At 57.6% G+C, this 55621-nt stretch carries 55 protein-coding genes, 1 tRNA gene and 1 other RNA gene (2 of these 57 running past the window's edge); 26 read left to right on the forward strand and 31 right to left on the reverse strand.

Annotated elements, in window-relative coordinates:
- Window positions 1-1324, forward strand: the 3' portion of a protein-coding gene (murD, locus tag C4S59_RS14130; RefSeq protein WP_103911166.1) for a UDP-N-acetylmuramoyl-L-alanine--D-glutamate ligase. It extends 83 nt beyond the left edge of the window; only the last 1324 of its 1407 coding nucleotides appear in the window; its start codon lies beyond the left edge, outside the window; its stop codon occupies window positions 1322-1324.
- On the opposite strand, the gene C4S59_RS14135 is transcribed toward murD, so the two are convergent.
- Window positions 1321-2502, reverse strand: a complete 1182-nt coding sequence (locus C4S59_RS14135; protein WP_103911167.1) for a BaiN/RdsA family NAD(P)/FAD-dependent oxidoreductase — start codon at window positions 2500-2502, stop codon at window positions 1321-1323. The genes murD and C4S59_RS14135 overlap by 4 nt on opposite strands.
- Window positions 2503-2680: 178 nt before the next feature.
- Between C4S59_RS14135 and C4S59_RS14140 the strand changes: the two genes are divergently transcribed.
- The 4 genes from C4S59_RS14140 (at window position 2681) to C4S59_RS14155 (ending at window position 4761) form a co-directional block, all read left to right on the forward strand.
- Window positions 2681-3391, forward strand: a complete 711-nt coding sequence (locus C4S59_RS14140) for an alpha/beta fold hydrolase (protein WP_103911249.1) — start codon at window positions 2681-2683, stop codon at window positions 3389-3391.
- Window positions 3392-3454: 63 nt separating this feature from the next.
- An RNA gene (gene rnpB, locus C4S59_RS14145) (RNase P RNA component class A) lies at window positions 3455-3857 on the forward strand.
- A gap of 99 nt (window positions 3858-3956) precedes the next feature.
- Complete coding sequence (gene rpmG / locus C4S59_RS14150; RefSeq protein WP_011454349.1) at window positions 3957-4124, forward strand: 50S ribosomal protein L33; 168 nt, start codon at window positions 3957-3959, stop codon at window positions 4122-4124.
- A 124-nt stretch (window positions 4125-4248) separates the two neighbouring features.
- Window positions 4249-4761, forward strand: coding sequence for a GNAT family N-acetyltransferase (locus C4S59_RS14155; RefSeq protein ID WP_103911168.1), 513 nt, complete (start codon window positions 4249-4251; stop codon window positions 4759-4761).
- Between the two features lie 75 nt (window positions 4762-4836).
- Here C4S59_RS14155 and C4S59_RS14160 read toward each other — a convergent pair whose 3' ends face one another.
- Window positions 4837-5619: a Bax inhibitor-1/YccA family protein gene (locus C4S59_RS14160; RefSeq protein WP_103911169.1), complete on the reverse strand. Its 783-nt coding sequence runs from the start codon at window positions 5617-5619 to the stop codon at window positions 4837-4839.
- Window positions 5620-5732: 113 nt separating this feature from the next.
- Window positions 5733-5942 carry a DUF1127 domain-containing protein gene (locus C4S59_RS14165; protein WP_103911170.1) on the reverse strand — a complete coding sequence of 70 codons (210 nt, stop codon included), beginning with the start codon at window positions 5940-5942 and terminating at the stop codon, window positions 5733-5735.
- 119 nt (window positions 5943-6061) lie between these two features.
- Here C4S59_RS14165 and C4S59_RS14170 point away from each other — a divergent pair, with 119 nt between their 5' ends.
- Window positions 6062-6910: a LysR family transcriptional regulator gene (locus tag C4S59_RS14170; RefSeq protein WP_103911171.1), complete on the forward strand. Its 849-nt coding sequence runs from the start codon at window positions 6062-6064 to the stop codon at window positions 6908-6910.
- A 4-nt stretch (window positions 6911-6914) separates the two neighbouring features.
- Here the strand turns inward: C4S59_RS14170 and C4S59_RS14175 are convergent, their stop codons facing one another.
- Window positions 6915-7874 carry an NADPH:quinone oxidoreductase family protein gene (locus tag C4S59_RS14175; protein ID WP_103911172.1) on the reverse strand — a complete coding sequence of 320 codons (960 nt, stop codon included), beginning with the start codon at window positions 7872-7874 and terminating at the stop codon, window positions 6915-6917.
- A gap of 287 nt (window positions 7875-8161) precedes the next feature.
- Here C4S59_RS14175 and C4S59_RS14180 point away from each other — a divergent pair, with 287 nt between their 5' ends.
- The 3 genes from C4S59_RS14180 (at window position 8162) to C4S59_RS14190 (ending at window position 10773) form a co-directional block, all read left to right on the forward strand.
- Window positions 8162-8533: a helix-turn-helix domain-containing protein gene (locus C4S59_RS14180; protein WP_103911250.1), complete on the forward strand. Its 372-nt coding sequence runs from the start codon at window positions 8162-8164 to the stop codon at window positions 8531-8533.
- A gap of 79 nt (window positions 8534-8612) precedes the next feature.
- Complete coding sequence (gene hisN, locus C4S59_RS14185; RefSeq protein ID WP_103911251.1) at window positions 8613-9416, forward strand: histidinol-phosphatase; 804 nt, start codon at window positions 8613-8615, stop codon at window positions 9414-9416.
- A 19-nt stretch (window positions 9417-9435) separates the two neighbouring features.
- A complete protein-coding gene (locus tag C4S59_RS14190) occupies window positions 9436-10773 on the forward strand; it encodes an 8-oxoguanine deaminase (protein ID WP_103911173.1) in 1338 nt (445 codons plus the stop codon).
- Window positions 10774-10817: 44 nt separating this feature from the next.
- On the opposite strand, the gene C4S59_RS14195 is transcribed toward C4S59_RS14190, so the two are convergent.
- On the reverse strand, window positions 10818-13085 hold the full coding sequence (locus C4S59_RS14195; protein WP_234994777.1) for a hypothetical protein: 2268 nt from the start codon (window positions 13083-13085) through the stop codon (window positions 10818-10820).
- Between the two features lie 218 nt (window positions 13086-13303).
- Between C4S59_RS14195 and C4S59_RS14200 the strand changes: the two genes are divergently transcribed.
- Window positions 13304-13993 (forward strand): thiamine diphosphokinase, encoded by a 690-nt coding sequence (locus C4S59_RS14200; RefSeq protein ID WP_103911175.1) that lies wholly within the window; start codon window positions 13304-13306, stop codon window positions 13991-13993.
- Here the strand turns inward: C4S59_RS14200 and C4S59_RS14205 are convergent.
- Both C4S59_RS14205 and ettA read right to left on the reverse strand, forming a co-directional pair.
- Window positions 13941-14834, reverse strand: a complete 894-nt coding sequence (locus C4S59_RS14205; RefSeq protein WP_103911176.1) for a DMT family transporter — start codon at window positions 14832-14834, stop codon at window positions 13941-13943. The genes C4S59_RS14200 and C4S59_RS14205 overlap by 53 nt on opposite strands.
- A 100-nt stretch (window positions 14835-14934) precedes the next feature.
- On the reverse strand, window positions 14935-16590 hold the full coding sequence (ettA, locus tag C4S59_RS14210; RefSeq protein ID WP_103911177.1) for an energy-dependent translational throttle protein EttA: 1656 nt from the start codon (window positions 16588-16590) through the stop codon (window positions 14935-14937).
- 225 nt (window positions 16591-16815) lie between these two features.
- Here ettA and C4S59_RS14215 point away from each other — a divergent pair, with 225 nt between their 5' ends.
- From C4S59_RS14215 to C4S59_RS14225, 3 genes are all read left to right on the forward strand, one after another.
- Window positions 16816-17451, forward strand: coding sequence for a nicotinate-nucleotide adenylyltransferase (locus C4S59_RS14215; protein ID WP_103911178.1), 636 nt, complete (start codon window positions 16816-16818; stop codon window positions 17449-17451).
- Between the two features lie 49 nt (window positions 17452-17500).
- The gene (gene dacB, locus C4S59_RS14220; RefSeq protein WP_103911179.1) at window positions 17501-19006 is read left to right on the forward strand and encodes a D-alanyl-D-alanine carboxypeptidase/D-alanyl-D-alanine endopeptidase; all 1506 of its coding nucleotides are present in this window, start codon (window positions 17501-17503) and stop codon (window positions 19004-19006) included.
- A gap of 84 nt (window positions 19007-19090) precedes the next feature.
- Window positions 19091-19645: a hemerythrin domain-containing protein gene (locus C4S59_RS14225; RefSeq protein ID WP_103911180.1), complete on the forward strand. Its 555-nt coding sequence runs from the start codon at window positions 19091-19093 to the stop codon at window positions 19643-19645.
- Here the strand turns inward: C4S59_RS14225 and C4S59_RS14230 are convergent.
- Window positions 19642-21006, reverse strand: coding sequence for a sensor histidine kinase (locus C4S59_RS14230; RefSeq protein ID WP_103911181.1), 1365 nt, complete (start codon window positions 21004-21006; stop codon window positions 19642-19644). The genes C4S59_RS14225 and C4S59_RS14230 overlap by 4 nt on opposite strands.
- A complete protein-coding gene (locus C4S59_RS14235; protein WP_103911182.1) occupies window positions 21003-21677 on the reverse strand; it encodes a winged helix-turn-helix domain-containing protein in 675 nt (224 codons plus the stop codon). Before C4S59_RS14235 ends, C4S59_RS14230 begins: the two co-directional genes overlap by 4 nt.
- A 185-nt stretch (window positions 21678-21862) precedes the next feature.
- On the opposite strand from C4S59_RS14235, the gene C4S59_RS14240 reads away from it, so the two are divergent.
- The 3 genes from C4S59_RS14240 to C4S59_RS14250 all read left to right on the forward strand — a co-directional run bounded on the left by C4S59_RS14240 (window position 21863) and on the right by C4S59_RS14250 (window position 23947).
- Window positions 21863-23005: a S1C family serine protease gene (locus tag C4S59_RS14240; protein ID WP_103911183.1), complete on the forward strand. Its 1143-nt coding sequence runs from the start codon at window positions 21863-21865 to the stop codon at window positions 23003-23005.
- A 179-nt stretch (window positions 23006-23184) separates the two neighbouring features.
- Window positions 23185-23472 carry an I78 family peptidase inhibitor gene (locus C4S59_RS14245; protein WP_103911184.1) on the forward strand — a complete coding sequence of 96 codons (288 nt, stop codon included), beginning with the start codon at window positions 23185-23187 and terminating at the stop codon, window positions 23470-23472.
- Window positions 23473-23539: 67 nt separating this feature from the next.
- Window positions 23540-23947 (forward strand): universal stress protein, encoded by a 408-nt coding sequence (locus tag C4S59_RS14250; protein WP_103911185.1) that lies wholly within the window; start codon window positions 23540-23542, stop codon window positions 23945-23947.
- A gap of 43 nt (window positions 23948-23990) precedes the next feature.
- On the opposite strand, the gene C4S59_RS14255 is transcribed toward C4S59_RS14250, so the two are convergent.
- The 3 genes from C4S59_RS14255 to uvrB form a co-directional block, all read right to left on the reverse strand.
- Window positions 23991-24176 (reverse strand): PLD nuclease N-terminal domain-containing protein, encoded by a 186-nt coding sequence (locus C4S59_RS14255; RefSeq protein WP_103911186.1) that lies wholly within the window; start codon window positions 24174-24176, stop codon window positions 23991-23993.
- Window positions 24177-24262: 86 nt separating this feature from the next.
- Window positions 24263-24655 (reverse strand): hypothetical protein, encoded by a 393-nt coding sequence (locus C4S59_RS14260; protein WP_103911187.1) that lies wholly within the window; start codon window positions 24653-24655, stop codon window positions 24263-24265.
- 69 nt (window positions 24656-24724) lie between these two features.
- Window positions 24725-26920, reverse strand: coding sequence for an excinuclease ABC subunit UvrB (uvrB, locus tag C4S59_RS14265; protein ID WP_103911188.1), 2196 nt, complete (start codon window positions 26918-26920; stop codon window positions 24725-24727).
- A 159-nt stretch (window positions 26921-27079) separates the two neighbouring features.
- Here uvrB and C4S59_RS14270 point away from each other — a divergent pair, with 159 nt between their 5' ends.
- Complete coding sequence (locus C4S59_RS14270) at window positions 27080-27391, forward strand: ETC complex I subunit (protein ID WP_103911189.1); 312 nt, start codon at window positions 27080-27082, stop codon at window positions 27389-27391.
- A gap of 94 nt (window positions 27392-27485) precedes the next feature.
- Here the strand turns inward: C4S59_RS14270 and C4S59_RS14275 are convergent, their stop codons facing one another.
- Both C4S59_RS14275 and C4S59_RS14280 read right to left on the reverse strand, forming a co-directional pair.
- Complete coding sequence (locus C4S59_RS14275) at window positions 27486-28223, reverse strand: glycoside hydrolase family 19 protein (protein ID WP_160006892.1); 738 nt, start codon at window positions 28221-28223, stop codon at window positions 27486-27488.
- A 7-nt stretch (window positions 28224-28230) separates the two neighbouring features.
- The gene (locus C4S59_RS14280; protein WP_200813224.1) at window positions 28231-28416 is read right to left on the reverse strand and encodes a hypothetical protein; all 186 of its coding nucleotides are present in this window, start codon (window positions 28414-28416) and stop codon (window positions 28231-28233) included.
- A gap of 275 nt (window positions 28417-28691) precedes the next feature.
- Here C4S59_RS14280 and C4S59_RS14285 point away from each other — a divergent pair, with 275 nt between their 5' ends.
- Entirely contained in the window at window positions 28692-29321 is a 630-nt protein-coding gene (locus C4S59_RS14285; protein WP_103911192.1) for an alpha/beta fold hydrolase, read from the forward strand.
- On the opposite strand, the gene C4S59_RS14290 is transcribed toward C4S59_RS14285, so the two are convergent.
- Window positions 29318-30589, reverse strand: a complete 1272-nt coding sequence (locus C4S59_RS14290; protein WP_160006895.1) for a DUF2254 domain-containing protein — start codon at window positions 30587-30589, stop codon at window positions 29318-29320. The two genes, C4S59_RS14285 and C4S59_RS14290, sit on opposite strands and share 4 nt — an antisense overlap.
- Before the next feature lie 239 nt (window positions 30590-30828).
- Between C4S59_RS14290 and acuI the strand changes: the two genes are divergently transcribed.
- Window positions 30829-31812: an acryloyl-CoA reductase gene (gene acuI, locus C4S59_RS14295; RefSeq protein WP_103911194.1), complete on the forward strand. Its 984-nt coding sequence runs from the start codon at window positions 30829-30831 to the stop codon at window positions 31810-31812.
- 70 nt (window positions 31813-31882) lie between these two features.
- Here acuI and C4S59_RS14300 read toward each other — a convergent pair whose 3' ends face one another.
- From C4S59_RS14300 to C4S59_RS14325, 6 genes are all read right to left on the reverse strand, one after another.
- Complete coding sequence (locus C4S59_RS14300; RefSeq protein WP_103911195.1) at window positions 31883-32917, reverse strand: fatty acid desaturase; 1035 nt, start codon at window positions 32915-32917, stop codon at window positions 31883-31885.
- Window positions 32918-33120: 203 nt separating this feature from the next.
- Entirely contained in the window at window positions 33121-34122 is a 1002-nt protein-coding gene (locus tag C4S59_RS14305) for an endonuclease/exonuclease/phosphatase family protein (protein ID WP_103911196.1), read from the reverse strand.
- Window positions 34119-35165, reverse strand: a complete 1047-nt coding sequence (locus tag C4S59_RS14310; protein WP_103911197.1) for an ABC transporter ATP-binding protein — start codon at window positions 35163-35165, stop codon at window positions 34119-34121. The genes C4S59_RS14305 and C4S59_RS14310 overlap by 4 nt, the downstream gene beginning before the upstream one ends.
- A 12-nt stretch (window positions 35166-35177) precedes the next feature.
- Window positions 35178-36074, reverse strand: coding sequence for an ABC transporter permease subunit (locus tag C4S59_RS14315; protein ID WP_103911198.1), 897 nt, complete (start codon window positions 36072-36074; stop codon window positions 35178-35180).
- A gap of 8 nt (window positions 36075-36082) precedes the next feature.
- A complete protein-coding gene (locus C4S59_RS14320) occupies window positions 36083-36964 on the reverse strand; it encodes an ABC transporter permease subunit (protein WP_103911199.1) in 882 nt (293 codons plus the stop codon).
- Between the two features lie 86 nt (window positions 36965-37050).
- Window positions 37051-38355, reverse strand: a complete 1305-nt coding sequence (locus C4S59_RS14325; RefSeq protein WP_103911200.1) for an extracellular solute-binding protein — start codon at window positions 38353-38355, stop codon at window positions 37051-37053.
- A 235-nt stretch (window positions 38356-38590) separates the two neighbouring features.
- Here C4S59_RS14325 and C4S59_RS14330 point away from each other — a divergent pair, with 235 nt between their 5' ends.
- The 7 genes from C4S59_RS14330 (at window position 38591) to C4S59_RS14360 (ending at window position 45430) form a co-directional block, all read left to right on the forward strand.
- On the forward strand, window positions 38591-39607 hold the full coding sequence (locus tag C4S59_RS14330) for a LacI family DNA-binding transcriptional regulator (RefSeq protein ID WP_103911201.1): 1017 nt from the start codon (window positions 38591-38593) through the stop codon (window positions 39605-39607).
- Window positions 39608-39661: 54 nt separating this feature from the next.
- Window positions 39662-40129 carry a GNAT family N-acetyltransferase gene (locus C4S59_RS14335; RefSeq protein ID WP_103911202.1) on the forward strand — a complete coding sequence of 156 codons (468 nt, stop codon included), beginning with the start codon at window positions 39662-39664 and terminating at the stop codon, window positions 40127-40129.
- A 54-nt stretch (window positions 40130-40183) separates the two neighbouring features.
- Window positions 40184-40260: transfer RNA gene (locus tag C4S59_RS14340), tRNA-Arg, on the forward strand.
- A gap of 370 nt (window positions 40261-40630) precedes the next feature.
- Window positions 40631-41959, forward strand: a complete 1329-nt coding sequence (locus tag C4S59_RS14345) for a DEAD/DEAH box helicase (RefSeq protein WP_103911203.1) — start codon at window positions 40631-40633, stop codon at window positions 41957-41959.
- Between the two features lie 424 nt (window positions 41960-42383).
- Window positions 42384-43757: a peptidoglycan-binding domain-containing protein gene (locus C4S59_RS14350; protein ID WP_103911204.1), complete on the forward strand. Its 1374-nt coding sequence runs from the start codon at window positions 42384-42386 to the stop codon at window positions 43755-43757.
- On the forward strand, window positions 43754-44197 hold the full coding sequence (locus C4S59_RS14355; RefSeq protein WP_103911205.1) for a hypothetical protein: 444 nt from the start codon (window positions 43754-43756) through the stop codon (window positions 44195-44197). Before C4S59_RS14350 ends, C4S59_RS14355 begins: the two co-directional genes overlap by 4 nt.
- A 156-nt stretch (window positions 44198-44353) precedes the next feature.
- The gene (locus C4S59_RS14360) at window positions 44354-45430 is read left to right on the forward strand and encodes an alpha-hydroxy acid oxidase (protein ID WP_234994779.1); all 1077 of its coding nucleotides are present in this window, start codon (window positions 44354-44356) and stop codon (window positions 45428-45430) included.
- On the opposite strand, the gene C4S59_RS14365 is transcribed toward C4S59_RS14360, so the two are convergent.
- The 10 genes from C4S59_RS14365 to C4S59_RS14405 all read right to left on the reverse strand — a co-directional run.
- On the reverse strand, window positions 45423-46274 hold the full coding sequence (locus C4S59_RS14365; RefSeq protein WP_103911207.1) for an energy transducer TonB: 852 nt from the start codon (window positions 46272-46274) through the stop codon (window positions 45423-45425). The genes C4S59_RS14360 and C4S59_RS14365 overlap by 8 nt on opposite strands.
- Window positions 46271-46726: a TonB system transport protein ExbD gene (exbD, locus tag C4S59_RS14370; protein ID WP_103911208.1), complete on the reverse strand. Its 456-nt coding sequence runs from the start codon at window positions 46724-46726 to the stop codon at window positions 46271-46273. The genes C4S59_RS14365 and exbD overlap by 4 nt, the downstream gene beginning before the upstream one ends.
- A 3-nt stretch (window positions 46727-46729) precedes the next feature.
- A complete protein-coding gene (gene exbB, locus C4S59_RS14375) occupies window positions 46730-47701 on the reverse strand; it encodes a tonB-system energizer ExbB (RefSeq protein ID WP_327346535.1) in 972 nt (323 codons plus the stop codon).
- Between the two features lie 2 nt (window positions 47702-47703).
- Window positions 47704-48387, reverse strand: a complete 684-nt coding sequence (locus tag C4S59_RS14380; RefSeq protein WP_103911209.1) for a Fe2+-dependent dioxygenase — start codon at window positions 48385-48387, stop codon at window positions 47704-47706.
- Window positions 48388-48466: 79 nt separating this feature from the next.
- Window positions 48467-50935, reverse strand: a complete 2469-nt coding sequence (locus tag C4S59_RS14385; protein ID WP_234994780.1) for a TonB-dependent receptor — start codon at window positions 50933-50935, stop codon at window positions 48467-48469.
- Between the two features lie 322 nt (window positions 50936-51257).
- Window positions 51258-51413, reverse strand: a complete 156-nt coding sequence (locus C4S59_RS19705; RefSeq protein ID WP_200813225.1) for a hypothetical protein — start codon at window positions 51411-51413, stop codon at window positions 51258-51260.
- On the reverse strand, window positions 51410-52711 hold the full coding sequence (locus tag C4S59_RS14390) for a c-type cytochrome (protein ID WP_103911211.1): 1302 nt from the start codon (window positions 52709-52711) through the stop codon (window positions 51410-51412). Before C4S59_RS14390 ends, C4S59_RS19705 begins: the two co-directional genes overlap by 4 nt.
- A gap of 3 nt (window positions 52712-52714) precedes the next feature.
- Window positions 52715-53920 carry a formate dehydrogenase subunit gamma gene (locus C4S59_RS14395; protein ID WP_103911212.1) on the reverse strand — a complete coding sequence of 402 codons (1206 nt, stop codon included), beginning with the start codon at window positions 53918-53920 and terminating at the stop codon, window positions 52715-52717.
- Between the two features lie 145 nt (window positions 53921-54065).
- Window positions 54066-54659, reverse strand: a complete 594-nt coding sequence (fdh3B, locus tag C4S59_RS14400) for a formate dehydrogenase FDH3 subunit beta (RefSeq protein ID WP_103911213.1) — start codon at window positions 54657-54659, stop codon at window positions 54066-54068.
- Between the two features lie 14 nt (window positions 54660-54673).
- Window positions 54674-55621, reverse strand: the final stretch of a protein-coding gene (locus C4S59_RS14405) for a formate dehydrogenase subunit alpha (RefSeq protein WP_103911214.1). It continues 1950 nt past the right edge of the window; 948 of the gene's 2898 nt are visible here — the last part of the coding sequence; its start codon lies beyond the right edge, outside the window — the gene reads right to left on this strand; the stop codon is at window positions 54674-54676.

Consider the following 55621-nt stretch of genomic DNA (forward strand, 5'->3'; position numbering starts at 1 on the left):
GCGCGAAGGCGGGGCCATTCCGGTTGTTTGGGATGACAATGCTGCCGCCCGCGACAAGGCCGAAGGCGAAGGGTTCGAAGTGCGTGATCTGTCCCGCGACGGGGCGTTTGAAGACGTGGCCAGCCTGATCGTCAGCCCCGGCATTCCGCATCTTTATCCGAACCCCAATGCTGTGATCGCTTTGGCTTGGGACGCGGGCGTGCCCGTCGACAATGACATCGGGCTTTTCTTTGCCTCGCTCGGGCAGAATGAATGGAACAGCTACGACACCGTGCCGCGTGTTGTGGCCATCACCGGCTCCAACGGCAAATCCACCACCAGCGCGTTGCTTCATCACGTGCTGTCCGAATCCGGCCGCTCTTCGCAGCTGGCTGGGAACATTGGGCGAGGCGTTCTGGATATTGACCCGCCCGAAGATGGCGGTGTCGTGGTGTTGGAACTGTCCAGCTATCAAACCGATCTGGCGCGGTCGCTGACGCCGGATGTGGCGATCCTGACGAACATGTCGCCTGATCACCTCGACCGCCACGGCGGGTTTGGCGGCTATTTCGCGGCCAAGCGCCGGTTGTTTGCCGAAGGCGGGCCGGATCGTGCGGTTATCGGCGTGGATGAAAAAGAAGGTCGCTATCTGGCGAACCAACTGTCGGTCTCTGCCGAAGACGATCGGGTGATCCGGATTTCGTCCGGTCAAAAACTGACCGGCCCCGGCTGGCAGGTGTTCGTGCGCAAAGGGTTCTTGGCCGAATGGCGCAAGGGGCGTCAGGTGGGCTCGATCGATCTGCGCGATATTGCCGGACTTCCGGGTGCGCATAACCACCAAAACGCCTGTGCTGCTTATGCTGCTGCGCGCGCGCTGGGGCTTGGGCCCCGTCAGATCGAAGCGGCGTTCAAAACCTTTGCGGGCCTTCCGCACCGGTCGCAGGTCATCGCCGAGGCGGATGGCGTGCGCTATGTGAACGACTCGAAAGCCACGAACGTCGACAGCGCGTGTAAGGCGCTGCAGGCTTTTAACAACATCCGCTGGATTTGTGGTGGCCTGATGAAAGAGGGTGGTCTGGACGATCTGAAGGCAGGTCTACCCCATGTGACCAAAGCCTATGTGATTGGCCGCGAAGCTGCCCAGTTCGCACTGATGATCGATGGGGTCGAGGCCGAGATTTGCACCGATATGAAAACCGCTGTCGCCAAGGCCAAGGCTGATGCGCAAAGCGGTGATGTGGTTCTTCTGGCACCTGCTGCGGCAAGTTTCGATCAGTACGACAACTTCGAAAAACGCGGCGAAGATTTCGCGGCCTGCGTTCTGGCCGAGTTGGGGCAGGGTTAGGCTTTCGCCCGAATTTCCTGACCGGCGGCCCAGCCGGATGACCACGCCCACTGGAAATTATAGCCGCCCAGCCAGCCCGTGACGTCGACGGCCTCTCCGATGAAATAGAGGTTGGGCAGGTCTTTGGCGGCCATCGTCTTCGACGACAGCCCATCCGTGCTGACGCCGCCCAGCGTGACTTCAGCGGTGCGGTACCCTTCGGTGCCACCGGGAAACAGCTCCCATGCGGTGAAGGCCTGCTCCAGCGCATCAATGCGCGCGTCTGACAGGTCGCCCAGATTGCCGGACAGATCCATTTCCCCTTTCAGGAAATCGACCAACCGCTGCGGCATGAAGTTCGTCAGTTCAGTGGTCAGGTTCCGTTTGCCAATCTGCGTGCGCACGGTTTTCAGGTGCTGCGCCAGCGCGGCGGAGGGTAAAAGGTTGATGTGGATCGGTTGGCCCTCGGTCCAATAGCTGGAACACTGCAGCGCAGCAGGGCCTGACAGACCCCGATGGGTAAACAGCAGCGCCTCGTCAAAGCTGGGGCCTTGGGCATACATCCGGCAGGGCTGAGCCACGCCTGCGAGCGCCTTGAAGCGACCTTCGGGGAAGGTGAAGGGTACAAGGGCAGGGCGCGTTTCTGTGACCGTCTGACCAAACTGGCGCGCGATATCATAGGCCAGTCCTGTCGCGCCCATCTTGGGGATGGATTTGCCACCGGTCGCGACCACCAGATTGCGCGCCTGTACCGTCTTACGCTTGCCGCCACTTTCCAGAACAGCCGTAAACATGCCATCCGCGTGGCTCAGGTCCGCCAATGAGGTTTGCAGCCACAAAGACGCACCTGCCTTGGCCATCTCATCCATCAACATCGCAATGATGTCTTTGGCGCTGTTGTCGCAAAAAAGCTGGCCCAGCGTCTTTTCATGCCATGCGATTCCGTGTTGACCCACCAGTTCGATAAAGTCCCACTGGGTGTAGCGGCTTAACGCGGATTTGTGGAAATGCGGGTTCTGACCCAGATAGTTTTCCGGCTGAATATCAAGGTTCGTAAAGTTACAGCGACCGCCACCAGAAATACGGATTTTCTCGCCCGCGGCCTTGGCGTGATCAATGACCAGCGTCCGCTCACCCGTCTGGATGGCGCACATCATGCCGGCGGCTCCGGCCCCAAGGATCAGCGTGTCGATTTGCATGGTCGTCAGGTGGCACGCCCGTCCGCCTATCGCAAGGGCATTGGTCGGCAAAATTTTGGTCAGCTGCGTGGCGCAGTCTTTCAAAGCGCCAGCGATGTGCTACAAATCGGCCAGTACGCGTTCGCAAAGAAACGCAGGCACGAGTGCACCAAGGGGCCGCTAGCGCGGTATGGGGTTTATGAGCGAAACAATCGTTATGTTGCCGGGCCTTATGTGTGACGCCCGCCTGTTCCAGCATCAGATTGCCACGCTGTCCCGTTTCCGTCCTGTCATGGTTCTGCCGACTGCAATGGGCGAGCGGATCGAGGAAATTGCATCGGGCCTGTTGACGGCGCTTCCCAGCAAAATTGCTTTGGTCGGTCACGGATTTGGCGGCGTCGTCGCGATGGAGATCTTGCGCCGCGCGCCGGATCGCGTGGCGCGGCTTGCGTTGATCTCAAGCTCGCCACTGGCGGAAACGCCGCAAAGCGCGGCTGAGAGGGAACCACGCCTGATCGCGGCGCGGGCAGGGCGTCTGGCTGATGTGATCCGCGAAGAAGTCCCGATGACCTGCCTAGCGCCCACACCGGCCCGTGCTGCGGTGGCCCATGAGTTGCAGGTGATGGCCGCTGATCTCGGGGTCGAGGCCTACATCCGCCAGTTCCGTGCACTGCAGCGCCGTCGCGACCAACAGGGCACGCTGCGCCGCTGTAAGGCACCAACATTGGTGATGTGCGGTGAAGCCGATCAGATATGCACCGAAAAACGACAGGCCTTTCTGGCTGATCTGATGCCGGATGCCCAATTGGCGGTGATCAAGGATGCGGGCCATGTGCCCAGTCTGGAAGCCCCCGAGGCGGTGACGGATGCGCTTTTGGATTGGCTGCGCCGTCCGTTCGTTCTGCGCTAATTGCCAAAGCACTCTGCTATTCCCATTGACCGCTGGCACAGCGATGCGTATGCGCGTCGTCGCGTGGAGGGCTGGATGGCCGCGGGCCTGATGGTCCGAGGAAAGTCCGGACTCCCTGAAGCAACGGTGCCGGGTAACGCCCGGGCAGGGCAACCTGACGGATAGCGCCACAGAAAACAGACCGCCGCGTTCACGCGGTAAGGGTGAAACGGTGGGGTAAGAGCCCACCGGGGGGCTGGTAACAGTTCCCGCACGGCAAGCCCCACCGGGAGCAATGCCAAATAGGGACCCCGCGCGGGGCATGATCTGGGGGTGACCCCGGATATCGCCGTAGGGCCGCTTCAGCCCGAGGGGTCCGGGTTGGCAGCTTGAACCGTTCGGCAACGGACGGTCTAGAGGAATGGTCGTCGAACCACAGACCATGGTTTGTGGGGAACAAAATCCGGCTTATAGGCTCTCCGCGCATATTAAACCGCTGAGGTGGTTGACTCGGGCGCTACCATCGGTAAAAGGCGGGCTTCAAAGCATTCTACGGGCCGCCCGTGCCTGTCGCAGGAGAACTAAAATGGCGAAGCCGACAACGATTAAAATCCGCCTGAATTCGTCCGCAGGCACAGGCCACTTCTATGTGACCAAGAAAAACGCGCGTACGATGACAGAAAAGATGGTTGTTCGTAAGTACGACCCCGTCGCGCGCAAGCACGTCGAATACAAGGAAGGCAAGATTAAGTAATCTTGCGAATCCTTTCGGAATTTTAGCGCCGGTCTGGTAACCAGACCGGCGCTTTTTGCTTTTGATCACATTAACTCTTGGCGTTTAGGGCAACAGGGCTAATTCCCGTCAGGGAGGTACCCAAATGGCCAAGAAGACCAACCTGATAATTCGCCAAGCGGATCCATCAGATTTTGAAGCAGTTGATAGATTGTTCGGCCGGTCCTATCCGGTTTTGTTGCAAGGGCACTATTCTCCGGCCACATATATTTCTGCACTTCCGGTCATTTCCCGCGCTCAGCCCGAGCTTTTGGCGTCTGGCCTTTTCTTTGTGGTCGAGGATGAAAACAAAGATGTGGTTGCCGCTGGTGGATGGAGTATGGAGCCGCCCAAAGGCGGACAAGGGATGCGCGGTGTGGGGCATGTGCGCCATGTGGCGACGGATCATCGACGTCTGCGACAGGGAATCGGTCGGGCGCTTATCACGCATATCAAGTTACACGCCAAAGGATCGGGGATGATGAAGCTTCAATGTTTCAGCACATTGAATGCCGAAGCGTTCTACACCGCCAATGGCTTTACGTCTTTGGGGGAAGGCGAGGTGCAATTGAGCGGTGGCATCGGTTTCTCGGTGATTGTGATGGAATGCCTGCTTTGATCGCAGCTGCGGTGTAGGCAAAAGAAAAGGCCGGTCGCGATGACCGGCCTTTCTTTTTTGTCGTTCTGGCTGCGATTATTCGCGGTTGCCCAGGAACTGCAGCAGGAACATGAACATGTTGATGAAGTCGAGGTACAGGCTCAGCGCGCCCATGATCGCCGACTTGCCCAGCCACTCGCTGTCGCCATAGCGGGCATGTTCGATGTAATCTGTCTTGATCTTCTGTGTATCGTAGGCTGTGAGGCCAGCGAAGATCAGAACACCGATCACCGAGATCACCAGCGACAGAACGCCGGAACCAAGGAAGAGGTTCACGATCGACGCGACGATCAGACCAATCAGACCCATCAGAAGGAATGTACCGAAGCCGGACAGATCCTTCTTGGTGGTGTAGCCATAGAGCGACAGGCCCGCAAAGGCGATGGCTGTCACAAGGAACGTCTGCGCAATCGAAACGCCAGTGAAGACGATGAAGATCGAGCTGATGGAGATACCCATCACAGCGGCGAAGGCATAGAATACGACCTGTGCTGTCGCCGCGGACATGCGGTTAATGCCAGCCGAGAAGCCGAAGACGAACAGCAGCGGTGCGAACATGATGACCCATTTCAGCGGGGACGCGTACAGCGCATAGCCCAGACCGGTCAGGTACTGGTCAGCACTGATCTGCGCAGATGCCTGCGACGGATCGGTTGTGACGGCCAGACCGGACAGGGCCCATGCCGCAGCAAATGTGATCAGCATGCCTACGGACATTGTGCCGTAAACTTTGTTCATGTGGGCGCGAAGGCCCTCGTCGATATGGGCTGTGCGAGCGCCTGTTGCGACGCCAGCACGGACATTATCAAATTCTGCCATGTCTTTCTCCGAATTGGACAAGCCCGGCGACCGCCGGATTTCTACTCCAATATCGGAATGCGGGCCCCTTTTTTCAAGGATTTAAAGGGGCCAAGCACCGAGATTTTTAAATATTATCCGCGCCAGTGGTTCGGGACGTCCCAAAACTGCCGTTCGGCTTCCTGCCGGGCGTCTTCAGGTGTCAGTCCGATGTCCCGTAGTTGGTGGTCATCGAGCGCCGCCAAGGCGCGGCGCTGGCGGGCCAGACGGATCATTGCAACGATTTTGCTAAAGAACTGGCCGCTGCGGGGCAGGGGGAGAATGCGTGTGCGAATATCTTGCATGATTGCCTTCCTTCTTGTGATGTATTGGCGTTCAAATATTTCCTGTGTTGATATATCGCCCTGCGTGTCGTATTCGTAAAACGAATGTTTTTGATTTTAATGATCACGGATTGTGATGAATGAGAAATCTTGATCTAGGCGTGCTGCGGTCCTTTATGACCGTCGCTGATGCAGGCGGTGTGACCCGCGCGGCTGGCATTCTGAATTTGACGCAATCAGCCGTCTCAATGCAGTTGAAGCGTTTGGAAGAAACGCTGGGCGTTCCCTTGCTGGAACGGTCGGGGCGGGGGCTGCGCCTCACATCTTCGGGTGAACAGTTGCTGCACTACAGCCGCAAGCTGGTGGCCCTGAACGATGAGGCATGGGGCAAGCTGACGGCAGAGGACTATGAGGGCGAGCTGCGGCTTGGTGTTCCGCATGACGTGATCTACCCAACCATTCCTCAGGTGCTTAAGAAGTTCTCGGCAGATTTTCCGCGAATGAAAGTGCAGTTGATTTCCCTGCCCTCGCTGACGCTGAAAAAACAGTTCGCTCAAGGGGAGTGTGACCTGATCCTGACGACCGAACTGCAGCCAGACGCAGGGGGCGAAATCCTTGCCCTAAAAAAACTGGTATGGATCGGGGCGATTAATGGCAGCACATGGCGCGAGAGGCCCTTGCGCGTTGCTTTCTGTTCAAACTGCATCTTCCGTCCGGGCACCGTCGAAGAGCTCGGGAAAAGCGGCATCCCTTGGGAATATGCCGTGGATTCCGAAAACGACAACGCGGTCGAGGCCGCTGTTAGTGCCGATCTGGCCATTCACGTGACGATGGAAGGTAATTTGCCTGCGCAGACCGAAGCGATTGATCACGGCGATAGCCTGCCTGATCCCGGACGCACCGGGATCGTAATGTATGTTCAAAAATCGGCTTCGACCCCCATTGCTGGGATGGCAGATATTTTGCGGGCGGCTTTTGCGGCCGCCTGAGCCGTCACATCGTGATGACGACCTTGCCGGTGGATTTGCGCTTGGCCAATAGGTCCAGACCTTCGGCAGCTTGTTCCAGCGGTAGGACGTGGCTGACGTGCGGCTTGATTTTGCCCTCGCAGAACCAGTCCATCAACGTCGCCAGACTGTCTGTCAGTGCCTTGGGGTTAAACGCCAGATAGCCGCCCCAATACAGGCCCATCACGGTAATGTTCTTGACCAACAGGTGGTTGGCTTTGATTTGCGGGACGTCGCCGGATGCAAACCCGATCGGCAGTACGCGGGCTTCGGGGTTACAGGCGCGGAACGCGGCGATGAACTGATCGCCCCCGACGGGATCATACACGACATCCGCACCGCCAAGCGCCTTCATTTCGGCCCGAATGTCTTGGCTTGAGGCATCGATCAGGTGATCGGCCCCCATGGCCTTGGCCGCAGCCAGCTTTTCTTCGCCACGAGCGCAAGCGACAACTGTTGCGCCCATGACTTTACCGATCTCAACCGCGGTTAGCCCCACGCCACCCGCAGCGCCCAAAACCAAAAGCGTTTCACCGGGCTTCAGATGCGCACGGTGATCCAGTGCCAGGTGGCTGGTGCCATAGGCGACCTGAAAGGCGGCGGCATTCACGAAATCCATCTGGTCGGGCAATTTGACCGCGCGCGACGCATCATAAACGCCGTATTCAGCAAGGCCGCCTTGGCCGCCGAATACCGCAATCCGGTCGCCGATCACGAAATTTTCAACGCCTGCACCCAGTTTTTCGACCGTTCCGGCAACTTCCATCCCTAACACAAAGGGAAGTTGTGGCGTTTCTTGGTAGGTCCCTTTGATCATTAGGAGGTCAGCGAAATTGAGGCCACAGGCTTCAATCTTCACCAGAATTTGATTCTCACCGGGCTCTGGACGGTCGGTTTCGACCAGTTCCGGGCTAGCTTCGTGAGATGTGACTGTAAAAGCGCGCATTCTGCTGTTCCTCCGTCGTTGATGTTTGATGCGGATTTGTGAGTGCAAGGTCAACTGCGACGTCTGGTCCGTTTTTCCAGGCGCTAAATTCCTATCGCCTTTAAATTGAGTGAAATTAATCAATTCCACTTTTAGTAATAGATTTGCTTGCCCCGTATAGCGGGAATGTAGTAGAAAGGTCTGACGCTAAGGGGGTGCTGGCGTTTGAGTCGGTGGATCGGGTGCCACGCCGCAAGGCCTGGTCCTTTTTCACTTTTGAAATGGTTTCAAACCCAAGGGGTAATTGGATGACACATCCTGTAGACGTGCATGTCGGAAAACGTATCCGACACCGGCGGTGGCTGGTTGGCATGACCCAGCAGCAGCTCGCCGAAAAAGTTGGGATCAAGTTCCAGCAAATCCAGAAATACGAAACAGGCGCAAACCGCGTCAGCGCATCGCGCCTATGGGACATCTCTGATGCACTTGAGGTTCCGGTCAGCTTCTTCTTCGAAGGGATCGACTCGGAAGCGTCTGAAAACACCAGCGCAGCGAGCGTTCCGTCCGATCTGATGGGCGATAAAGAAGCGCTGGATCTTGTGCGTTCGTATTATGCGATTCCGGAAAACCAGCGCCGTCGTTTGTTCGAACTGGCGCGTGTTCTGTCCGACGTTGCATAATTCAGCTTTTCCGGCGGGGTGCGATTGTCCCGCCGGACATTCTCCGATAGCCAAGGCCTGAGCGATACGGAGATGCATGATGACGCAGGCCCAAACTCCTGAAACACAACAATTGATCGAAACGGCACATGCGTTGGCTGATGCTGCACGTGCTGCGATCTTGCCTGTGTTCCGTGGCGCTGACCTTTCTATCGAAAATAAGCTGGACGGCGGATTTGATCCGGTCACCGTGGCAGACAAAGCGGCCGAGCGCGCAATGCGGGCGATACTGGCCGAACGACGCCCTGATGACGGCATTCTGGGCGAAGAATATGGCCATGCAGAGGGGACCAGCGGCTGGACGTGGGTGCTTGATCCGATCGATGGCACGCGCGCGTTTATGGCCGGTGCGCCGACGTGGGGCGTGCTGATTGCTGTGTCCGATGAGGCTGGCCCAAAGTTCGGCATCGTGGATCAGCCTTATATCGGGGAACGGTTCTGCGGCGGCTTTGGTCTGTCTACCTACTCCGGTCCGATGGGCGACCGGCCCTTAGGCACGCGCGCCACCCGCGACTTGTCTGACGCCGTGATCATGACAACATTTCCCGAAGTCGGAACGCCCGATGAAATGGGCGCCTTTCAAAGGGTTGCCGAAAAATGCAAGCTGACGCGCTATGGGATGGACTGCTATGCATACGCTCTGATTGCTGCGGGGCAGATCGATCTGGTGATTGAGGCTGGCCTGAATGCATACGATATTCAGGCACCCATGGCGGTGATCGAGGCCGCAGGCGGGATCGTGACGGATTGGAATGGAAATCCGGCGCATAATGGTGGGCAGGTTATTGCTGCTGCCAACGCGGATATCCATGCACAGGCGCTTGCCGCAATCCAAAAGCGATAAAAAGACCTAGGGTAGTGATATGACCGAATTTCTGATCCGGAATGCTCACACAATTCTGACGATGAATGACACCGGATCAGAGTTGACCGGCCACGACCTGTTGCTGCGCGACGGTGTCATTGCGGAAATCGGTGTCGGCCTGTCGACATCAGGCGAGGTGGTGGACGCGAAAAACTGCGTCGTCACACCGGGCTTGGTTAATACGCATCACCATCTGTACCAAACCCTGACCCGTGCCGTACCGGGAGGGCAGGATGCGCTGCTTTTCGGTTGGTTGAAAACGCTCTACCCGATCTGGTCCCGCTTCGGCCCCGATGAGATGCGCGTGTCTGCGTTGATCGGTCTGGCGGAACTGGCGCTAAGTGGCTGCACCCTGACGTCTGATCATCTCTACCTCTATCCCAATGGCGCGCGCCTTGATGACACCATTGACGCCGCACGCGAGATCGGGCTGCGGTTTCATGCGACGCGCGGCGCGATGTCGATTGGCGAAAGCAGCGGTGGTCTGCCGCCGGACAGTCTTGTCGAGAACGAAGACGCCATTCTGAACGATTGCGTCCGTGTGATCGACGCGTTCCATGACCCTAGTGAAGGCGCGATGGTCCGCGTCGGTGTTGCGCCGTGTTCGCCTTTTTCCGTCAGCCGCGAATTGATGCGGGATGCCGCGATTTTGGCGCGGGACAAGGGGGTGATGTTGCACACCCATCTTGCTGAAAACGAAGAAGATATTGCCTATAGCCTTGAAACCTTCGGCTGCCGTCCCGGCCAATATGCCGAGGATTTGGGCTGGACAGGATCGGACGTTTGGCATGCGCATTGTGTCAAACTCGATGGTCGTGAAATCCGCCTGTTCGCAAACAGCCGCACGGGCGTCGCGCACTGCCCTTGTTCGAATTGCCGTCTTGGCTCGGGGATCGCTCCGGTGCGGGCGATGCGGGATGCCGGGGTGCCTGTGGGGCTGGGGGTAGACGGGTCGGCATCAAATGATGCGGGCAACCTGATGGCCGAGGCGCGCCAGACCATGCTGTTGCAACGTGTGGCCAACGGTGCCGACGCCATAAGCGCGCGCGAGGCGCTTTACATTGCGACACGCGGCGGGGCCGAGGTTTTGGGGCGCACCGATTGCGGGCAGGTCGCTGTTGGGAAGCGGGCCGATATTGCGATTTGGGACGTGTCAGGCATCGAAAGCGCAGGCAGCTGGGACCCCGCGGCGCTGCTGTTGGCAGGCCCAATGCAGGTGCGTGATTTGTTTGTGGAAGGTCGCCAGATTGTTCGGGACGGGCATATCTCAACCATTCCGCTGGCGCAGGTAATCAATCAGCAAAACACATTGGCGCGTGCACTGGTGGACGCATAAAAAAAGCGGGCAATGCCCGCTTTTTTGCAAATCAAACTGTGTGATCAGCCGGCAGCCCGTGCTTTGGGCTGAAAGCCGATGTTGTCGGACACTGCGAACTTACCACCTTCCAGCTTTGCAATTTTTCCCTCACGCAGAAGGGTGCCAAAGCTTCTGAGGCGGTCTTCGCGACTGTAGTCTGTCGCATCCGCTTCGCGCATTTTAGCCATAAGCTGCGGGCGCGAGAAGGCATCCTGTCCCTCAACGAAGGACATGTAGGCTGCGGCTGCCTCAAGCATTTCTGCAAGATCAGTCGCGCCAACGCGTTCCGCATATTCTGCAAAGCCTTCATCATTCGAAGCAGGCTGAGCCACATCCTCGACTTTACGGGAAACACGGCGCGGGCGGATCGGTGCCGCATCTTCCGGTCGGTCGATGCGCTGTTCAGCCACCAGTTTCAGCGGGGCCGGTTTGTTCTGATCCGGACGTGACGGGCGCGGTGTTTGCGCGGTCGCTTGCGGCCGGCGCGGGCGCACAACGGTGGCCAGATCTTCGCGGTATGGGTCCGCTTCTTCTTTTTTCTTGGATTTGCCACCCAGAATGCGGTCGGCGCGGGTTGCGGCGACGGCCGCGCGCAGGTGCGCGATGGCGTTCCGGCGGCGGTTGCCTTCCGGTTCGTCCAGTTGCTGGTTGGTTTCATCCAGAATGCGCGACACCGATGATCCGTCTTCGCCGACCTTGCCTTCTGTCAGCAGGGCACGGCCAGGGCTGGACATCTTGACGGCGCGGCGTACGTCGGAGACGGCCTCGGACAGGTCAACCTCGATCTCGGGCTCTGCCGCCATCGATGGTTCGAGATCCTCAAGGTCGTCTTCAAAGTTCTCGTCCGAGAAGACATCTTCCAACTCGCGGCTGAATTCATCGTCTTCATCTTCGTCGTCTTCCTCGGCGAACATGCTGACTTCTTCGTCGTCATCTTCGTCTTGGTCATCAAAGAAGGCATCGACGCTTTTGTCTTCGGCGACTTCATCTTCGTCGTCGAATTCGTCTTCGTCTTGCGCAAGTTCTTGGGGTTCGTCTTCGTCCTCAAGGTCGTCACCGTCTTCGAAGGCGCTGGCAAGTGCTGCGTCGAAATCATCTTCCTCATCGTCGTCGGCCACGAATTCGTCTTCCAAATTCGCAAGTTCGCGTGTCAGCGCCTCTTCATCTTCGTCGCTGAGAGAGCTTTCGATGTCAGGTGTCACGCTTTGCGCCACTTCCTGTGCGTCGTCGTTTTCCGCATCATCAGCAGCTTCGACCACACCGGCCGCAACAGCCGCATCAAAGGCGGCGCGTTTTACGCGAACGACCCGTGCACGTGAGCGGATAAGCTGCTTTTTCGGCGCCTCATCTTCAAACTCACCGTCGAGTTCGGCTTCTTCGACGTTCAATTCGTCGGATGCGTCGATCTGGTCATCATCATCGAGGCTGTCCTGATCCGCAAGAACGCTGGCCAGAGTATCGGCAAGCATGCCGTCATCATTTTCGTCGGCATTTAGCGAAACTTCGGCCTCGGGGGCGTCGGCGGTTGCCTCGGGCTCATCCTGATCTGCCATGATGCGTGCCATAGCATCGGCGTCGAACTCTTCGTCTTGGACGTCTTCTTTGATCTCGGCCGCTGGCGCGAGCTCATCTTCGAAGTCCTCGTCGATCAGATCGTCAAACGTCAGATGCTCTTCTGTTTCAAAGGCTTCTGCATGCTGATCTTCGGTGAAGTCGTCTGCAATGTCCTCTTCGCGGTGCTCATTGCTTTCAACAACCGCACGAATACGGCTGAGTTTTGCCGCGACGCTGGACGGATCGGTCAGGGCAGGGCGTGCGGTTTCGGCTTTGGGGGCAACGACATCTTCCAAAGCGGAGGCATCGATCTGCTCTTCCTCGGTGTCGATGACGCTTTCGGCAATGGCTGCGATACCGTTTGCTTCTGGCGTTTCATCGGCCTGAATATCGGCATCGTCAGTTCCCTGAACGGCAGTGATATCATGATCGGCATCGACGGGCAGGTCGTCGGGCGCAGTCTCGGTGTTTTGCACTTCTTGGGTGGCTGGTGTCGCCTTGGGTGCATCATCTTGCGCGGGTGCGGCAGCAGCGGCGGCCGTTGTCACGGCTGCGGCTTGGCCTAGGGATGGGCGCAAAACGACACCGCCGTTTTCCAGACGGGCGTCAACCCGACGTGCGACTTCGCGTTCTGCAATACGGGCCAGCATTTCTGCGTCCGGTGTGGGCGGCTCTGCCCCGAAATAGCGGTCTTCCTGCGCGAGATCGCGGAAGTATTCAGAAATAGCCTTCATCATCTCGAAGGAATCGTCGAATCCCTCCAAGGTGCACGAAAAAGTGCCATAGCTTACTGTTAAAATTTTGCTCGAACTGACCATTTCCTGCTCACTTTCAGTCTTTTCGCAACAAACTGTTTAGCGGTTGAGGTGGACCAAAGACGACCGAATCTGTGCCAACGAGCGTATCATTTCATGTCGTTATTGTGGTCGCTTTCTGAAAAAGCCATTAAGTCGTCATGATTGAACGCCTGATAAATAGCCCAAAACCTGTGCTTCTGGTCGGTGGTGGCGATGTGCTGCCCGCTGATATTACCAAAGTTCTGGAAACAGTTGGCGCCGTAGTGGCGGCTGACAGCGGCGCAGATGTGCTGATGGGGATGGGCATCATACCCGACGCGGTAATCGGTGACATGGATTCCATTTCGCCCGAGGTGCGCGCCGCGCTGCCTGCGGGATGCGTGCATCATATTGCCGAACAGGACACCACCGATTTCGACAAATGCCTGCGCAATATCAACGCTCCACTAATTCTGGCGTTGGGCTTTCTGGGGGCGCGTATTGATCATCAGTTGGCGGTGCTGACGGTTCTGAGCCGCAGGCCTGATCAGCGCATTATGCTGATGGGGCAGTCCGACATTGTTGCGATATGTCCGCCCAATCTGGAGCTTAGTCTACCGCCTGCCACGCGGGTGTCCTTGTTCCCGATGGGCGCGGTGACTGGGCGTTCTGAAGGCCTGCGTTGGCCGATTGATGGCATCGATTTTGCGCCGAACGGAACGGTTGGCACATCAAACGAGGCAACAGGGCCGGTTAAAATACAGATGGACGGGCCGGATATGGTGATCATTCTGCCCGCCGAATATGCCGAGGTTCTTAAATCGGCGCTGCTGGACGTGCCTGATACATGGCCCGTTCGCGCAAGATGATATAGACGCCTGCGGCTATCGTCAGCGCGATGCCAAGGCTGGCCATGGGGCCGGGCAGGTCGCTGAAGATCAGATAGCCGAACAGCGTCGCCATCGGAATTTCCAGATATTGCATGGGGGCAAGCGAGGCGGCAGGCGCGAACCGCAAGGCCCATGTCATAAGCAGGTGGCCACCGGTGCCCAAGACGCCGATGGCAACAAGAAGCCAGAGAGTCGTTCCGTCAAACCGGAAAGGCGAAGGCGCGCCCAGATAAACCCAGACGGGCAGCAGCAAAATTACAGCAATTACCCCGCTGATCGCCTGTAGCGGCACTGCGTCGACCTCTTTCGCGATCTGGCGGGTGACCAGCATGAACAGCGCAAACACCACCGCGACGCACAATGGCAAAAGCGCAGGCCAGCCCGTGTCGGCAAAGGCGGGCTGTAGAACCAGAAGCGTGCCGATAAACCCGATGGCGCAGGCAATCAGCCGACGCGGCCCGACCTCTTCGCCCAGAAACACTTTGCCCAACAGCAGCATGATGAACGGCATAACAAAGGCGATGGCCACGGCATCTGCCAAGGGCAGATACTTTAGCCCCGTGAACATGCAACCAATACCGATGATATGCAGAACTGTGCGCAAAACGATCCGCGACAGGGTTTTGCGGGGCAGCGGCTTTAAACCGCCTGTCGCCATCACAGGCGGCATCAGCAGCGCCTGAAACACGAAGCGGATCATGATCAATTCTAGGATCGGGACCGTTACGCCAACAATTTTCGCAACTGCATCCGCCAAGGGCGCAAGCACGCAAAAGCCCATCATCAGGGCAATACCAAGAAGGGGACGATCCGCTGTCATTCAGGCAGGCTGCGCTGGCGGCCCGTAAATGTCGAGCCACCAATAGAAAATGGCGCAACCGGTTTGTGCCGATTGCGCCATTGCGTTTTTCTAAGTTACCTTAGCGTGTGAACTTTTTGAACTTCACGCGCTTGGGCTCCAGTGCGTCGGCACCCAGACGGCGTTTCTTGTCTTCTTCATAGTCTTCGAAGTTGCCTTCGAACCATTCCACGTGTGCTTCGCCTTCGAACGCCAGAATGTGCGTACAAATACGGTCAAGGAAGAAACGGTCGTGCGAGATGACAACGGCGCAGCCCGCGAAGTCGACCAGTGCGTCTTCCAGTGCACGCAGCGTTTCAACGTCCAAGTCGTTGGTCGGTTCGTCGAGCAGCAGCACGTTGCCGCCGTCTTTCAGGAGGCGCGCCATGTGAACACGGTTGCGTTCACCACCGGACAACAGGCCGACTTTCTTCTGCTGGTCGCCACCTTTGAAGTTGAACGCCCCACAGTAGGCGCGGGAGTTGACTTCGGCATCACCCAGCTTGATCAGTTCGGCACCGCCCGAGATCGCTTCCCAAACGTTGTTGTCGGGGTCCAGATCGTCGCGGGACTGGTCCACATAGGACAGCTTGACTGTGTCGCCAAAGGAAACCGAGCCTGCATCAGGTTGTTCCTGACCAGTCAGCATCTTGAACAGCGTCGATTTACCTGCGCCGTTCGGGCCGATGACGCCAACAATGCCACCGGGGGGCAGCGAGAAGGACAGATCTTCGATCAGAAGCTTGTCGCCCATGGCTTTCTTCAGGTTTTCGACCTCGATCACCTTGCTGCCCATACGCGGGCCGTTCGGGATAACGATCTGGGCCTTGCCGACGCGTTCGCGCTCGGACTGGTCAGCCATCTGTTCGTAGGCCGCGATACGCGCCTTGGATTTCGCCTGACGGGCTTTGGCACCCTGACGCATCCATTCCAATTCGCGTTCCAGCGTTTTCTGCTTGGCTTTGTCTTCGCGGGCTTCCTGCTCGAGACGCTTGGCCTTTTGTTCCAGCCATGCCGAGTAGTTGCCCTCGTAGGGGATGCCGCGACCACGGTCGAGTTCCAGAATCCAGCCTGTGATATCGTCAAGGAAATAACGGTCGTGCGTGACGCAGAGGATCGTACCCTTGTATTCGATCAGGTGGTTTTGCAGCCACGCGATGGTTTCCGCATCAAGGTGGTTGGTCGGTTCGTCGAGCAGCAGCATGTCGGGCGCTTCCAGCAGAAGCTTACACAGCGCGACGCGGCGCTTTTCACCGCCCGACAGGGTGGACACATCGGCATCATCCGGCGGGCAGCGCAGCGCCTCCATCGCGACGTCGATCTGGCTGTCCAGATCCCACAGGTTGTTCGAGTCGATCTCGTCCTGCAGCTGGGCCATTTCGTCGGCGGTTTCGTCGGAATAGTTCATCGCCAGTTCGTTGAAACGATCCAGCTTGGCCTTTTTCTCGGCAACGCCCAGCATCACGTTGCCACGTACATCAAGGCTCGGGTCCAGCTCGGGCTCCTGTGGGAGGTAGCCAACGCGCGCACCTTCGGCCGCCCATGCCTCGCCCGAGAATTCCTTGTCGAGGCCGGCCATGATTTTCAGCAGGGTCGATTTACCCGCGCCGTTGACGCCGACAACACCGATCTTCACGCCGGGTAGGAATGACAAGCGGATGTTCTCGAAGCATTTTTTGCCGCCGGGGTAGGTCTTGGACACGCCGTCCATGTGATAGACGTATTGATAAGACGCCATTGTGTGATCCTTCGCAGAACTGGAATTTTGCTGGGATGTATCGAATTGCCGGAATAAGGGCAATGAAACTTCCCTGAAACTTGTGGATTTGATGGGGTTTGTCGCACCTCAGATGGGCAGACAAAAGGCACAGTCGCAACGCATGGATCTGATGTTCCCGTTGCAATCCGTGTCCTTCCAGTGTTTTGAGGGACTTACCCAAGTCTGCACAGGGTTGTCGGGACAGTGAAAACCGGATTGCATTTGACGAAGGGCCTGCGTGTCGGGCTGTTGGGCGGGTCTTTTGATCCGGCTCATGATGGTCATGCGCATATCACCCGCGAGGCGCTGCGCCGGTTCGGGCTGGATCGGGTGGTTTGGTTGGTCAGTCCTGGGAACCCTTTGAAAGCACGGGGGCCTGCGCCGCTTGAGCAGCGGATGGACCGTGCGCGGGCTGTAATGGATGACCCTCGTGTCACCATCTCGGACGCAGAAAGCCGTCTGGGCACACGCTATACCGCCGACACGATCGCCGCGCTTAAATCTCTGCATCAGGGGGTGAATTTTGTCTGGCTGATGGGGGCCGATAACCTTCGGCAGTTCCATCGCTGGGATCACTGGCAGGGTATCATGGGAACAGTTCCCGTGGGCGTTCTGGCGCGTCCGGGTGACAGGATTTCGGCCCGTACCTCGCCTGCTGCGCGGATATTCCTGCACGCGCGCCTGCGGCAGGAAGAAGCGCATCTTTTGCCGTTGTGCGATGCGCCTGCGTGGTGCTTTGTGAACGTGCCCATGGTGAGCCAAAGTTCAACCGCGATACGTGCGCAGGGGGCCTGGAGGCATCGTGCGGGCGACCAAGGCGCAGAAAACGCCGAAAAGTAACGGCCATTTCACTTGATCTTGCCTCTACGGCACGTCTTAACTCGGCCTTATGATCAAGACGCCCAACACCGCAATTTCGCGCCGCTTTTTTCTGGGAACGACCCTGGCCGCATTGGCGCATCCCGCGCTGGCCGAAGCGCCGCTTACATCTTTGCGGCCAAAGGATCGTGGCCCTGATTTCTTCCGTAAATCTATCCCCTCTGCGCAGCAGTTGGTTGATCAGGCCAATCTGGGTGGCGATGTGGGATTTGCGGTGGTCAATATCCAGACTGGCGAAGTGCTTGAGGCGATGAACGCCGAAGTCGCGTTGCCGCCCGCGAGCGTGGCCAAGGCGGTGACAGCCGGATATGCGCTTGATTCACTGGGACCCGAACATGTCTTTACCACGCGGCTGTTGGCGACAGCGCCGATAGCGAACGGTGTGTTGGATGGCGATCTGATCCTTGCGGGCGGGGGCGACCCGACGCTTGATACCAACATGATGGCCGACCTGGCCGCACGTGCGAAAACGGCCGGACTGCGCGAGGTGCGGGGCAAGTTTCTGGTTTGGGGCGGTGCGCTTCCACGGATGGACCTGATCGATCCGGCGCAGCCTGATCACGTTGGCTATAACCCTGCGGTTTCCGGCCTGAACCTGAACTTCAATCGCGTGCACTTTGAATGGCGGCGATCGGGGCAGGGGTACGCTGTGACCATGGATGGGCGGTCGGACAAATACCGCCCTGATGTCACGATTTCCAAGATGCGGGTCGTCCAGCGGGATTTGCCGGTTTACACCTACGCCAGTGCCTCTGGATATGATGATTGGACCGTCGCACGCGGTGCTTTGGGCAAGGGCGGGGCGCGCTGGTTACCGGTGCGCAAGCCTGAGCTTTACGCAGGCGAGGTGTTCCAGACGATGCTCGGGGCGCAGGGCGTTCGGGTCAAACATCCGCAGGTGATTTCCACGCTTCCTGAAACAGTCGAGGTTGCCCGCATTTCCAGCGCGCCGCTCAACGACATCTTGCGCGATATGCTGAAGTATTCGACCAATCTGACAGCCGAGATTGTAGGTTTGGCGGCGTCGGTTGCGCGTGGTGGCCAGCCGCAAACTTTGGCGCAATCGGCGGGGCAAATGAACGATTGGGCGCATCAGGGGCTTGGGGTTATGAACCTTGGCTTTGTGGATCATTCGGGCCTTGGCGATCAAAGCCGGATTTCTGCTGGCGCGATGATTTCGACTTTGATGGAATTGAGTAAATCATTGGATATCAAATCGATACTTAAGGAAATTAAAGTAAGAGATGAAGTGCTGCGCCGCCTTGATCCGCCAGATATCGATATCAGCGCCAAGACAGGAACGCTGAATTTCGTCAGTTCTCTTGCCGGATTTTGTGACCTGCCAGACGGCACCGAACTGGCCTTTGCTATCTTCAGTGCCGATACGGAAAGACGTGCAAATATTCCCAAGGCCGAACGTGAACGCCCCCGCGGCGCTTCAAGTTGGAACGGTCGGGCCAAGAACCTTCAGCAGGCGTTGTTGCAACGGTGGGGTCACGCCTATTCTCGCGTCTGAGCGCCAAGGCACAAGCGCTGTGCAAGGCGGATGGTTTGACAGCGCAGTGCACTGTGCCAAGTAAAGGCGAAACAGGATGCGCCCATGACAGATGATCTTCTTGCCCTAGAGTACCGAACTGCTTTGCCGGACGCCCTGCGCGCTCTGCTGGAAACCTATCCTCGTGAAGGGTGGACGCAGCACAAAAATTTTGCCGGTCTGGTCGAGTTCTGGCTGGGCCGCCACATGATGTTTCGCCAGTTGACGGGGGCGCTGCAGGAAGATGCCGAACAGGCCATGGACAGCAAGATGGATCTGATGCTTTACAAGCCCCGATTGGCGCGTTTCGGGGGCGGTTTGGTTCAGGAACTGCATGGGCATCACAACATCGAAGACCATCATTATTTCCCGCAATTAAGCGGGCTCGAGCCATCACTTCAGCGCGGTTTTGATATCCTTGATAAAGACCACCATGCCATGGATGGCTTGCTAAGTCGGTTTGCAAATGCTGCGAACGGGGTTTTGCAGGATACATCGGAAATCGGTGTGTTCCGAGAAGAGCTTTTGTCGTTCAACAAAATGCTGGACCGGCATCTGGTGGATGAAGAAGAGTTGATCGTGCCGGTTATCCTGAAGAACGGCAGCAACGTGCTGCACTAAGCAACCTTCGGAAACGTCAGAGACACGCGCAAACCGGGGTTGTTATCGGCCAGTGTTAGATCGGCGTCGTGCAACTGTGCGATGGCCGCGACCAACGACAGCCCCAACCCATTGCCTGGCGTCGTTCTGCTTTGTTCCAACCGGTACAGCCGTTGCAGAACCTTGTCGCGCTCTTCGGCGGGAATGCCGGGGCCGTTGTCCGATACCACCAATCGCGCCCCAGCCTCAGACTCGTCTACAGACACGTGGATAACCTTGCCGCTTTTCCCGTGCCGAAGGGCATTTTCCAAAATGTTTGCAAGCGCTTGGCTGACCATCGTGCGATCCCCGTGTACAAAGACTGGACCGTCAGGCAGGGCATGGCCCAAAGCGATGCCTGCATCATCGGCAGAGGGTTCGTAAAGGTCGATCATCTCGCGCGCGATGGTCACTAGATCGATGTTTTGGAAATCAGCGGTGGGCGCGCCGCCTTCGATTTGGGCGATTTGCAGCAAGGATTGGAACACCGATACGGCCCTGTTAGCCTCATCCGTTGCCCGGTCGGCGATTTTCGCTTGCTCTGTTCCGTCTTCCAGTTGACCGCTCAGGTCTGACAACAAAACGGCGATCCGTTGCAGCGGGGTGCGCAGGTCATGGGCGATGTCTGCTGAAACCTGACGCAAGGCTGTGACCGCCGCTTCCTGTTTCTCGGCCATCCGGTTTACGCCCTCACCGATGCGGGACAGATCATCGCGTCGATTGGTTTGTTCGGAATAGCGTGCAGTCAGGTCACCGGTAGCGATTTGGCTCAAGGTCGCCTCGATCCGTGCGACCCGACGGGCTGACCGCCGCGCAATCCAAAGACCCAAGGCGACCGAGGTCAGGGCAGAAGGAAGGAATGTCAGCGCAAGGATGGTGACAAAGGTGCGCCGTAGCGCGACCACGGGTTCAAGGCTTTCGGCTACCACCAGAACGCCAGAGGACAAGCGGCGCGTTTCCTGAAGATAGCCTGCTTCGCTTAGCGGCAGCTCTTCGTTGAGTTCTTTCAGGATGACCCGATTGTTTTCGCGCATCGCAAGGGCGTTGCCGGCTGTGCGCCCGTCATCACCCACAAACAGATAGACGCGTGCGGCGGGGTCTGTGGCCCGCGCTTTGGCGTCTACCAGCGTGCGCAAGGCACCCGCAGTGGCGGCAACATCAAAGCCGGACAGTTCCGCGGTGATATTTTCTCGAATATCGTTTTCAGTGCGGTTCTTAAGGGTGATGTACGCCCCAGACACCGTAAGAAGATTGATTATTGTAAAGAGTATGATGAGCAGAAAGGCCAGTCTAAGCGGCGTGGAGCGTAGCAATCGTGGCCAGTTTTGCGGAGTGATGCTCATCCGTCGATCTTATAGCCTGAACCGCGCACGGTTAAGATCAAATCGCGGTTGAACGGCTTGTCCACTTTGGATCGCAAACGGCTGATATGTGTTTCAACAACATTGGTTTGCGGGTCAAAGTGGATGTTCCAGACGCCCTCCAAAAGCATCGTGCGCGTTTGTACGCGTCCCTTTCGGCGCAGCAAATGTTCCAGCAGGCTGAATTCCCGTGGCAGCAGATCGATGTTTTGACCCGCCCGCGTAACCGTGCGGGCCACCAGATCCATCTCAAGATCGCCGGCTTTCAAGACCGTATCGACAGTGGCAGCCATAGGCAGGCGACGCCCCAGCGCGGCCACCCGCGCCGACAGTTCGCCAAAGGCAAAGGGTTTCACCAGATAATCATCACCGCCCGCACGCAACCCGTCGATGCGGTCTTCAAGCCCGCTCATCGCGGTAAGAAAGATCGCGGGGGTGCTGATTTTTGCACTGCGCAGGGATTTGATCAGCGACAAGCCATCCAAATCAGGCAGCATCCGGTCGATGATCAGCACGTCATAGGCAGTGTTCATCGCCTGTGTCAGCGCCTCTTTGCCGGACGCGAAGTGATCGACGCTGTGACCTTCCTCGGAAAGGCCGCGCATCACGTAGTCCGCAGTGGTCTGATCATCTTCGACAAAAAGCAGTTTCATAGACGGGTTCCGGTTCCGATCCTTACAGGATTGGGATGGACGCGCGCGTTTTCAACCCTTTGTGAGCAGGCCGAAGATTATGAATTTGTAATCTTCGCGCGGATGTCCGTGTAATCTTTGCCCACGATCTTTGCTGTGATCGCGACGGAGCCAACCGGTCGCATGTGTTGAGCAAGGAGAGTTTCATGCAGTCTTCCAAATCCAAAGTCGTCCGTAAGTTCGCCTCAAGCACAGCTGTGGCAGCGCTTGCTATCAGTGCAGCGGCACTGACCGTGGGGCAGGGCGCCACGCCGGTAAACGCAGCGCCGCAGGCCGGTGTGAACTACATCGATCTGGTCGCGGAACTGAGCCCGTCTGTTGTGACCATCGAGGTCACCAAAAAAGCGCAGAAAGTGTCGGCTGAGAACGGACAACAGGATTTCCCATGGGAAGAATTCCAGCGCCGCTTTGGTCTGCCGATGCCGAATATGCCGGGCCAAGGTCCGAACGGTGGTGAAATGCGCGGGGCAGGCACCGGCTTTGTGATCTCGGCTGATGGCCAGATCGTCACCAACGCCCATGTCATCGAAGGCGCGGATGAGGTGAAGGTCACGTTCGAGGACGGCACCAGCTATATCGCCGAAGTCAAAGGTGCTGATAACACAACAGATATCGCGCTGCTGGATATCGAAGCAGAAGGTCTGGATTACGTCAGCTTTGGCGACTCTGACGCGCTGAAGGTGGGTCAGAACGTTATTGCGATGGGCAACCCGTTCGGTCTGGGCAACACCGTGACCACAGGTATCGTTTCGGCATTGGGCCGCGATATCAACGCAGGTCCGTTTGATAACTTCATCCAGACCGATGCCGCCATCAACCGTGGCAACTCGGGCGGTCCGCTGTTCAACGAAGCGGGCGAGGTGATTGGCGTGAACACTGCGATTATTTCGCCGACGGGCGGTTCTGTTGGTATTGGCTTTTCGGTCCCGTCCGATCTGGCGTCTGATGTGATCGCTGATCTGTCCGATGACGGCACGGTTCAGCGTGGTTGGCTGGGCGTTCGCATCCAGCCTGTCAGCGAAGATGTCGCCATGGCTCTTGGCTTTGATGAGGGCAAGGGCGTGATGGTGGCTGACGTCACCGCCGATACACCTGCGGAAAAAGCAGGGTTCAAACAGGGTGATATCGTTCTGTCCGTGAACGGTGAAGAGGTCGAGACACCGCGCGATCTGACACGCGCCATCGCGATCAAGGCACCTGGCACGGAAGTTGAAATCACTCTGCTACGCCGGGGTCAGGAACAAACCGTTTCGGTCACCTTGGGTGACCGTGCAGATGTCCCCGCCTGATCTCGGTTAACAAGCACGAGAGCAACTGCGCCCCCTTCTTGGGGGCGTTTTTTTTGTTTGAAGGGGGCGAGTGGCCAAATCCCGCCTGCAAACGCCACCGCTAATTTTCATCTTTCGAAATGGGGCTAAATTTGTAGGCTCTGGATAGTCTGTCACTTCAGGCTGAATGAGAGTTTTAGATGCCACTACGCCCATTGATCATTCCATTTCTTGTTCTCGGCTTTTTGGCGGCTTGCCAAACCGAGGACGCGGGCGCGCCGGTTATACGCCCTGTCGAGGGGAAAGAATGCAAAGCGGCGGACTATGATGTCTGGATCGGTCAAAACGTCGATAGCTTGGGGCTTAAGGCGGGGCGCAAGCTTCGGATTATTCCGCCGGGCACAATGGTGACCAAGGATTACTGGCCGGATCGGGTGAATGTCGATCTAGATGATAAGGGCGTCGTCACGCGGGTTTGGTGTGGTTAACAGAACCTGATCTAGATCAAGGTGGCGATCCAGAATCATAGCCATAGTGCGCCCTAGGAGGTGCGCTATGTACAAAAATATCTTGATCCCGATTGCGCCCGATCACGAAGGCACATTGATGGAATCCGTCGCCGTGGCACGTGCCTTGGCGGACGAAGACGCAAAGCTGACCGTTTTGTCTGTTGTGGAAATGGCGGCAAGCTACGTCATGGCCGAGGTGCCGCTGACTGCCTTTGACAACTCGCGGGACGAGGTCGAGGCGCAGATGAAAGAAGTTTTGCACGAAGACAGCCACATCGATCTGAAAGTGCTGCTTGGTCATCCTCCGATGATCATCAACGATACAGCGCAGGAAGATGGGTGCGATCTGATCGTCATCCGGTCTCACAAACCGGGTTTGGCGGATTGGTTTCTGGGCTCGACCGCGTCGCGCGTTGTGCGACATGCCGGTTGCTCGGTTCACGTCATCCGCTAAGGGAGGACGGGGTGGATGCACGCATCCATCCCGTGACCTTTATTTATACGCGTACGGCGCTGCCACGCGGGCCTGCGACCAGCCATGCGATCAGACCGATCACCGGCAGGAACAGAATGACAAGCGTCCAGACGACCTTAGCTGCGGTCGATGCGCTGGATGTCAGTGTTTGATAGATTGCATACAAGTCCGCAATCAGAATGATTAATCCGAAAATGCTATAACCCATTGGTTTTCTCCTGTGTTCTGCAGGATCAACCGCTTCGGGTGCGTTTTGGTTCCAACAATTTGAAAAATTTTGACTGCGGATGGGCGCTAGGGTGTCGGCTTGTAGGTCGATTCACATTGCGCCACGGCCAGTACCGCCTGCGCCTGAACATCGGGCAGCTTGGCTTTGAGCGATGCGAGTTCGGCCGATATCTTTTTCAGATCAACTGAATAGCGCACGTCCTGTGTCCGGAATTCGTATTGGGTGCAGGTATAGCGCGTGACGCGGGCGCCGCTTCCCCGTTCGCAGGTGGTTTGAACCGGCACGTATTGGGTGATTTCGCGCAGGCCGTAACCGCGATCAACTGTTGCCTGAAGCTCTTTGATGTCGTTGCGCGTCTTTCGCAGATCAGCCTCGGCATCCAGTACGCATTTTTGCGCCGGTGTGGCGCAAGAGGCCAGTGCCAATAACATTGCCGATATGGCGCTTATCCGGAGCATGACCATATTCCTTTCCGAACCTCACCAACCATAAGGGATCACCTACGCGCACCGGTCGCGCGCGCAGGTTCATCTGGATTTACGCCGCTTGACGCCGCCGCGCTGGCCCGGTCGTCCGGCGGTGGACCGGCCTTTGGATTTGACGGCTTCCTCGGACGCGCGCTCGACCGCTTGTTGTCGGGCCAGCGGGTCATCTGAGACGGCCAAATCCACGGCTTCCAAGCGTTTCAGCTCATCGCGCAGACGGGCGGCTTCTTCGAACTCAAGGTTCTCGGCAGCTTTGCGCATATCATTGCGCAGACCTTCCATAACCGCCTGCATGTTCGAACCGGCGTGCTTTTTGTCGATGGTGGCGGTGACGCGCGCCTGATCGGTGTCGCCTTGGTAAAGGCCCGCCAGAATGTCATCGACGTTCTTCTTGACCGTTTCGGGCGTGATCCCGTGTTCTTCGTTGTAAGCGATCTGCTTTTCGCGACGGCGATTGGTTTCGTCCATCGCACGTTCCATCGAACCAGTGATCTTGTCGGCGTACATGATCACGCGTCCTTCGGCGTTCCGCGCAGCACGACCGATGGTCTGGATCAGCGATGTTTCAGACCGCAAGAAGCCTTCCTTGTCTGCATCCAGAATGGCGACCAGACCACATTCGGGAATATCCAGACCTTCGCGCAAAAGGTTGATGCCCACCAGCACGTCGAACGCACCCAACCGCAGATCGCGCAGGATTTCGATCCGTTCGATCGTATCGATGTCCGAGTGCATATAGCGCACGCGGATGCCCTGTTCGTGCAGGTATTCCGTCAGGTCTTCGGCCATGCGTTTGGTCAGAACCGTCGCCAGCGTGCGGAAGCCTTTTTCGCTGACTTTGCGGATTTCATCCAGCAAATCATCGACTTGCATCTCGACAGGGCGGATTTCCACTTGCGGATCGAGAAGGCCGGTGGGGCGAATGACCTGTTCAGTGAAAACGCCGCCGGATTGTTCCAACTCCCACGCAGCGGGGGTGGCGGATACGAAAACCGACTGCGGGCGCATTGCGTCCCATTCCTCGAACTTGAGGGGGCGGTTGTCCATACAGGACGGCAGGCGGAAGCCGTGTTCAGCCAGTGTCATTTTGCGCCGGAAGTCGCCCCGATACATGCCGCCGATTTGCGGCACAGACACGTGGCTTTCGTCCGCAAAAACAATCGCGTGGTCGGGGATGAATTCGAACAGCGTGGGCGGCGGTTCACCCGGTGCACGGCCCGTCAGATAGCGGGAATAGTTTTCGATGCCGTTACAGACGCCGGTGGCTTCCAGCATTTCGATATCGAAGTTGGTCCGCTGTTCAAGACGCTGTGCCTCTAGCAGTTTGCCTTCGTTAACCAGAATATCCAGCCGCTGGCGCAGTTCTTTCTTAATCTCGATCACCGCCTGCTGCATGGTCGGGCGCGGGGTGACGTAGTGCGAATTCGCATAGATGCGGATACGTTCGAAGTCGCCGGTTTTCTGACCGGTCAGCGGATCGAATTCAGTAATTGATTCAAGCTCTTCCCCGAAAAAGGAAAAGCGCCAAGCACGGTCTTCAAGGTGGGCTGGGAAGACCTCGAGCACGTCTCCACGCACACGGAACGACCCGCGCTGGAACGCCTGATCATTGCGGCGGTATTGCTGGGCTACAAGATCGGCAATGACGGCGCGTTGGTCATAGTCTTTGCCAACGTACAAATCCTGCGTCATCGCCCCGTAGGTTTCGACCGAACCGATACCGTAAATACAGGACACCGATGCCACAATGATCACATCGTCCCTTTCCAAGAGCGCACGGGTGGCCGAGTGGCGCATCCGGTCGATCTGTTCGTTAATCTGGCTTTCTTTTTCGATGTAAGTGTCCGACCGCGGGACATAGGCCTCGGGCTGGTAATAGTCGTAGTAGCTGACGAAATATTCGACGGCGTTGTCGGGAAAGAAGCCTTTGAATTCGCCGTAAAGCTGTGCGGCCAGCGTTTTGTTAGGGGCCAGAATGATCGCGGGGCGCTGGGTTTCCTCGATGACCTTTGCCATCGTGAACGTCTTACCCGTACCCGTCGCACCCAAAAGAACCTGATTGCGTTCGCCGTCCAGAATACCGCTGGTCAGTTCTGCAATCGCGGTCGGCTGGTCGCCGGCCGCGTTGAACTGGGTTTCCATGCGGAACTTGACGCCACCTTCCAGCTTTTCGCGCGCCGCAACAGGCGGGGCGGCGGCGTGAAGGACGGGCATCTGGTCGGGGCGGTTGTTGTGCATCAAGCATCTCCTGTGACCTGCCTAAAATTGCCCCGCAGGCGTCCGTCTTCAACCCCATGGACCGATATCTGTGTCGCCTGCTGACAGAAACCGTCTGCTGACGCTTGTCTTGGGGCGCGGTTTCACCGATAAGACCTGCAAGTAATGAGGAGTCATTCCATGCGCGCACGCATTTTTCAGCCAGCGAAAACGGCCATGTCCTCGGGTCAGGCCAACACCAAACATTGGGTTCTGGAATTCGCACAGCAATCGTCCCGCGAAGTCGATCCGCTGATGGGCTGGACATCGTCGTCGGACACACAGACGCAAGTGAAAATGACATTCGACAGCAAAGAGGCCGCGCTGGACTACGCCAAAGACCACGGCATCGATGCGCAGGTGATTGAGCCCAAGAAACGCAAGCACAACGTTCGTGCACGTGGCTACGCTGAAAACTTTGCGGTTGATCGCCGCGGCGCGTGGACACACTGATCCTGTCGTCTCCTTGGACGTACAACTTACGAATTGAAAAAACCGGCAGCGGGATAGCACTGCCGGTTTTTTTTGTGTGCTTTTTAAAATGCTCTCAGGCTTTCCAGCCACCGGCGGCTTTGATCGCGGCTAGGAATGCCTCGTAATAGCCTGCGATTTTCTGCCAGCAATCGGTACCATTCACACAGCGCCGTGCGTCTTTCAGGTCGGGCTGGCCATTGGTCGGCAAATAAAAGGCGATGCCCTTGTGTTGACCATTCCAACGCCCGTCCATCAGGCCGCGTATCAGAACACGTGCCGAAATCTTCGGGTCCAGCATCGCATCAGGGTCTTTCACCAGATCGGTTCCTGCGTCCGCAGAGCACCCCTGATAGTTTTCAAGCCAAGTCAGCTGCATCTGTCCGCGCCCGAAATAGACTTTGCCATAGGGACCTGCCGGTTTGCCGTAGCGGGCAGGGGGGCTGTTCGGGCCAAGCTTACGCGCCAAAGCGGCGACATCGCGAATGGCGGCTTCGTCGGTCGGGGCAAAACCTTCCCTGACCGGCACCATGCGTGCGCCGGTTTCGTGATAGGCCGTGGCCAAAGCATAGGCCAGGGTTTCGTTCCGGTTGTCGCCGACCTCGGCCATGGCGTTCAGAATACCCTCCATCCCTTGAACGCGGGATGTGCTCAGGCTGGTTCCGAACAACTGGGTTTGCGACGTTCGCAAGGCATTGTAAAATGCCGCACGATCCATGTGCCCACCTGTGTCATCAAGGTGCAGATCAGCGATAGGTTTGAGAAGGCTCGTGACCGAGCCGAGCCGCCCCAAAACATTGTCGAGAATCCCCATCTTTCCGCTAACCTGTGTATTCAACGACGTTCGCGCCGTGGGGTTCATTCTGGTTGGATTGGTAGGAATTGGCCCGCACGGTCCACGCGGTGGGCTGCGGATAGTTCTGGCCCAACCAAATCTCGATTTGCGTAATCAAAGCGGCGTTATGGACGTGTTTATCCTGACGCCAGTAGACTTTCTTTTCTTGCATGCCGGACTCAAATTTTTCGATGCAATACTTGGCCATATTGATGCTCCAGTGCTGATAAGTGTTTCGAAAAGTACAGTGTTTCTAATCCCTTGCCGTGGTTCAGTCCGGCATGGGGGCATCATTGAAATGATGATTCCTTGAAGTGCCTTGATCATGCCCGAGTCGCGCAATGCGATCTGTGATTGAGCGCACAGTGCGAAATTCGCGCTTTTGTCTGTTTGTGGAAATCGGATACGGTCGGTCCACTTGTTCAAGTTCGTAAGGGGGCAATCGGCGTGGATTTTCTGATAAGCGGTGATGAAACGGCTCGTGCCACGCTTCTTTTGGCGCATGGATCCGGCGCGCCGATGGACACCGATTGGATGAACACCCTGAGCAAAGGGTTGGTCGACCGCGGGGTGCGCGTTGTCCGGTTCGAATTCGGCTATATGGCGGCGCGGCGGACCGGCGGTCCGAAACGCCCACCGCCTGATGTTACCTTGCTATGCGATGAATACCGCGCTGCGATCACGGCGCTGGAATCCGCAGGGCCGTTGTTCATTGGCGGGAAAAGCATGGGCGGGCGCGTGGCCAGCATGATTGCAGAGTCGGTGCGTGACCACGTGTCCGGCGTTGTGTGTCTCGGCTATCCTTTCCATCCGCAAGGCAAACCGGAAAAACTGCGCACGGCGCATCTTGCGGATTTAAAGGTGCCGACGTTAATCGCGCAGGGGACCCGCGATCCTTTCGGAACCAATGAAGAGGTCGCTGGATACACGCTGTCGGATGCGATCACTATTCACTGGCTGGAAGACGGGGATCACGACCTGAAGCCGCGCAAAACGGTGACGGGCAAAACGCTGGACGATCACCTGAGTGAGACCTGCAATGCGATCTCTGATTGGATAGGTAAGCAGTTAGGTTAAACGCGGGGCTGTTCCGTTTCGGAAGTTTCCTTGTAGCACGCCACGGCACGGATCACAGACCGCTCGTCATCGTTCAGATCAACCATATCGATACGCTCCAGCGCATAGCGCGACATTTCCAGTGCGGGGTCCGAGAAGCCCTCCGGATGCAGGTCTTTCAAAGCAGTCAGACCTTTTTGCAGGCGCATTTGCACCTCGACCATCGCCGCGCCATCACGCGCTATGGGGCGGAAGCCGTCTTCAACGAGGTCCGATACCTTGATGCTAGGCACAACAACGCGCGGATAGATAACTTCGGACTCGGCATCACTGCGCCAGTCGGACATGACGCGCACCAATCTTCCGATTACGTCAATGGCTGTTCCCGGATCATTCACAGCGGGGGAAAGGGCCCGCGATGCGATTTCGGCCAGAACGATCAGGCCAAACCGGGGATCCTGATCAAAGCTGCGCTGTTGACCGATACTAATGGCGTTGCGCAGTGTTTTGATCTGCTCTTCGTTTGGTGTGGCCCCTTCGATGCTTAGAATAGGGCGCGTATCATGGGCGAATGACCCGGGCAGGACCAGCAGCTGGATTTGCGCTTCCAGCTCGATTGCGCATTCAGACAGAGCTTTCATATCGACATACTGGACGTAGCCGATTTCATGTGCATTGATCTGAACCCCATCGTGGCGTGGCGGCGCCACACGGGGTTGTCCACCCATCCATGGGCGCTCCATCCGGTTTTTGACGGAACGGGACGCGGCCCTTTCAACGCGGTTCAGCGTGTCCTCGATCCGGCCGAATGTCATCAAATGGCTGATCCACCGCAACAAGGCAGCAACCACAAACACAAGGACTGCGCCAGTTGCGATGAACAGGACAAGCAATCCGGGCTCATCATAGTAGCCGGCTTTCAGGGCGATGATGCCCAAAAGGCTGAACAGGAAGGCCCCCAGAAACGTGGCAAGAACGTTCTGTGTTGTCGTGTCTTCCTGAAGCAGCGCTGTCGCGCGCGGCGTGGCGGAACTCGCAGCGGCGGCAAAGGCGGAAACTGCGATGGAAAGCGAGAAGGTTGTGACTGCCAGCATGGACGACGCCAGAATGCTGAGCACCTGATCAACAGCTTGGGCACCTACCTGGTCAGTCCATTTCGACGGGATAAACCCGCTCAGAAACCGCGCCATGACAACTGTCAGAATGGCGAGCGCCGCAAAGCTGACCACGCGTACCCAAATCTTCCGCAGTTGTTGCAGAACAAGCCACAGGAATTTGGACGTGATCATAAAAGGTGCTTTCATATTTGGCTGTGCAGCGTGTCTGCAAAACGCGCGTGGCGTGCAAAAGTTCCCGTTCTCGGTAGCAGTTTGACGGATTTCTCAGGGGCTTTGCGAAATTGCCTGTGCGGGCTGCACTGCAAGGGTATGCGCGCAAGGCTTTTCACATTGCCCCTGATCCGAGACTCGGGCACGTTTCACCCTAGGTTTCCAATGGCGCAACCCGCGCCGTGGCTATGGGAGGAAGTATGTTCAAAGCGTTGCTCGTAGAAAAGGATGATGAGGGTAAAACATCCGCATCCGTGACCGAAATCAGTGAAGATCAGCTGCCCGAAGGCGATGTGACAGTTGCCGTTGAATATTCGACCGTGAACTACAAAGACGGTCTGTGCATTGGGCCGGGTGGCGGATTGGTACGCAACTATCCCCATGTGCCGGGGATCGACTTTGCCGGCACTGTCGAAAGCTCGTCCGATGATCGTTACAAACCGGGTGACAAGGTCGTGCTGACTGGCTGGCGCGTCGGCGAAAACCGCTGGGGTGGCTACGCGCAAAAGGCGCGGGTTAAGGCCGATATGCTGGTGCCGCTGCCCGAGGGCCTGACAACCCGTCAGGCGATGGCTGTGGGGACGGCTGGCTTTACCGCTATGCTGGCGGTCATGGCGCTGGAAGATCACGGCATCAAAGAGGGGCCGGTTCTTGTTACAGGCGCAGCAGGGGGCGTCGGGTCTGTTGCGACAGCGATTCTTGCCAATCTTGGGCATCAGGTGGCGGGCGTTACGGGGCGTCCGGAAACTGCCGACTACCTGCGAGAGTTGGGCGCAACGCAGATCGTTGCCCGCGAAGAGATCAACGAGACAACGAAACGTCCGCTTGAGACCGAGACATGGGGAGGCTGTGTAGATGCTGTCGGTGGCGCGATGCTGGCCCGTGTTCTGGGGCAGTTGCAATATGGCGCAAGCGTTGCGGCTGTCGGCCTTGCCGGTGGTGCAAACCTGCCTGCGACCGTCGTGCCTTTCTTGCTTCGCGGTGTGAACCTTTTGGGCATCGACAGTGTGATGCAGCCCTATGACAACCGTCTGCGGGCGTGGCAGCGGATCGCCAAGGATCTGCCCATGGATAAGCTGGAAGCCATGGTGCGCCCCGCGACGCTGGCGGATCTACCGCAACTGGGGGCCGATATTCTGAACGGGCAGGTTCAGGGCCGTGTGGTGGTCGACGTCAACGCCTGATCCCTGAGGTATGCAAACAAAAAAAGAGCGGTCCAAACGGGCCGCTCTTTTCGTTTTCTGTGACGGAAACTTATACGCCGTAAAGCTTGCGCGCCTCGCGGAAGGACAGCAGACGCCCCAGTTTTTCATCCCAAAGGTGGATGTTGATGGTCTTCAGGCTTTCCAGCGGTGTGAGACGGTTCATATCGTTCAGCTCTTTATGGTCGCGCAGGACCTCGGGCAGGCGATAGAACGGGATGCGGCTGTACAGGTGGTGCACATGGTGGATGCCGATGTTGGCAGACAACCACTGCAGCGGCTGGGGCAGCACATAGTGCGACGACCCTTCCAGCGCGTATTCATGCAGTTGCCAATCGTCTTCCTTGGCCCAGTGCGTTTCTTCGAACTGGTGCTGTACGTAGAACAGCCAAACGCCGATCGTTGCCGCAATCACGGATGTCGGAATATAGATCAGCAGGAAGGGCATCAGACCGCCGAACCAGATGATCAGGGCAACAAGAATGGCCATGGCCGCGTTGGTGCCCATTGCGGAAATCCAGAACTTCCAACCTGAACGCATGTGGCCGATCGGAAGGCGGTTTTCCAGAATGAAGATATAGCTGGGTCCAAGAACAAACAGCACCAGCGGATGGCGATAGAGGCGGTACATCAACCGGCCCCACCATCCGCGCGCGCGATATTCTTCGACAGTCAGCGTCAGGATATCGCCCATGCCGCGCTGGTCCAGATTGCCGTGGCTGGAATGGTGGATCGAATGGGACTGACGCCAAACATCATAGGGGGTCAGTGTCAGCACGCCCAACGCACGGCCGACCCAATCTTGCAGCTTGCGGTTCTTGAAGAACGACGCGTGGCCGCAATCGTGTTGGATGCAGAAAATGCGCACTAGGAACATCCCGTTCACAACAGCAAGCCCAAGTGCCAGCCAAGGGCTGATCGACAGCGCCATCCAGGCCAAGGCCCAGAGCAGGAAGAACGGGCCCAACGTCAGGCCGAGTTCAACAAAGCTGCGTGTGTTCGAAGGTTCGCGATAGTTTGCCAGGATGCGTACCCAATCCTTGGCGTGACGCGTCGGTTTTTCCGGCGCATTGTTTTTCGTATCCATTTAGTCTTCTTGCCTTCCATGCCGCCCCGGTCCGCCACCGGAATGCTGTGGCGCTTGTCACGCCTTTTGTTGTGGTTCGTCAACGGGAAGAAACCCGAAATCTTCACCCTTTTGCAACGAAAGTGACGCTGCAAGTTATAAGCCAATGGTCTGGGTATCGACTGCCTTGACCTAGCGACATGTTTTTAGCGGCGGATGAACGTTTAGGCGACGATTAATCGCGCCCACACCGCGTCGTGATCCGAAAGAGGGGTGCCACCTATCCCTATGGATGTAAGGACGCCCTTGTCTTGCAGCTTCAGGTCTCGGCCACAGAGCCAATCCAGCTTCATCACACGGTCCGGATGTGGGGTGATCAGACTGGGACGCGTTGTTGTGCCCTCGGCAGTGTAATCCCATCTGTAACCATATGTATCAGCAAGGGAAAACAGCGTTTCACGTTGCCAGTCAAAGTCCGGCGGAAGGTGGTTTCCGGTGTTCAGGTCCCCGCCAATCATGACAGGCATGTTCGGTGCGAACTGGTCGACGGCGTCCAAAATCTTGACGAACTGAGCGTGGCGATGTGCCACGCCTGCATTGCTTTCCAAATGGGTGGAAACGAAACAAATCGGCCCCTTAACGCCGGGGATCACGGCCAACAGGGCCATGCGACCGCCGACGCGGGGCTGCTCGGGGTCGGTGGCCCCGTCCTGACCGGAAAACCAGTGGCCATGATCGTCAAGTCGGATCATCGCGACCTTCTGGAACGGCACCTTGGACAGGATCGCGTTGCCGTGCCAGCCGAATTTGTTGAAGTCATCGGTGCAATAGGGGCGTTCTGTCGGGCCACCCAGATCGAGTTCGTGGAACTCGACCCCGAAGGCATAGGTCATGCCCAATGCTTCGGCTACGTCCCGTGTCGTGTGGCGCTGGGCGGTACGGGCCATGCCATTGTCGACCTCGGACAATAGAACCACCTGCGGGTCGATCTGCTTAACGTGATCAGCGGTTTTATCAGGAAACAGACAGCGTTCTACGTTCCACGCAAGAACAGTCAGCTCTTCCGGCAGCACATCAAGCGACGTCGTGCCGCCCACCTCCACACTGTTCATCGCCTCAATCAACGACAGCAAAGCACGATGGGCCTCGGCCGTACGCGGGGCCGCGGTGATCTGGCTGCGCATGTCGTCGGTGACGGGGGGCAGCCGGTCCAGAATTTGTGTCATATGCGTTTGCCGGTCTCGCTGTCGAACAAGCAGATGTTGTCGGGGATCAGGCTGAGCCGCGTGGCGCCTTGGGGCGCTGGCTCGTCCTTCATCGCGTGGATTGAGAATGTCTGATCGCCTAGTTGGCCGTGCAACAGACGATGCGCGCCCAGTTCCTCAACCAGATCGACGTGGAACGGGATGTCGCCAGCGTCGTCGATCCGGACATCCTCGGGCCGGATGCCAAGGGTGACGTTGCCTGTCCGCGCTGCGGGGGCCGGCATCACGGGCGTTCCGCCGTTGATCCGCACCATGCCATCTTCGAACCGTGCCTCTAGCAGGTTCATCGGCGGTGCCCCCATAAACGATGCCACAAAGGTCGACGCGGGATTGTGATACACCTCGTGCGGGGTGCCGATCTGTTCGACCTTACCGCCGTTCATCACAATGATCCTGTCGGCCATTGTCATCGCCTCGACCTGATCATGGGTCACATAGATCGACGTCACGCCAAGGCGGCGCTGCAACGCTTTGATTTCGATCCGCATCTGGTTGCGCAGTTTTGCGTCCAGATTGGACAGGGGTTCGTCAAACAGGAACAGGGCAGGGTCGCGCACAATGGCACGGCCCATGGCGACACGCTGGCGTTGGCCGCCGGACAGTTGCGCCGGTTTGCGATCCAGATATTCGGTCAGGTTTAGCATGGTGGCCGCTTCCTGAACCTTCTGTTCAATCGTCGCTTTGTCGATCTTCCGATTCTGAAGCCCGTAGGCAATGTTCCGGCGCACCGTCATATGCGGGTAAAGCGCGTAGTTCTGGAACACCATCGCGATGTCGCGGTCGGCGGGGTCGACGCCGTTCACGACGCGGTCGCCAATCGACAGCGTGCCTTCGGTGATATCCTCAAGCCCTGCGATCATGCGCAACAGGGTGGATTTGCCACAGCCCGACGGCCCGACCAGCACCACGAATTCCCCGTCGGGGATATCGAAACTGGTGGGTGTGACGGCCTCAAACCCGTTGGGATAGATTTTGCGGATGGTTTCTAGGTGTACCCGTGCCATCTGTATTTGTCCTTACTTGTCGGATTCTGTGAGGCCCTTGACGAACCAGCTTTGGAAGAAAATCACGATCAGCACAGGGGGCAGGATCGCGATCAGGGCCAGCATGTTCGCGCGGCCGTATTCGGGGACGTTGGTGCCTTCGAGATCTTGGGTGATCTGCTTGATGCCACGCACCAGCGTGTACATGTCTTCATCGGTCGTGATCATCGTCGGCCACAGGTACTGGTTCCAGCCGTAGACGAACATGATGATGAACATCGCGGCGATCATGGTCTGGGACAGGGGCACCAGAATATCGATGAAGAACTTGACCGGACCAGCCCCGTCGATGCGCGCGGCTTCGACCAGTTCGTTGGGGACTGATCGGAAAAACTGTCGGAAAAAGAACGTGGCTGTGGCCGAAGCGACCAGGGGAATGATCAGGCCTGAGTAGGTGTTGAGCATGCCCAGTTGCTGCACGATTTCGTAGGACGGCAGAATGCGCACCTCAAGCGGCAGCAGAAGCGTGGTAAAAATCAGCCAGAAGGCAAAGGTCGCGAACCGCAGGCGGAAGTAGACGATGGCATAAGCCGCCATCATACCGATCACGATCTTGCCGACCGCAAAGCCGACCCCGAGTATCAGTGAGTTGATCAGCATCGACGTGCCGGTGTTTTCGCCGGAAAAGCCGGATGCCTGAAACATCGCCTTGGCAAAGTTGTCATCCAGTTCGGTGCCGATGGTCAGGCCGGGTCCGTTCTTGATCGTTTCCAGATCGGGCGTCGTGACGGTTTGAAGAACCATCAGGATCGGCACCAGCATGAACAGCGATCCAAGGATCAGGACCGTGTGGTCGAAAACCGTACCCCACTTGATCGACTTGCGAGGGCGGGCGACGGTGTTTTCGGAAGTGTGTGTTGTGTCAGCCATCTTGCGCCTCAGGTGTAATGGATGCGGCGTTCAACCAGCCGGAACTGGAAGATCGTCAGGGCCAGAACAAGGACCATCAGGATCACCGATTGCGCCGACGATCCGCCAAGGTCGTTGCCACGGAAACCGTCCACGTAGACCTTATAAACAAGGGTCATCGGGTTATTGCCGGGCTCGCCTTTCACCATGGTGTCGATCACACCAAAGGTGTCGAACAGCGAATAGGTGATGTTGATGATCAGCAGGAAAAACCCTGTGGGCGCCAGCAACGGAAAGGTCACGTCCCAGAACCGGCCAAAAGATGACCGGTTGTCGATCAGGGCGGCTTCGCGCACGGATTTCGGGATGGATTGAAGGCCGGACAGGAAGAAGATGAAGTTCACCGGAACCTGCTTCCATACCGACACAAGGATCATCGCCGAGGCCGTGTCGTTGAAGTTCACGCCTAGCTTGAAATCCCATCCGATGGATCGGGCCAGTTCGGTCAGCGGCCCCCAGCTTTGGTTGAACATCATAACGCCGATAAAGCCCGCCACGGGCGGCGCCACGGCGTAGACCCACATCAGCAAGGTGCGATAGGTTTTGGCCCCGCGCAAAACGTTGTCTGCCTTCACTGCCAGCAGCAGCGCCAAGGCCAGCGAAAAGAACGTCACCAGCGCGGTGAAAACCACCGTAAAGCGCGTGACTTTCATGTATTCGGATGAAGACAGCAGCGAGCTGTAGTTTTCCAAGCCCACAAAGGTCGACCCAAAGCCGAACGGGTCTTGCAGGTAAAACGACGACTGCATCGCATAAATCGCGGGCCAATAGAAAAAGATCGCGATGATCGACAACTGCGGCACGAGCAGAAGAATGGGCAGCCAACGGGTTGTGAAGCCGGCACTTTTCACAAGTTAGACCTTTCTGGCAGTGAACCTGAATAGGGTGGACGGCCACAGGAACTCTGCGGCCGCCCGAAGTGGTTAGGCAGTCTAGCTTAGCCTTGCGTTTTCGCGAAACGAGCCAGCAGTTCGTTGGCTTCTTTCTCGATCGTGGCAAAGGCATCTTCCACAGATGTCTCACCTGTCAGGATGCGGCCGTATTCACGGTTCATCACGTCACGGATCTGTACGTAGAAGCCCATGCGATAGCCCTTGGTGTTGTCGCCACCGGGCAGGGACAGCTGCTGGATGCCAACCTCGGCCGCAGGCGCGCGGTCATAGTGGCCGTCGGATTTCGCCAGCTCGTAGGCGGCGTTCGTGATCGGAACATAGCCTGTTTCCGCATGCCAGAAGTACTGGATTTCCGGCGATGTCAGGAAGCGGAAGAATTCAGCCGTGGCTTTGTTTTCTTCAGCCGACTTGCCCGCCATGGCGAACAGCGATGCGCCACCGATGAAGGTCTGTGTGGGTTCGGTTGTCACCGACTCCCAGTAGGGCAGCAGCGTGGCCGAGAATTCGAACGGCAGGTCTTTCTTGGACAGGCCGCCGAAGGAACCAGAGGAACCCAGCCAGATCGCAACCTTGCCTTCTTCGAACGGCGTCTGGTTGTCACCCCAACCGGTGCCGTACCATTCGAACATGCCGTTTTCTTTCCACTCGCTGACCGCTGTGAAATGCGCTTTGATCGCGTCGTTGTTCACAAGGATCTGCGTGTCTGTGCCATCATAGCCGTTGTTGTTTGTCGCAAACGGCAGGTTGTGGCGCGAATGGAAGTTTTCGGTAAAGATCCACGGCAGGTGCGACTGCGACAGCGGGATGTAACCGGCTTCTTTCAGTGCAGGTGCTGTGGTGGACTGGAATTCTTCCCATGTTTTCGGAGGCTCGACGCCCGCAGCGGCCAGCGCGTCCATGTTGTAATACATGATCGGTGTGGACGAGTTGAACGGCATGCCGATCATCTTGCCATCGCTGTCGGCATAGAAATAGCGAACGCCTGCGATGTAATCCTCGATGTTGAAATCAATGCCATTGTCGGACAGCAGGTCCTGCACCGGAACAGTCGCGCCTTTCGCGCCGATCACGGTCGCGGCGCCCGCGTCAAACACCTGCATGACGTTCGGCTGTTCGCCAGCGCGGAATGCGGCGATGCCTGCGGTCAGGGTTTCTTCATAGGTGCCCTTAAAGACAGGGGTGATTGTGTAGTCATCTTGCGATGCGTTGAACTTTTCAGCGATCTCGTTGACGGTTTCGCCAAGCGCGCCACCCATGGCGTGCCACCATGTGATTTCGGTTTCCGCAAATGCAGCATTTGCCGCCATCACCAGCGCAGCAACTGATACACCAAGTTTAAAATTTTTCATCACGTCTCTCCGGTCTGTGATGCCCAAAACGGGCACAGTTATTCGTCGTGCACCGGGCGCGTCAGGCCAGGTCACGGGCAACGTTTGAAAGAGATGAGCCCTCCCATTCACGTGCGCGACCAACCCTCTTCGTGGTTTTGTGCACACGTGTTCACATACAAGCGGATTGTGATGTTTATGTAAATGTTTTCTGTAATTATTGACAAATTTACCCGAGCGCGCGGATAGCTGTCGTATGAAACAGGCAGACGAAAATAGCGCCAAACGGCGGCGTCGGGTAACGGCGCAGGATGTGGCGGATGCCGCTGGGGTTTCTCGTTCTGCAGTTTCGCGCGCCTTTACAAAGGGTGCCTATCTGGACGCTGAAAAACGCGAAAACATCCATAAAATAGCGGCGGATTTAGGATATAAACCCAATGCTTTGGCAGCCTCTCTTCAGGGGTCGCGATCGCAGCTTGTTGCGATGTTCGTCGGCGAGATGCGCAACGAATACGACAAAGAAGTTGCAGCCAAAATGATTGCGGGTTTGAACGCCGCGCATCACTGGCCGGTGGTCATTGGCGGCAGCGGTGATGCCGCCCGAGAGGCCGTGGACCGCGTTCTCAGCTACCCTTTGGATGCGCTGATTCTCCGATCCGGCAGTCTGGATGCGGACATTGTCGAGAAATGCGCCAAGCTGAACATCCCCATGATTTCCTCTGGACGGCTGCTTGAGGCCCCCAATGTCGACAACGTTTGTTGCAATAATGCCGACGGAATGATCGCTGCGACGCGGTATCTGGTCGGGCAGGGACGTCGGAAGTTTGGGTACATCGGCGGGCCCGAAGGGTACTTTTCAACGCCTCAGCGGCGCCACGGTGTGGCGGCGGGACTAGCGGAAAACGGACTGGCGCTGGTCGCAGAAGAGGCTGGCGATTATACTGCCGATAGCGGTTACCGCGCTGCCGAGCAGCTGTTGTCGTCAGGTGTCGCGATGGATGCGTTGATCTGCGCCAATGATGCTATGGCCTTTGGCGCGCTGAGTGCTTTGGCTGACCATGACATTTCGGTGCCAGACGACATGTCGGTGATCGGTTTCGATGACATCGCCATGGCGAAATGGCCTGCCTTTCGTCTGACCACCGTCAGAAACCCGATGGATTTGTTGGTCGACACCGTCATCGACCTTTTGGACCGCCGATTGGCGAATGCGACGCGTCCCGCAGAGACGATATTTTTAGCAACCGAACTGATTTTGCGGGAAACACATTAAGCGTCCTGCACTCTTGGCTTGCCAGTTTCAGAATTTCAGAGTGAAGCTGTGCGCATGACACACACGATCCTTATCGAACAAGTAGCTTTACCGGACCCGATGGTCCTGAAGGTGATCGAAACCCACGTGGCGCAGATGCAGTCGCAATCGCCCGAGGAAAGTTGCCATGTGATGCCTGCTGACACGTTGTTTCGGGAAGGGGCGACAGTTTATTCTGCTAAAATCAACGGTCAGGTTCTTGGGGTCGGGGCGTTCAAGCCGATCGAGGGCAAGCATGGCGAACTGAAGTCGATGCATACACTCGCCGCAGCCCGCGGTCGTGGCGTCGGTCGCGCGATGTTGGCGCGGTTGATGGCGGATGCAAAGGCCAGCGGTCTTGACAGGCTAAGCCTTGAGACCGGATCGGACGATCATTTTGCCAGCGCCAGAAAAATCTATGAAGACGCTGGATTTACCTATTGCCGGCCCTTTGCGGGATACAAAGAAGACCCGTTCAGCGTTTTTATGACCTGTCGTCTATAACGCCTGTCTCGGCCCCTTGCCCTATCCGGCGAAAGCCTGCAAATAGGGCGCAGCGGTCCCTTAGCTCAACTGGATAGAGCAGCTGACTTCTAATCAGCAGGTTGAGGGTTCGAGTCCTTCAGGGATCGCCAATTCCACCTTTGTCATCATATAAAACAGCGTCCGATCTGGACGCGGCTGCCGGTTATCTGGCTAGCTCACAGGCCGTGGCGTCACCAAACCGCGTCCAACCAGCGCGCTTGACTTAATCTCAAGACCCTATATGTGCAGCAGATCGTTGGCTTCTGCGTGAGCAATCTGCGCCCGGTTGGAAAGACCCGTTAGGCGCGCCAGCGATTTCTCAGGATCCCATCACGCAGGGTTCTTATGGCTGCGCCGGCCTGTACAGAATTCGTCTGTGCATACCGTGGCTTGGCCGAACCCTCTTCACCGCGTTGGTCGCGGTGTTTTCTATGCAGGTATACGCCCTGATCCCAGGGGTATGCCTTGAAAGGACGTTTCTTGTCGCAATTCCAACAGCTCGGCCTGTCGCCGGCGCTTACCGATGAACTGGCCCGTGCCGGTTTCGATCAACCCACCCCTATCCAACAGCAAGCCATTCCGCTGGCGCTGGAAGGGCATGACATTCTGGGTCTGGCCCAGACCGGTACCGGTAAAACCATGGCCTTTGGCCTACCGATGATCGATCTGATCAAAGGCAATTCTGAAAAGCGCGCGGCCAAATCGGCTAAGGCGCTTATTCTTGCACCAACGCGCGAGTTGGTGAACCAGATTGCCGAAAACCTTCTGCCGATGGTGCGCTCGCTTTCGCTGCGTATCACCAAGGTGGTCGGTGGCCAGTCTATCAACCGCCAAGTGACGGCTTTGGCCAAGGGCACCGATGTTCTGGTTGCCACGCCGGGCCGCCTGATTGATCTTCTTGATCGCGGTGATGTGACGCTTTCGTCCACGCGTTTCCTGGTTCTTGATGAAGCGGACCAGATGCTGGACATGGGGTTCATCCATGATCTGAAAAAGATCGCGCCAAGGCTGGCGACACCGCGCCAGACGATGCTGTTTTCCGCAACAATGCCGAAACAGCTGGAAGAGCTGAGCCGCTCTTATCTCAGTAACCCCAAACGCGTTCAGGTCGCGCCTCCGGGCAAAACCGCTGACAAGATCAAGCAATCGGTTCTGTTCCTTGATAAACCTCAGAAGCAGAAGAAATTGCGCGAGATTTTGTCGGATGATCTGGGCGGGCTGAGCCTTGTTTTCGCGCGCACCAAACGCGGTGCGGAACGGTTGTCCAAAGACCTGATCGCCGATGGCTATAATGCGGCGTCGATACATGGCAACAAAAGCCAAGGCCAGCGTGACCGCGCGATTAAAGCGTTCCGCGAAGGCACAGTTACCGTGCTGGTTGCCACCGACGTGGCGGCGCGCGGGATCGACATCCCGGGTGTTGCCCGTGTGATCAACTATGAACTGCCGAATGTGGCGGAGTCCTACGTGCACCGTATCGGACGCACCGCCCGCGCAGGCCGTGAAGGCGAAGCGATCTCGTTTTGCAGCCCCGACGAACGCAGCCTGCTGAAAGACATCGAAAAGCTGATCAAGCGCGAGTTCGAGGGCAAGCCTGCCGAGGGCAAATCAGAGCGCCCGGCGCCCGCGAAATCGGACCGTGGCGATGGTAAATCCAAACCGCCGCGCCGATCGCGCCGTCGTCGTAGCAAGGGCCCGAAGAATGATGCGCCCAAAAGCGCCAATAACGGGTCTCGTGGTAATCCGCGCTCTGGTCAGAACCGTGTGAACAAAGGGTCCGGTCCGAAGAAAAAATCATCTGCGGCCTGATCTACCAAGAATAGCGGCGCGGGAAGGCATTCCTGCGCCGCGCTGCTTTCGTTCTGCGGCCATTTCCTAAACTACCGATGATTGTTGAATGCGCGGGCATCTGGTGTGCATCGCTTTTCATGTTCGACATCTATCGTCAGCTGTTTGCGAAACTGTCGCCCTACAGCTTATGCCTGCTTGAAAGAACCATGCGGTCGCTTTGGGCGGGCATGGGGTTTCCTCAATCTCCAAATTCCATTTCCGTGATATTTTGATCGAATGGTAGATTTTGTGACTCTGCCGGTTCTCGGAATAGGTCAAAGGTCACTTTGGATCGGATGCTGTTCGTAGTGATCTTGTCCATGCGCGATAGATAGTAGGTGCCCGACTTGTCCGGTATCACGCGGGTTTTAGGCTTCCTCAGTGATTTTTGTAGGAGGTCAGCATGCAGAAAAATTCCGTATTGGGCGGCGTTGTTGCAACGGCGATGATGATAGGCGGGGCGACACCCGTCGTGGCCGACGAATTCATCAAGGGAATGATGGGTGCTATGATTGGTGCAGCGATTGCCAATGGCAATCAGGGCAAATCAACCCAACGCCGAACGACCTCGACCAAAAAGAAATCCAGCAGCGGTGTTTCTTCTGCCGCGCGTGCGGCGAACAGGGAAATTCAGACCGCGCTGAACTATTTCGGTTTTCCGGCAGGTACACCGGACGGGGTTCTGGGCCGCAAGTCCCGCTCGGCCATCTCGTCATATCAGGCGTGTCTGGGCTATCCGATCACCGGTCAGCTTTCGCCCTTTGAGAAGGACTTTCTGATCAATTCCTACCATCGCGGTCAGGCGGGCGGGCAACAAACGATGGTGACGGTTGCGCGTATGCCCAACGGCTATTGCGGATTGCTGCAAGCCTACCGAGAAGAGATGGCGCGCCCTGTCCAACCCGCGGCTGTGCCAGCACCGCCTGTTGCCGCAGCTGCGGTTCCAACGATGCAACCGGTGCAGACAGCGGTTCAGAATACGATCAACGTTTCGAACAACTCGGCCGAGATGGCCAAACTTCAGGACGAGTTTGATGAAATCGCCCGTCAGATCGAATTGCTGACAGATGTGCTAAGCCACCAGAAAGGGTTGGGCGCGACCGCGTCGCGGTCAGGGAAAATTCAGGCGCTGGAGGCCCGGATTTCCCTGTTTGAAGGTCAGCGCAGCGACATCGTTGAAGAAGCCGAGGGCGCATATCAAACGCCTATCCGGCCGACCAACGCAAACCTTGGAACAACGGCACTGCGCGCGTCCGAGGTTTTCCCGAAGGTGCCTTACTACATCGCGGGCACAGAACAGATCGGAGAGTTCTGGGTAGAACCGCGCATCACCGACGAAGGCTATCTGGTTTATAACTTCAACTTCCTTGATCCGGATGCTGAGCTGGCCAAGGTCGTGGAAAAGATCTCAATGTCGCCCTCCGATATCAAGAAAACCGTTCAGGGCCTGGAAAAGGTTGATGAGTGGACGCAGGTCGCACAAGAGAAAAACATCCGGCGGCGGTTTTCCAAGGCAGCTGTCTGTTTTCCGGCATCCGACTGTGAAGAGAAGGTTGCTGGGAACACATCGACCGAGATTGTCTTCCTGACCTATGAAGATGGCAAAACTGCCGGTCAGTTCCGCCGCAACAAAGGCCGGAGCGCTGCGACCTACAATCTGTCGAATGAATCCGGAATGCTTCTGGCGGCCTATCTGGAATATATGTTGGACGTCGGTAGCAAGGAATTCGAAGCCACGACAATGACAGACGACGATCTGTCAGCGATGTTCGAATGATGGGCCGCGTGTGGAAAGCCGCCACCTTGATGGCGCTGGCTGCTCTGCCCACTGCCGCAGTGTCTGATAAGGGTGTCAGCATGGCCCAGTTTTCGGAAGCAAAAAACCAGATTTCCGACTTCTCGGAACGGCTGGGTGCGTATGCTGCCTGCTATGAACTTGTCGGGTTCATCCGGAAGGCCGGATATCAAACGGATACAGGCGGCGTGATCAAAACGCTGTTTCAAGGGGCCGCTGATCCGGCCAAGGTGCGCACCGGTTTCCTTGAGGCCTTGGAAAAAGACGGCTTCAGTTTTGAACAAATGATGATGTTGGATCGGATGCTGACCGACGCCGAAGAAAAGGCAATCGCCGAGACACGCGCGCAACTGACATCGACGGATGACAAGAACATGATCAGGATCTGTTCCCTAGCGCGCGGGCAAATCAAACGCCAATGATCTGAAACACATCTCTTTGCAAAAGGCCGGGACCGAAACGTTCCGGCCTTTGTTTTTGGGTGTTGAAATTCTCTATTGTTGATAAAAATAATAGGGAATATGCAGGGCCAAGCGTTTATCCCTATGTGCCCTATGACTTCAGCTGACCATCTTCCTTTGACATTGCCTGACTATCACGCCCGCGCAGCCGAGGCGCTGCAGGCCGAGCATGCTGCTTACTTCCTGTCTGGTGCCGGTGAGGGCGTGACGATGCGATCCAACCGTCGCGATTTCGAAGCTATCGGACTGCGCCCGCAAGTTCTGCAGGATTTGCGAAATGGCGACACCAAGCTGACGCTGTTCGGTACGCAAATGGCCCATCCGATCCTTGTCGCACCCTTTGCCTATCAATCCTTACTGGACGAGGGCGGGGAAACCGCCACCGCTCAGGGTGCCACGGCGCAAGAGGCGCTGATGGTGCTTAGCGCGCAAAGCAGCCAGCCAATGGAAGAAGTGCGGGCACAGGGCGGAACCTGCGATTGGTTTCAGCTGTATTGGCAGACCAATCTGGATGGCACATTGATGCTGGCAGACCGTGCGGCCAAGGCGGGGTTCCAGGTGTTGGTCCTGACTGTTGATGCGCCGGTGAATGGCGTGCGCGATGATGAAATGCGCACGGGGTTCGTGTTGCCTGACACGGTCCGCCCCGTAAATCTGGATGGATTGCCGCAACCTGTTTTCGACCCGTTGTCAGAGGACGACTCCTTTCTTTTCAATCGCATCGCCCATGTTCTGCCACGGTGGGACGACCTGCGATCATTCTGTGAACAGTCGCCTTTGCCTGTCGTGGTCAAGGGTATCCTGACACCGGAAGACGCGACACGCGCGGTCAAAGCAGGCGCCGCAGGGGTGATCGTGTCGAACCACGGGGCGCGCGTTCTGGATGGTGCGCCCTCGGCCATCTCGGTTCTGCCGAATATCGTTCAGGCGCTTGACGGCTCTGTTCCTGTGCTAATGGACAGCGGCGTGCGACGCGGGTCGGACGTGTTCAAGGCGCTGGCATTAGGCGCGGACGCTGTGCTTGTCGGACGTCCTGTTGTATGCGGGCTGGCCGTTGCCGGTGCGCTGGGCGTCAGCCATGTGTTGCGCCTGTTGCGCGACGAACTTGAGGTGACCATGGCCCTGACAGGGTGCCGGACCTTGGCCGATATCACGCCCGACCGTGTCATCCCTGACGCCCATCGGCTTACTTAAAGCTATAGCGCAGGGGAACCATCAGGGTGAATTCATCGCCCGCCAGATGGTTCGGCGGTGTCGGAAGTTTTTCAAGATCGTCAAAGACTTTCAGTGCGGCGTTGTCCAGAACCGGCCAGCCCGAGCTTTTGTCGACGTCCCGGTTCAGCACGTTGCCATAGCGGTCGATGGTGAAGCGCACCATGACCTCGCCTTCGATCTTTTTCTTGCGGGCCAGATCGGGATAGCGCTTGGCCTTGGAAATCCGCACGACGATGTCTTTTTGCCATTCGGTGATCTGCGCCATTTCTTCGGCGGTCAGGCCTTCTTCTTTGGCCTGCGCTTTGTCTGAGGACTGTTCCGCATCCACGCCGGAAACCGAGGCCTGCGAGGCATCCTGTGCTACGGCCCCCATTTGGGTTTCGGCTTCTACCTTTTCTTCGTCGTATTCCGTGGCCGTTTCATGCGCGATCTCTTCGGTTTCTTCCGAAGGATCGGGCGACGCGATTCCGAACTTCAACTCGTCATCTTCCACATCATAGGGAATTTGCTGAAGCGGCGGTTCTTCGGCGGCCTTGGCGGGGTCCACCGCTTCGGCGCTTTCGGTGACCGTTGGTGCATCTTCTGCGGCGGCGACTTCTGCGCTGTCATCGCCCGCATCAGAAGGCGCGCTGATGATGTCTGACAGATCAAACAGGATCGCGCCGGTGGCGCCTGCGTTCAGTGCTTCTGGCAGGGGCTTTTGATCAGGCTGTTTCAGCAGGAAATGTGCGGGCAAGGCAATATGCAAGGCTGCGCTTGCGGCAACTGCGGTCAGAACCAAAGCCTTTCCACCGCTGCCTGTTGCGCGATACGTCAGGCTCATTGCGACACCTCGGCGGTTTCGGTGGCCTCTGGCGGCGCGGCTGCCTCATCAAGGCCAACCAAGCCCACCTTCAGATAACCTTCGCCGCGCAGGATGTTCATCACCGCGATCAATTCGCCATAGGGGATGGATTTGTCCGCGCGGATATACAGCCGCGTGTCCCGTGCCATGCCTGTGGCGATCCCGATCTCCATCGGCAAGCCTTCCTTGGTAGTGGGCAGTTCGCCAACGGCCAAGGACAGGTCTTCTTTGATGGTGACAAAGACAGGTTCGGACGGGCGCACTGGGGCGTCTGCCACAGCAACGGGTAGTTCGACGGGGATGTCGACGGTTGAAAGGGGCGCGGCAACCATGAAGATGATCAGCAGAACCAACATCACGTCGATAAAGGGCGTGATGTTGATGTCGTGGTTTTCTTCAAAGTCGTCTGAATCGCTAAGACGTCCGGCCATGGTTTACTCCGCTGCTGTCGCGATTGCGGTGACAGGTTCGGACTTGGCCGGTGTTAGGTCCAGATCACGTGACAGGGTGCGTTCCACCAAAGCCGCCGCATCGCCCAGCATCACTTTGTAACCACCCAAGGCGCGGGACAGCAGGTTGTAGAAGATCACAGCGGGGATCGCGGCGACCAAGCCGATTGCTGTGGCAAGCAAAGCTTCGGCAATACCCGGCGCGACGACCGCAAGGTTGGTCGTGTTGCTTTCGGCAATCGAGATGAAGCTGTTCATGATGCCCCAGACTGTTCCGAACAGGCCAATAAAGGGCGCGGTCGATCCGATGTTGGCCAGAACACCGGTGCCCATCCCCATGCGACGGGCGGCGCCGACCTCGATACGGGACAATGTCGAACCTGTGCGTTCCTTGATGCCGGAATGCAGATGGGGTTCGTTGCCGGTGCGGGTCAGTTCTTCGCGGGCGGCTTGGGTCATCCGGCCCACAATGCCACGTCCATTGGCAAGGGCACCGTCCAGAGTTTGCAGCGATCCGGCGCGATCCAATGCGCGGTACTGGCGTTTCAATGCGTTGCGTCGCAAGGCAAGGACCAGAACCTTAGCCCCGTAAATGCCCCATGTGACGACAGAGGCGACAGCCAGCGCAATCATCACCGCCTTAACGACCCAATCAGCAGCCATGAACATGCCGACCGGCGACATGTGATCATGTGCGCCGTCATTCAGATAGGCCATGACCTGATCTTTCAGGCCTGCGTAATGCGCGATGATGCCGTTGATCAGGCCGGTCGGTTCCTCGACCGTTGGTGTTTGCGCCGCAGGTGTTTCTGCTGTCGGCGAAGGGGCAGGCGTTTCGGCTTGCGTAACGACAGTCGTTTGTGCGGCAGGTTCAGCGGTGGTTTCAGGTGTTGCGTCTTGTGCCACAGCAGTCAGTGGCATCAGCGCCAACGCGGCGCAGCAAAGAAGGCGTTTCATGTTCAGGTCTCCGACCAGAGGCGAATAAGGTTGTGATAGATCCCCGTCAGGCGAACGACCTCGGGGTCGTCGGCACCGGCGCGGCCGGCGAGGGTCTGAATGGTTTGATCCAGATCGAACAGGATCGTGCGTTGGGCGTTGTCGCGGACCATGCTTTGCAGCCAGAAAAACGACGAAACGCGTGCACCCTTTGTGACGGGCGTCACCTCGTGCAACGAGGTCGAGGGGTAAAGAACCATGTCACCGGCAGGCAGTTTGACCTCTTGGGTGCCATAGTGATCCTCGACCACCAGAACACCGCCGTCATAGTCGTCCGGATCGGAAAGAAAGACTGTCATCGACAGATCGGTGCGCAGACGTTCCTGCGTCAGCGGGTTCACGCGGATCGCGTTGTCCACGTGCATGCCGAATGTCTCGCCGCTTTCGTAGCGGTTGAACATCGGCGGCAGAATTTTCGAGGGCAGGGCGGCGGACAGAAACAGCGGATTGGCTGTCAGCGCCTGCAAGATGCGTTGCCCCAAAGCCTGGGCAACATCGCCGGTGGGAGGAAGCTGGCGATTGTTTTTAACACTTGCGGATTGCGCACCTGCGGTGGTTTTGCCGTCGTCCCAATCGGCAGCATCCAGCATCTTTCTAAACTCGGTGACCTCTTCGCGGGTCAGGACATTGGGGATCGTGATCAGCATGGGCAACTCCGGTTGGAAAGACGGGGAAATGGAAACAGGCGACACGGATGCCGCCTGCCTCCGAGGGAAAGGATATTCCTTAGAACTTCATATCCAGCGCGACCCATGCCTCGCGGCCCGGAGCCACGTAGGTGAAGGGTTCGCCAGAGCGGTAGGCGGTGTCGTAATAGACTTCGTCTGTTGCGTTCTTGACGCCGAAACGAATGTCCATTTTGTCCGACAGGTCATAAGAGCCCACCAGATCAAAGCTCCAGTAGGACGGCAGGAAGTTGTCGTTGGGCGTAAGCGAGCCCAGCTTGACCTTGCCTTTCCAGTTGGACTGAACACCCAGCATCAGACGGTCGTTGACATCATATGTCGTCAGCAGGTTGAACTGCTGATGCGCGATCGTCGCAAGCTCTTTGCCGATGTTATCCTCTGTTGCCGATTCAAGGATTTCGCTTTCCATGAAGACGGCACCACCATAAAGGCCGACGCGATCAATCTTACCCGCGACGCCCAGTTCAATTCCGCGCAAGCGGTATTCCAGCGTGTCTGTCGTGACCGGCGAGAATCGTGGGCCAGTGTCCTCGCGTGCGTTTTGCTTGGTCGTCTGGAACAGGGCTGCCGTCAGAAGCAGGTGATCTGTCAGTTCGTACTTTGCGCCGATTTCGTAAGCGATGTTACGTTCCGGCTTCAGGTTTTCACCGTTGGCATCCAGACCGGCATAATAGCCGCCGCCCGCCGCGATTTCCTGACCCATCGGGTTGGTCGATGTCGCAACCGCACCGTAGATCGACAGATCTTCACGCGGTTTCCATGTCAGGCCAAGGTTGCCGTTCCACATGGTGTCTGTACGCGACAGGTTCACACCGGCGCTGGTTTCGCGGTTGATGTCGTAGTGATCCACGCGGATGCCTGCGTTCACGATCCACTGGGGATTGATCTCGATCTGGTCCGAGAAATAGGCGGACACGGTGGTCACGTCTGTTTCGGTTTTGGCGTAGTTCCGCTCGGGCATATTGCCGTCAAAGCAAACGTCAGGGTTTGGATTAACCACGTCAACGGTACAGCCGCGTGCGCCTGTGGGATAGTCTTCGGTCGAACCCGGATAGGCGTCGGCCATGACCCATTCTTTTTGCAGCAACAGACCCGCGACGTAGTTGTGCGAATAGCCGCCCCAGTCTGCCTGACCGGACAGCTCGGTGGTGTTCGAAAGAACGTCAGTGACCTGATATTTGGACTTGTCCCGAATGCCGGTGGTCCAATCCTCGGGGTTGGTCGAGCCGTTTTCGGTCACGCTGCCGGGGGCTGTCAGAACGTAGTCGTTCACTGTTTCAGACGCGCGCAGCGTGTTCGTAAGTTTCAGGTTGTTGTTGATGTCCCATGTCAGACGACCGGTCGCGACATGGCGCGTCGCTTTCTGGAAGTCGCGCTCGGGGATGCCATAGAACGTGCTGCGGTCGACGCCGAATTCCGTCACCGGACCACGGGCGCCGTTCGGGCCAGCGGTTGTGTAGGGAACACCCCAATCGGGCATCTGATCGAATTCGCTGAACGAATAGGACGCGTCCAGCGTGATCGCGTCGGTCAGTTTATAGCGCAGCGCACCGGCAAGACCTGTGCGGTTGTCATAGACATGGTCACGACCGGCAACGTTGCCTTCCTGACGCATACCGTTGAAACGCAGTTGCAGACGGTCGTCATAGGCCACGTTGATGTCCGCGGTTGTGCGGATGGTGCCAGCACTGGTGAACTCCAACGAATATTTCTGGAAATCAACATCTTGCGGCTGTTTCGTGGCGATGTTGATTGTGCCGCCCGTTGCGCCACGGCCGCCAACAGAACCGGACGGGCCTTTCAGAACTTCGACCTGTTCGGTGTCAAAGGTTTCGCGAACCGAGGTTCCGGGATCGCGGACACCATCGACATAGACGTCGTTGTTGGCTTTGAAGCCACGGATATAGATGTTGTCACCGTACGCGTTGCCACCCTCACCAAAGCCAAGGGACATGCCGGGCGTGTGGCGCGCGATTTCGCGGATCGAGGTTGTTTGCGTGGTTTCCAGCGTTTCTTTGCTGATCGCGGTGACTGTGCGCGGCATATCTGCGACGTCGCCGATCAGTTTCGAGTTGGTCAGCGTGTTGATTTTGAACGGCGCATCAGGGTCGGCGTTCGGGTTGGTGCCGGCACTCGCCTGACGGGCGGCTTCTGCTGCAGCAGCCTCGGCTGCAAGGCGCTCGGCCTCTGCGGCCTCTTCTGCGGCACAGACAGGGGTGCCTGCCAGTTCAGGTGTACACACCTGCGGTGCTGCCGGTGCCTGACGCGCAACTGTTGTGCGACGCGGCGCGGGTGCGCTGCGGACCGGGGCGGGCGCGGGTGCTTCGGTTGTTTGCACGTCGACTGTCGGCAGAACGATCACGCCGTCGGTTGCGTCCTGAGCGGCAACGGAGCCTGCCAAAAGCGAAACGGCACAAGCGGTCGCCAAAGGCGCGACAGTGCGGCGGGCAAGTGGATCGGATGCGGGCGCGCAGGTTTGCGCGCCCCGCATGCGGAGCGATTTAGTCATGTGGAATGTCCCCCTAGACACAGCAGCCAGCACAGGCTGCAATTCCGAATTTTTATGGAATAGCTGGCGGGCAAGTTCCGGGAGGAGAATCTGCTTGGCTAGCGGGTTCAGCGCGGCCCTTATTCCTGATCAAAAGAATTAGGTAAAGGTTTTTTGACAAATTTGACGCGTAGAGGCACGCCCAAACGCTTGCGCTTGTGCGGTTAAGTCAGGTTTTTAAAGGGTCTGCAAAGATATTCAGCAGCGCTTTAACCACCGAATGGTGTTGCGCTGCTGCATCATTTGAACGAATGGCGGTCGCCGTGTGCAAGCGGCTGACGCTTTACGGGCGGTACGAACCTTCTGGTCCGGCCCCGCCGACTCGGACAGACGGGCTGGCTGTCGTGTCTGCGGAAGAAAAGCCGATGGCGTGTAGGCCATAGTATGCACCGACGGCAATCAGAATTGCTGCTGCGAAACCTGTAAACATGACTTTCATTTTTGTGTCTCCTCGGGTGCCGTTTCACGGCGCAGATAGGCGATAAGATCGGACCTGTCCTCGGCGCCGGTGATCCTTTGCATAGGCATCTTTGTACCTGGTACATAGTGCTCGGGTCCGATGTCGAACAGGGCGTCAATGGTGTCTTCGTCCCAGATCACGTCAGATCCGTTCAAAGCATCGGAATAGGTGTAATCCTGAACCGTTCCCGCCTGACGTCCGAATAGCCCGTATAGCGTGGGCCCAGCCCGCCGTGCGCTGCCGGGGCTCAGGGTGTGACAGACCGAACATTTCCGTTTGAACTGGCGTTCGCCATTTGGCACCGCGTCCGGATCGGTAAGAAAGCTACGGTTGGCAGTATCCATCGGGGCGGCCTCATTGATGGCGGCAAGCGGCCACGAATGAACCTTGTCGTCCAATCCTGTGGCAAGAATGGATGTGCCGTCAGTCGAAAAGGCCAGCCCCCAGATCGGACCATGGGTAGTGGCGCGGAAATCCTGAATGATGCGCCAGTCCGTGGTATCCACGACCATGATATAGCCTTCGCCATCACCGACCGCGATTTTGTCAGTGGTCTTGGTGGCTTCCAGTGCCAGAATGGGGCGCCGGTCTGCGGACAGATCGCGCAGCGCCTCGCCTGTGTCAGGTGAAATGATGCGCGTGACTCCATCAACCGCCCCGTAGGCCAGCCAAGCGTCATTGGCCGCCAAGGCAATTTCGTTCAACCCAAATCCGTGATCCACCAGTCTGGTGATCTCGGTTTTTCCAGTCACATCCCAAATCCGCAGGCTACCGTCTGCAGAGGCCGAATACAGGCGTGTCCCATCGGCAGAAAAGGCCACGTCGTTCACCGGCCCGTCGTGATCGGTTAGAAAGCTCGGGCCTGATCCATCAAGCGGCCAAAGACCAATCGTGCCATCCCAACTGGCGCTGGCGACCAGTGTTCGGTCCGGACTGACGGCCAGTGACATCACCTTGCCTTTGTGTCCTTGCCAAACGGATTTGCTATTGTCGGTCAGGTTCCACATGATGAGGGTGAAGTCGTCGCTGGCCGATACGAGAGTGTCTTCATTGACAAAGGCCACGGTGTTGACCGCGGCCTCGTGTCCGTCAAACCAGTGCGGCTCTTGGTTGATCCAAAGACCGACAGCATTGTCAAAGCTGGCAGTTGCGATTTGCCCGTCAGGGAACACCGTCACCGACATCACCGGACCGCCGTGACCGTCGAGCGTGTAATAGCTGTCCTCGGCCGAAACCGAGGACGCGATTAACGCGGCGATCAGTGCGATGCGGCGCATCGGTTATTCGGCGGGCGTGGCGCTTTCCTTACCTTGCGCCTTTTCCGACAGAACTTCGTCCGCCCAAATCGAATGGTGCTCTTTCGCCCAAGCGACTTCGACTTCACCGTCGCCCATGGCGTCAAACGCGCCTTCCATCCCGATCGAGCCGATGTAGATGTGCGCCAGAATGATCGCCATCAGACCAAAGCTGACAATCGCGTGCCAAAGCTGAGACAGCTGCATTTCCTGATGCGGGGCCAGATCGGTGGGCAAGGGCGCCATGCCGAACCAGCCGGGCACGCCCAAAGCGTTCAGCTTGGCAAATGTCGGGGCGAACAGGTTGATTTCGAAGGGGAACAACAGCGACAGGCCGGACACAGAAATCGAGACGCCAAAAACAATCACGGACCAGAAGATCAGCTTTTGACCGGCGTTGAATTTCTTGGCGGGCGGGTGGCCTTTGCTAAAGATGCCGCCGCCCTTCAAGATCCAGTTGAGATCGGTCCGGTCGGGCAGGTTGTGTACGACCCACATCACAAAGATCATCACCAAGGCGATCATAAAGGCCCAGCTGATGTTGTTGTGCACCCATTTCGACGCAATCGCGATTGTCGAAAAGGCTTCGTGACCGAAAGCGGGGATCAGGAATTTGCGGCCCATCAGGGAAATCAGGCCGGTGATGCCCAGTACGATAAACGAACCGGCCAGCATCCAGTGGCCAAAGCGTTCCCAGTTTGTGAATCGCAGGATTTTCTGGCCGGTGATCGGGCCGTCGATCCGGATGCGACCACGGATCAGGAAGAAAACCGCAAGCAGGGCAATTGTGCCAAGCAACAGGTAACCGCCGTATTTGATCAGCGGACCTTGGCGGAACTGAAGCCACGCCATGCCGCTGTCTTGAACCAGTACGCCCGCCGCAGGCGAGCGGGATTGCGTTGTGATATCGCCGTCATCAAAGCGCAGCGCGCGCCAGAGGTCACTGTCAGAGGCACCGCCGAGGGTGCCGAGCGGGCTTTCCGAGGCCGCAGAGGGATCGACCTTTTGACCGGTCAGTTCCGCACGGGCGCTGTCGTCTACCTTAAGACCTTCCTGACGGCGCAGGATGTCTTCCAATGTCGGGGTGACAGATGCGGCAGGGACAGTGTCGGTGCCAGCCTCTTGCGCTGCGGCAGGCAGGCCGAGGCTGAGGGCGAATACGACAACAAACAGGTGCAGAAAGGTTTTCATGCGATCCTCATTGGCAGAATTTGGGCGGGCAGGGCGCCGCATCGCGTTGGCGGGGCGCACTGAGAATGCAAATGGGGGCCTGTTGCCCCGTGTGGGCCAAAGCCGGTGTTGGACCGGCTTTGGCAATTTCTAATGGAAGAGCGGCTTAGCCGTCTTTCTGATCGTAGGCTGTGCCCCAACCCCAAGCACCGGTGCCGAAGCCACGGGCAACAACGCGTTCGCGATAGATCGCTGAGACCACGTCGCCGTCACCGGCCAGCAGGGCTTTGGTGGAACACATTTCGGCGCAGATCGGCAGTTTGCCTTCTGCAATCCGGTTGCGACCATACTTCTGGAACTCTTCGGTGCTGTTGTCAGCCTCGGGACCACCGGCGCAGAAGGTACATTTGTCCATCTTGCCGCGGGAACCGAAGTTGCCAGCCTGCGGGTACTGCGGCGCGCCGAAGGGGCATGCATAGAAGCAGTAACCACAGCCAATGCACAGGTCCTTCGAGTGCAGAACCACACCGTCAGCGGTCTGGTAGAAGCAGTCTACAGGACAGACGGCCATACAAGGCGCGTCCGAGCAGTGCATACAAGCCACCGAGATCGACCGTTCGCCGGGTGTACCATCCTGGATGGTGACCACGCGGCGGCGGTTGATGCCCCAGGGGACCTCATGCTCGTTCTTACAAGCGGTGACGCAAGCGTTGCACTCGATGCAGCGTTCGGCGTCACAGAGAAATTTAGCGCGTGCCATAAGTCATCTCCTCCTTACGCTGCTACGATTTTGCAAAGAGTCGCTTTCGTCTCTTGCATCTGGGTGACCGAGTCATAGCCGTAAGTCTGGGCGGTGTTTGTGGATTCACCCAAGACATACGGGTCTGCGCCCTCGGGATAATAGCTTCGGCGATCTTCGCCTTGCCAGTGACCACCAAAGTGGAAGGGCATGAACGCCACGCCGGGTGCCACACGTTCGGTGACCATCGCCATGACCTTGACCTTACCGCCTTCAGGCCCTTCGACCCAGACCATCGCCCCGTCACGGACACCAAGGTTGTTCGCGTCACGCGGGTTTACCTCGATGAACATGTCCTGCTGAAGTTCAGCAAGCCACGGGTTCGAACGCGTCTCGTCGCCGCCGCCTTCGTATTCGACCAGTCGGCCCGATGTCAGGATGATCGGGAAATCTTGCGAGAAATCCTTTTCCTGAATGGACTTGTACATGGTCGGAAGACGCCAGAACTTCTTGTCCTCGTAGGTCGGATAATCGGCCACAAGGTCGCGACGGTTCGAGTAGAGCGGTTCGCGGTGCAGCGGCACCGGATCCGGGAACGTCCAGACCACTGCGCGCGCTTTGGCGTTGCCGTAAGGCGCACAGCCGTGCTTGATCGCGACACGCTGGATACCGCCGGACAGGTCGGTTTTCCAGTTGGTCTTGGGTCCTGCGACAGCGTCGATTGCTGCGCGCTCTTCGTCGGTCAGGTCACCATCCCAGCCCAGATCCATCAGCATTTGCATGGTGAATTCGGGGTAACCGTCCTGAATTTCGGAACCGACAGGTGCCACACCTTCCGCAAGAAGGTTGTCGCCATCCCGCTCAACGCCAAAGCGTGCGCGGAAGCCCATGCCGCCATCGGCGACCGGTTTCGAAATGTCATAGAGGTTCGGTGAACCGGGGTGGTTTAGTTCGGGTGTGCCCCAGCTTGGCCACGGCAGACC

Origin of the sequence: Thalassococcus halodurans, assembly GCF_900108225.1 — a bacterium.
Taxonomy (GTDB): Bacteria; Pseudomonadota; Alphaproteobacteria; order Rhodobacterales; family Rhodobacteraceae; genus Thalassococcus; species Thalassococcus halodurans.

What these genes read in the sequence shown, in the direction of transcription:
- C4S59_RS14180 (WP_103911250.1), top strand. Translation starts at nt 8,162, where the DNA reads ATGACACATCCTGTAGACGTGCATGTCGGAAAACGTATCCGACACCGG.
- C4S59_RS14170 (WP_103911171.1), top strand. Translation starts at nt 6,062, where the DNA reads ATGAGAAATCTTGATCTAGGCGTGCTGCGGTCCTTTATGACCGTCGCT.
- C4S59_RS14300 (WP_103911195.1), bottom strand. Translation starts at nt 32,917, where the DNA reads ATGGATACGAAAAACAATGCGCCGGAAAAACCGACGCGTCACGCCAAG.
- C4S59_RS14390 (WP_103911211.1), bottom strand. Translation starts at nt 52,711, where the DNA reads ATGCGCCGCATCGCACTGATCGCCGCGTTAATCGCGTCCTCGGTTTCG.
- C4S59_RS14385 (WP_234994780.1), bottom strand. Translation starts at nt 50,935, where the DNA reads ATGACTAAATCGCTCCGCATGCGGGGCGCGCAAACCTGCGCGCCCGCA.
- C4S59_RS14175 (WP_103911172.1), bottom strand. Translation starts at nt 7,874, where the DNA reads ATGCGCGCTTTTACAGTCACATCTCACGAAGCTAGCCCGGAACTGGTC.
- C4S59_RS14165 (WP_103911170.1), bottom strand. Translation starts at nt 5,942, where the DNA reads ATGCAAGATATTCGCACACGCATTCTCCCCCTGCCCCGCAGCGGCCAG.
- C4S59_RS14365 (WP_103911207.1), bottom strand. Translation starts at nt 46,274, where the DNA reads ATGAGCCTGACGTATCGCGCAACAGGCAGCGGTGGAAAGGCTTTGGTT.
- C4S59_RS14350 (WP_103911204.1), top strand. Translation starts at nt 42,384, where the DNA reads ATGCAGAAAAATTCCGTATTGGGCGGCGTTGTTGCAACGGCGATGATG.
- dacB (WP_103911179.1), top strand. Translation starts at nt 17,501, where the DNA reads ATGATCAAGACGCCCAACACCGCAATTTCGCGCCGCTTTTTTCTGGGA.
- C4S59_RS14245 (WP_103911184.1), top strand. Translation starts at nt 23,185, where the DNA reads ATGCCACTACGCCCATTGATCATTCCATTTCTTGTTCTCGGCTTTTTG.
- exbD (WP_103911208.1), bottom strand. Translation starts at nt 46,726, where the DNA reads ATGGCCGGACGTCTTAGCGATTCAGACGACTTTGAAGAAAACCACGAC.
- C4S59_RS14190 (WP_103911173.1), top strand. Translation starts at nt 9,436, where the DNA reads ATGACCGAATTTCTGATCCGGAATGCTCACACAATTCTGACGATGAAT.
- C4S59_RS14235 (WP_103911182.1), bottom strand. Translation starts at nt 21,677, where the DNA reads ATGAAACTGCTTTTTGTCGAAGATGATCAGACCACTGCGGACTACGTG.
- C4S59_RS14355 (WP_103911205.1), top strand. Translation starts at nt 43,754, where the DNA reads ATGATGGGCCGCGTGTGGAAAGCCGCCACCTTGATGGCGCTGGCTGCT.
- C4S59_RS14230 (WP_103911181.1), bottom strand. Translation starts at nt 21,006, where the DNA reads ATGAGCATCACTCCGCAAAACTGGCCACGATTGCTACGCTCCACGCCG.
- C4S59_RS14155 (WP_103911168.1), top strand. Translation starts at nt 4,249, where the DNA reads ATGGCCAAGAAGACCAACCTGATAATTCGCCAAGCGGATCCATCAGAT.
- C4S59_RS14335 (WP_103911202.1), top strand. Translation starts at nt 39,662, where the DNA reads ATGACACACACGATCCTTATCGAACAAGTAGCTTTACCGGACCCGATG.
- C4S59_RS14250 (WP_103911185.1), top strand. Translation starts at nt 23,540, where the DNA reads ATGTACAAAAATATCTTGATCCCGATTGCGCCCGATCACGAAGGCACA.
- ettA (WP_103911177.1), bottom strand. Translation starts at nt 16,590, where the DNA reads ATGGCGTCTTATCAATACGTCTATCACATGGACGGCGTGTCCAAGACC.
- C4S59_RS14225 (WP_103911180.1), top strand. Translation starts at nt 19,091, where the DNA reads ATGACAGATGATCTTCTTGCCCTAGAGTACCGAACTGCTTTGCCGGAC.
- rpmG (WP_011454349.1), top strand. Translation starts at nt 3,957, where the DNA reads ATGGCGAAGCCGACAACGATTAAAATCCGCCTGAATTCGTCCGCAGGC.
- C4S59_RS14310 (WP_103911197.1), bottom strand. Translation starts at nt 35,165, where the DNA reads ATGGCACGGGTACACCTAGAAACCATCCGCAAAATCTATCCCAACGGG.
- C4S59_RS14160 (WP_103911169.1), bottom strand. Translation starts at nt 5,619, where the DNA reads ATGGCAGAATTTGATAATGTCCGTGCTGGCGTCGCAACAGGCGCTCGC.
- C4S59_RS19705 (WP_200813225.1), bottom strand. Translation starts at nt 51,413, where the DNA reads ATGAAAGTCATGTTTACAGGTTTCGCAGCAGCAATTCTGATTGCCGTC.
- C4S59_RS14260 (WP_103911187.1), bottom strand. Translation starts at nt 24,655, where the DNA reads ATGCTCCGGATAAGCGCCATATCGGCAATGTTATTGGCACTGGCCTCT.
- hisN (WP_103911251.1), top strand. Translation starts at nt 8,613, where the DNA reads ATGACGCAGGCCCAAACTCCTGAAACACAACAATTGATCGAAACGGCA.
- C4S59_RS14255 (WP_103911186.1), bottom strand. Translation starts at nt 24,176, where the DNA reads ATGGGTTATAGCATTTTCGGATTAATCATTCTGATTGCGGACTTGTAT.
- C4S59_RS14140 (WP_103911249.1), top strand. Translation starts at nt 2,681, where the DNA reads ATGAGCGAAACAATCGTTATGTTGCCGGGCCTTATGTGTGACGCCCGC.
- C4S59_RS14195 (WP_234994777.1), bottom strand. Translation starts at nt 13,085, where the DNA reads ATGATGAAGGCTATTTCTGAATACTTCCGCGATCTCGCGCAGGAAGAC.
- C4S59_RS14325 (WP_103911200.1), bottom strand. Translation starts at nt 38,355, where the DNA reads ATGAAAAATTTTAAACTTGGTGTATCAGTTGCTGCGCTGGTGATGGCG.
- C4S59_RS14380 (WP_103911209.1), bottom strand. Translation starts at nt 48,387, where the DNA reads ATGCTGATCACGATCCCCAATGTCCTGACCCGCGAAGAGGTCACCGAG.
- C4S59_RS14290 (WP_160006895.1), bottom strand. Translation starts at nt 30,589, where the DNA reads ATGATCACGTCCAAATTCCTGTGGCTTGTTCTGCAACAACTGCGGAAG.
- C4S59_RS14240 (WP_103911183.1), top strand. Translation starts at nt 21,863, where the DNA reads ATGCAGTCTTCCAAATCCAAAGTCGTCCGTAAGTTCGCCTCAAGCACA.
- C4S59_RS14205 (WP_103911176.1), bottom strand. Translation starts at nt 14,834, where the DNA reads ATGACAGCGGATCGTCCCCTTCTTGGTATTGCCCTGATGATGGGCTTT.
- C4S59_RS14280 (WP_200813224.1), bottom strand. Translation starts at nt 28,416, where the DNA reads ATGCAAGAAAAGAAAGTCTACTGGCGTCAGGATAAACACGTCCATAAC.
- C4S59_RS14305 (WP_103911196.1), bottom strand. Translation starts at nt 34,122, where the DNA reads ATGACACAAATTCTGGACCGGCTGCCCCCCGTCACCGACGACATGCGC.
- fdh3B (WP_103911213.1), bottom strand. Translation starts at nt 54,659, where the DNA reads ATGGCACGCGCTAAATTTCTCTGTGACGCCGAACGCTGCATCGAGTGC.
- C4S59_RS14270 (WP_103911189.1), top strand. Translation starts at nt 27,080, where the DNA reads ATGCGCGCACGCATTTTTCAGCCAGCGAAAACGGCCATGTCCTCGGGT.
- C4S59_RS14315 (WP_103911198.1), bottom strand. Translation starts at nt 36,074, where the DNA reads ATGGCTGACACAACACACACTTCCGAAAACACCGTCGCCCGCCCTCGC.
- C4S59_RS14200 (WP_103911175.1), top strand. Translation starts at nt 13,304, where the DNA reads ATGATTGAACGCCTGATAAATAGCCCAAAACCTGTGCTTCTGGTCGGT.
- C4S59_RS14330 (WP_103911201.1), top strand. Translation starts at nt 38,591, where the DNA reads ATGAAACAGGCAGACGAAAATAGCGCCAAACGGCGGCGTCGGGTAACG.
- exbB (WP_327346535.1), bottom strand. Translation starts at nt 47,701, where the DNA reads ATGAAACGCCTTCTTTGCTGCGCCGCGTTGGCGCTGATGCCACTGACT.
- uvrB (WP_103911188.1), bottom strand. Translation starts at nt 26,920, where the DNA reads ATGCACAACAACCGCCCCGACCAGATGCCCGTCCTTCACGCCGCCGCC.
- C4S59_RS14275 (WP_160006892.1), bottom strand. Translation starts at nt 28,223, where the DNA reads ATGGGGATTCTCGACAATGTTTTGGGGCGGCTCGGCTCGGTCACGAGC.
- C4S59_RS14395 (WP_103911212.1), bottom strand. Translation starts at nt 53,920, where the DNA reads ATGAAAACCTTTCTGCACCTGTTTGTTGTCGTATTCGCCCTCAGCCTC.
- C4S59_RS14135 (WP_103911167.1), bottom strand. Translation starts at nt 2,502, where the DNA reads ATGCAAATCGACACGCTGATCCTTGGGGCCGGAGCCGCCGGCATGATG.
- acuI (WP_103911194.1), top strand. Translation starts at nt 30,829, where the DNA reads ATGTTCAAAGCGTTGCTCGTAGAAAAGGATGATGAGGGTAAAACATCC.